Source organism: Burkholderia sp. Bp8963 (assembly GCF_003854275.1).
Classification (GTDB): Bacteria; Pseudomonadota; Gammaproteobacteria; order Burkholderiales; family Burkholderiaceae; genus Burkholderia.
In genome coordinates, this window is the sequence record NZ_QTQP01000009.1 from 1 (window position 1) to 56,702 (window position 56,702).

Sequence of the window (56,702 nt, forward strand, 5' to 3'; positions counted from 1 at the left end):
CCTTGAATTCCATTGCCGCCCAACTCTCCGTTGCTCGTGCCATTCGCGCGTCATGCAAAAAGCAAGAGTAAACGGCAAGCCGCGAAAGTTTACAAGCCGCTCACGCCGACTTGTGTGTAATGGAATGCGCTTACTGGCCGAAGAAGACCGAGTCGCGCGGGTTCGACGTCGTCGCGGCAGCCGGGCTGCCTGCGCGGACGACCGGAGCGGCTTGCGCGCCGTAGCCGCTGTTGTCGTCACCATGCACGCGCGCTTGCGCAGCCTGGATGTCTTCCGGGTAGTACGGGCTCGACACGCCCGGCTTGTAACCGGCCTTCTCGAGCTGGACCAGCTCGTTGCGCACTTGCGCACGGGTCACGGTGCTTTGTGCGAACGCGCCGAACGAAGCGGACAGGGCGGTAGCGGCAACGACTGCATAAACGAGCGATTTCATGATGACCTCCGATATTTTATTGACTTCGCTCTCGACACCATGTCTTAAGCGATTGATGAAATCTTAGTCACCGGGGCCTTCAGGGTAAACGCCGACTTTGATTAAAGATTGTTTCCCAATCGGTAAAAATACGACACCGAATCAGTCTTTCATTACGCTTTCGTTTCAAGTGGTGCAATATGTATGAAGAATTGGTGGCGTCAATCAACGGATGTCCGGCGCGGCTGCCGCGGCGCCGGGGCAACCGGGCCGACGCAGACAGACGTGCGCACCCCTTCGTTACATTGCGTGATGTAACGAAGGGGTGCGCGCGTGACGCTGGCAAGCGACGGAAACAGGCGGGCGCTTCTGGATCAGCGAAAACGGGCCGGCACGCCCGATCGGTATTACTTGCCGCCCGCCAGGGCGAGCACTTCGGCGGCGGAGATCATCGCGGCTGCATTGGCGGGCGCCGGGCGCTCGGCGGGGCGGAACACTTCGTCGCCGCGCTGGATCACCTGGCGCGACAGCGCGCAGGTGCCGGTGCGTTGCGCGAAGCGACGACGCCAGCGTTGCTCGCCGTAATGACAGCGGCCGGGTTCGACCCAGCGGACGACGAGCAGCGTATCGGAGCGTTCGAGAATTTCGACGTGGACGTCGGCGGGATCGAGCGCAGGCAGGGATTTGGAGGCCTTCATTTGCCGTTTCCTAAAGCTCGTGCGGTTTCGGCCCGGCAGTGGATCTCACTGGTCGAAGTCGAATCCGTAGCGGTTTCCATGAGTGGTGCGCTAAATGTAAGCGTCTGTGACCGGAAAAAACATCCTGTCTGGCTCAAATTACCTTTTGCCGATTCAGAAACAATCCACGCTTATTTTCGTGGGAAACCGCAGACAAAAACGCCCCGGACGGGCGTGTCCGGGGAGGCAAAGCGGGCCGCGCCGTCGTGCCTGCTCGCTCAGGCAAGGGGACGCTGAGGACGGCGCGCTCGCCGCCGGGATCGAAGGCGGGCGGGTTTGCCGCGTCACCGTCGGCAGGCCCTGCAGGTCATGATGGCCGGAACGCGCCGTTAGGACGCTGACACGAAGATGACGTTTTTGTCAGGTTGTCCAGTTCCGCCATCGACGGCCCGAAGGTGGCAGCGGCGCTGTACGATTGAACGCCAATTCGCGTGCCGTGCCGTGACTGACGCACGCGAGCGGCACGCGATGAGAGAAGCGGCGACCGGATGGCGGCGGTAATGGCGTGGGCGCGCGACGCCCGAACACGAGGACACCATGGGCGCAATGCGCATCGATTCCCACCAGCACTTCTGGCGCTATCGCTCGGTCGATTACCCGTGGATCGGCGCAGGCATGAGCGCACTCGCGCGCGACGATGCGCGCATCGTCGGCGTGGTCGGCTGGGAGGATCTTGGCTCGCCACAGCTCGCGGATCGTGTCGCCGAATGGAACAGCCTGAAACTGCGCGGCTTTCGCCATCAGGTGCAGGATGAGCACGATGTCGCGTCGTTCGTCGCGCAGCCGGATTTCAATCGCGGCGTTGCGTGGCTGCAGGCGCATGGCTACGCGTACGACGTGCTCGTGTTTCAGCGCCAGTTGCCGCACGTGCGCGATTTCTGCGCGCGTCACGATGCGCACTGGCTCGTGCTCGACCATCTCGGCAAGCCCGCGCTCGCCGACTTCGACCGCGACGACACCGCATTCGCACGCTGGCGCGCTGCGCTGCAGGCGCTCGGCGCGTTAACGCACGTCGCGTGCAAGCTGTCCGGGCTCGTTACCGAAACGGACTGGCGGCGCGGCTTGCGGGCGCAGGATATCCGGCATATCGAGCGGTGCCTGGATGCGGCGCTGGAAATCTTCGGCCCGCAGCGGCTGATGTTCGGCTCCGACTGGCCGGTCTGCCTGCTCGCCGCGTCCTACGACGAAGTTGCGTCGCTGGTCGAACGATGGGCGGTGAGCCGCGTGTCGGTGGCTGAGCGGCGGGCCGTGTGGGGCGGCAGCGCGGCGCGTTGTTATGGGGTGTCGGCGTGAACGCGCTCGGTGTCCTCGACCGGTCTCAGGTCCGGATGCGCGTCGACTGCTTTCGAAAGTAAAGGAGTCCTTTGAAGTTGGGCTGGTTCCAGTCGCAAATGGCGGCATACGTGGAGAAGCAACGAGGGCAGCACGGTGGACCTGCAAAGGCAGCGATCACCGGCAGCTCGTGCAAGCCGGGTCGTGCCTGCGATCACCACCGGATGTCGCACGATGACCTCGAGCGGCACGTGCCGGGACAGACGCGAATCGCGATGAAAGCTGGCCGTATTGCGGAACGGAAGTCGCATTATTTCAATAAAATAACAAAGCGCTTTCATTGCATCGAAATCAGTCGGCAAATCGAATGATTGCGCCGCGCGGGGCGATGCACTGCGATGGTGCCTGCTTCCGGCGTCGTTCATGCGCGGCGCCTAATTGATGCGACCCTTTAAATCACGCGATAACGCCGCCGAGCACGCGGCATGCGCGAAAGCATTGTCCGATAAGGGCAGGCGGCGAAAGACGGAGCGCGATCGCAACCGGATTGCGCCCCATACGAACGTTCCCTTTTAAATCAGGTTGCGCCGCCATCGCCACCGTGTCGCTCAACAATCCTACGTGTTTTCCCTTGGTTGGTCGGCATTTTTGACAGACGATTGAAAAACGCTCATATAATTTCGACTGCCTTGCCAACGGCTGTCGGACCATCCATCCGACGAGCGGTTCGGCAAGCGGGGCAGGCGAAAAGCTTGCGCAATGCAAGACGCATCACGTTGTCTTTCCGAACCAAACGCTCCCTTCGGGAGTGGTAAGAGCCGGGCCCCGCACAAGTCTTATTCCGCACAAGGTCCGTCTCCGCGTCTCGGGCGTGTCCCATGTCCTCGCCCCGGGTGCTGTTCGATTGCGCAAGTCATGCCGCCTTTGCCCGTATGACTAACAACATCGAGGAGCTCCAGATGACGCTGTCCCGTCTTACGTCCATTTCCGTCGCCGCCGTGCTGTTCGCCGCCGGCGCCGCCACCGCACAAGCGGAAACCGTGAAGATCGCCATCGCCGGGCCGATGAGCGGTTCGGTCGCACAGTATGGCGACATGGTGAAGGCCGGCGCGCTGACCGCGATCGAGCAGATCAACGCGGCAGGCGGTGCGGGCGGCAACAAGTTCGAAGTGGTGTTGATGGACGACGCCTGCGAACCGAAGCAGGCCGTCGCGGTCGCGAACAAGATCGTCAGCCAGAAGATCAAGTACGTGATCGGCCACGTGTGCTCGGGTTCGACGATTCCCGCGTCCGACATCTACGAGAACGAAGGCATCGTGATGGTCACGCCGTCGGCCACCGCGCCGCAGCTGACCGAAGGCAAGAAGCGCCACTTCATCTTCCGCACGATCGGCCGTGATGACCAGCAAGGCCCGGCCGCCGCGAAGTACATCATCGGCAACGTGAAGCCGAAGAAGGTCGCGGTGCTGCACGACAAGCAGTCGTACGGCCAGGGCATCGCATCGTCGGTGAAGAAGGACCTCGAAGCCGCGAAGATCCCGGTCGTGCTGTTCGAAGGCGTCAACGCCGGCGATTCGGACTACTCGGCGATCATCACGAAGCTGAAGTCGCAAGGCGTCGACTTCGTCTACTTCGGCGGCTACCACCCGGAAATGGGCCTGCTGATGCGCCAGGCGCGCGAGCAGGGCGTGAAGGCCACGTTCATGGGGCCTGAAGGCGTCGGCAACAAGGACGTGACGGCGATCGCCGGCCCGTCGTCGGAAGGCATGCTCGTCACGCTGCCGGCCGACTTCACGGCCGACCCGGCCAACGCGTCGCTCGTGAAGGCATTCGCCGACAAGAAGCGCGACGCGAACGGTCCGTTCCAGATGCCGTCGTACGCAGCGGTGAAGATCATCGCCGACGCGATCGCAGGCGCGAAGACGACCGACGCGACCAAGGTCGCCGCGTACATGCACCAGCACACGTTCGACACGCCGATCGGCAAGGTCGCTTACGACCCGCAGGGCGACCTGAAGGCGTTCAAGTTCGTCGTCTATACGTGGCACAAGGACGCCACCAAGACCGTCGCTTCCAACTGACCGGCGTACCCGCCCCGATGGATCCACCCCGCTCGTGATCCGGGCGGGGCGGATGCGTATTGGCCGTTCAGGCCGTTCACGCGGCCGTGGGCGCATCGAGACGACACCGCGCGTTGCGCGCAACCTCGCCGTGATCCGGCGACGGCGGCGCGTGACGCGGCGAAAACGGGAGCTTCCCGCACATGACTGATTTCTTTCCGCAATTCGCCCAGCAGCTGGTCAATGGCCTGACGCTGGGCGCGATCTATGCGTTGATCGCCATCGGCTACTCGATGGTCTACGGCATCATCGGCATGATCAACTTCGCCCACGGCGAGATCTACATGATCGGCGCCTACGTGGGCCTCGTGACCCTGACCGCGATCGGCGTGTCCGCCGGCTATCCGCTGCCGCTGGTGCTCGGCGCGGCACTGATCGTGTCGGTGGTCGTCACCGGGCTGTACGGCTTTGCCGTCGAGCGCGTCGCGTACCGGCCGCTGCGCGGCGGGCCGCGCCTCGTGCCGCTGATCTCCGCGATCGGCATGTCGATCTTCCTGCAGAACTACGTGCAGATCGGCCAGGGCGCGCGCGACGTGTCCGTGCCGGTGCTGATCTCCGGCGCGTTCGACATCCATCTCGGCGGCGACTTCGACGTGACGATTCCGTATGCGCGCCTGTTGATTGTCTGCGTGACGATCGTGCTGATGATCGCGCTCACGCTGTTCATCTCGCATTCGCGGATGGGCCGTGCGTGCCGCGCGTGCGCCGAGGACATGAAGATGGCGAACCTGCTCGGCATCGACACGAACCGCGTGATCTCGTTCACGTTCGTGCTCGGCGCGATGCTCGCGGCCGTCGGCGGCGTGCTGATCGGCCTCACGATCGGCAAGCTGAACCCGTACATCGGCTTCGTCGCGGGCATCAAGGCGTTCACCGCCGCGGTGCTCGGCGGGATCGGCAGCATTCCGGGCGCGATGCTCGGCGGCGTGCTGCTCGGGCTGGCCGAAACCTTCGCAGCGGGCTACATGCCGGCCGAGTACAAGGACGTCGTCGCGTTCGGCCTGCTCGTGCTGATCCTGCTCTTCCGCCCGACCGGCCTGCTCGGCAAGTCGGACATCGAAAAGGTTTGAGGGAGGCGCAGATGAGTCAAGTCATTTCCGTCCGCCGGCCGGCTGCCGGCGCCTCGTTCGGCGATACGCTGAAGAACGCAATGGCCGCCGCGATCCTGACGGCGATCCTCACGGTGCCCGTGCTCGGCCTGCAGTTGAAGCTCGACGGCTACCAGGTCGTGCTCGAAGCGCACTGGCGCCCCGTGTGGATCGCGGTCGCGGCCGTGTTCCTGTTCCAGCTGTTCAAGCCGTGGCTCACGCACGCGAAAACGGCCGTCAAGCTGCCGGCGATGCCCGCGATGGGCGCGCAGCAGCAGCGCACGGTCGTCTGGCTGCTGCTCGCGTTCGGCCTCGTGTGGCCGTTCTTCGGGTCGCGCGGCGCGGTCGACATCGCGACGCTCGCGCTGATCTACGTGATCCTCGGCCTCGGGCTGAACATCGTCGTCGGCTTCGCGGGCCTGCTGGACCTCGGCTATGTCGGGTTCTATGCGGTCGGCGGCTACACGTACGCGATGCTGAACCAGTACTTCGGGCTCACGTTCTGGGAATGCCTGCCGCTCGCGGCGATCGCGTCGGCGACGTTCGGCTTCCTGCTCGGCTTCCCGGTGCTGCGGCTGCGCGGCGACTATCTCGCGATCGTCACGCTCGGCTTCGGCGAGATCATCCGCCTGCTCGCGAACAACCTGACGAGCCTCACCGGCGGTCCGGACGGCATCTCGAGCATTCCGAAGCCGACCGTGTTCGGCTTCGAGATGGCGCGCTCGGCGAGCGTCGAAGGCGCGAAGACGTTCCATGAGCTGATCGGGCTGGAATACAGCGGCGATCACGTGGTGATCTTCCTGTACCTGCTCGCGCTCGTGCTCGTCTGTTTCACGTTGTTCGTGACGAGCCGCCTGATCCGCATGCCGATGGGCCGTGCGTGGGAAGCGCTGCGCGACGACGAGATCGCGTGCCGCTCGCTGGGCCTGAACCCGACCCGCATCAAGCTGTCGGCGTTCACGCTCGGCGCGGCGTTCGCGGGCATCGGCGGTGCGTTCTTCGCGGCGCGCCAGGGCCTCGTGAACCCCGAATCGTTCACCTTCATCGAGTCGGCGCTGATCCTCGCGATCGTCGTGCTCGGCGGGATGGGCTCGCAGCTCGGCGTGATTCTCGCGGCGATCCTGCTGACCGTGCTGCCGGAAGTCGCGCGCGGCTTTGCCGAGTACCGGATGCTGATCTTCGGCCTGGTGATGGTGTTGATGATGATGTGGCGTCCGCAGGGCCTGTTGCCCGCGAGCCGTCCCCACGTGGAGCTGCCGCAATGAGCGCGAATGCAGAACTGTTGAAGGTCGCCGGGCTGCAGATGCGCTTCGGCGGGCTGCTCGCCGTCGACGGGATCGATTTCGACGTGCGCCGCGACGAGGTCTTCGCGATCATCGGGCCGAACGGCGCGGGCAAGACCACGGTGTTCAACTGCGTCGGCGGCTTCTACAAGCCGACCTCGGGCGACGTCGTGCTCGACGGCCATCAGATCGCGGGGCTGCCGAGCCACCGGATCGCGCTGAAGGGCCTGGTGCGGACGTTCCAGAACATCCGCCTGTTCAAGTCGCTGACGGTCGTCGAGAACCTGCTCGTCGCGCAGCACCGCAAGGTGAAGTCGGGGCTGCTGCACGGCCTGTTCGCGACGCCGGCCTACCGCCGCGCGGAGAAGGCCGCGCTCGAAACCGCGGCCGTATGGCTCGAGCGGATGAACCTGACATCGGTTGCCAACCGGCCGGCGGGCACGCTGTCGTACGGGCACCAGCGTCGGCTCGAGATCGCGCGCTGCATGATCACCGAGCCGCGGCTGCTGATGCTCGACGAGCCGGCGGCGGGCCTCAACCCGCAGGAGAAGATCGAGCTGCAGCACCTGATCGACAAGCTGCGCCGCGAGTTCGGCGTGTCGGTGCTGCTGATCGAGCACGACATGAGCCTCGTGATGGGCGTGTCGGACCGCATCCTCGTGATGGAGCACGGCCGGCCGATCGTGATCGGCACGCCGGAGGCGGTCCGCAACGACCCGCGCGTGATCAAGGCGTATCTGGGGGAAGAGTGATGCTGAAGCTGGAACAGGTCCATACGCACTACGGCGCGGTCGAGGCGCTCGCGGGTGTGTCGATCGAGGTGAAGAAGGGCGAGATCGTCACGCTGATTGGCAGCAACGGCGCCGGCAAGACGACGCTGATGATGACCGTGTGCGGCACGCCGCGCGCGTCGTCGGGCCGCGTGCTGTTCGAGGGCAAGGACATCACCGGGATGTCGACACACCAGATCATGCGGCAGGGGATGGCGATCTCGCCGGAAGGGCGGCGCGTGTTCCCGAGCCTCACGGTGCTCGAGAACCTGAAGATGGGCGGGTTCTTCGCGAGCCGCGACGAGATCGACGCGGGCGTCGAGCACGTGTATCGGCTCTTTCCGCGCCTGAAGGAGCGTTCGGCGCAGCGCGCGGGCACGATGTCGGGCGGCGAGCAGCAGATGCTCGCGATCGGCCGCGCGCTGATGAGCAAGCCGCGCCTGCTGCTGCTCGACGAGCCGACGCTCGGCCTCGCGCCGCTCGTGATCGCGCAGATCTTCGACATCATCCGGATGATCCGCGATGAGGGCGTGACGGTGTTCCTCGTCGAACAGAACGCGAACAAGGCGCTAGGTGTGGCCGATCGCGGCTACGTGCTCGAAACGGGGCGCGTGGTGCTGGCGGACACGGGCGCGAACCTGCTCGCGAACGACCGGATCAAGCAGGCTTATCTGGGCGGGTGATGGCAGGCGCCGCCGATCCGGGCCGGATCGGCGGCGTTGCTCGCCGATGACACGTTCGCCGGATTTTCTCGACGCATTCTCGACGGCGTGCCCGCATCGCGGGCGATACGCCGACCTGCATGGAATTCGTAGTCGATTTGGCTACGATCGTAGCTTGATTGGCTACATTTTGACCGTTCAACTCCCCTGGCTCGCTCCGGATGGGCTTCCTGGCCTGAAGTCGGGGGGCTTGACGCGCTTCCCGGTCAGGCCCCGCATTTCCGATGCCCGCGCGAAGCGACTGACGGCCTCGCCAGTTTCGACACGAGTCGGATCGGCAGTGCATTACGCCGCCGGTTCATTAAAGGGCGCGCCATTCCAAGGGGTCCTGGCCAGCATGAAACACGACAGTGGGACTATGCCTTGTAGCCAATTCGGCTACAATCGTAGCCAATCATGCTACGATCCATTGCCTCGACCCTGTTCAGTGACTACCGGCGACGCGTGCTGGGCCTGCTTTTGTTGCGGCCTGAGCAGGCGTTGCACGTCCGCGAAATCGCCCGTTTGACGGGCACGACGCCCGGCACCCTGCACAAGGAGCTGAGCAAGCTGGCCGAAGCCGGCATCCTGAGCCGCGGTCGTCAGGGTAATCAGGTGGTCTACCGCGCCAATCGAAGCTGTCCGATCTACGAAGAGCTGGCAGCGATCATGCGCAAGACCTCGGGGCTTGCCGACGTGCTTGCCGAAGCGCTGCTGCCGTGCGCGGAGCAAATCAGCGTGGCGTTCGTCTTCGGCTCGGTGGCGCGCGGGCAAGAGACGGCGGACAGCGACATCGACGTGATGGTGATCGGCACGGTCGGTTTTGCGACGGTGGTTCGGCTGCTCTACGACTCGCAGGCCACGCTGCGGCGGGAAATCAACCCCAAGGTGCTGTCGCCCGACGAGTGGCGCGACGGCATCGACGGGCAAGACGCATTTTTGCGCGACGTGCTGGGAAAACCCAGGATCTTCTTGATCGGGAGCGACCATGACCTTGCAGAACTTGCTCGGCGTTAGCCTCGAGTCGATACAGCCGGACCGCGAACAAGCGGTGCGATTGCTGACTGCTGCGCAGCGAAATCTGACGGATGCGCAACTCGACGGATTGAGCAACGAGAACCGCTTCGAAGCGGCCTACAAGGCAATCATGCAACTGGCGATGCTGGCGTTGCATGCGAACGGCTTTCGCACGTTGACGAGCAGGCCGGGACATCACCAGACTGCGATCCAGACGCTTCCACAAACAATCGGCCTGCCGGTCGATCGTATGATCGTGCCGGATGCGCTGCGCAAGCAACGCAACCTGTCCGACTATTCCGGGGACATCGTGCCGATCTCAACGGTGCGCGAGTGTTTTGCCAGCGCCACTGCGTTGATGATCGACGTGAACGCCTGGCTGACAGCGAACAAGCCGCAGTGGCTCGACACGCGGTAGCCGTTATGCGTTCGCGTTGCAACTGCGTCTGCCGTGTCGATGTGAGCAGGAGGCGACGCAGTGCTTTGGTTTTCGCACGATCCGATGTGATCACGTGACGGGCGCGCGGCGGCTGTCGTGCATCGTCACGCATTGGCGTGCTGCAACAGCGGCACCGCCGCAACACACCCACGCGTCACGTGCCGATCCGGAATGTGCTTTTCAACACGTCGCGCAGATGGAGCGCGGCCCGATTGCCGTCGTCCGCCAGGACATGGATCAGATGCGGGCGAGCGGGCCGGGCAGCCGCCATGTCCGGAAGGTGGCGGTGGAGGGGATTTGCGTCGAATGAGCGGCGGTGTGGATCCGCGTGGCGAGCGTTGTCCGTCGCGCGTTACCGCGCTGACCGTGGGCGCCTGCGCGGCGCGATCCCGACGAATCGTGTGCTTGACGGACTACCCGCAATGACACCGCCGTCATCCGCACAGACGGCGCGCAACGCGCGATCCAGGAACTCCAGCGTCGTGGCCGCCCGGCGCCCGCACCTTACGCGTGCTTCGCCAGGTACTTGCCGATCAGCATCATCTGCGCGGTCCACCCGTGGTCGTTCATCTCGTACGCCTTCGCGCGGCGCTCGGCGAACAGTTGATCGAACCCGGCTTCGGTGAGCGTCAGCAGCGTGCCGTCCGCTCTGTCTTCGAGCGTGAACGTGATCAGCGTCATCGGCTCGCTCGAATAGTCGACGCCCGGATTGATCGCGAACGGATGCCAGCGGAACGAGAACAGGTGCTTCGGCTCGACGCGGTCGACGGCGATTTCGAACACCGCGCCGGCATACGGCTCCTGCGCCTTCGCGACGTCCGCGTCGACGGTCGTCGGCGTGATCCGGCCGAACAGCCGCTGGCCGGCGACGAACGGCCCGTCGAACGCCACGCCGAACCAGCTGCCGAATTCCCCGGAATTGCTGACGGCCTCCCACACGCGATCCAGCGGGGCAGGCAACAGGGTCTGCTTTTCGATGCGATCGGTCTGCTCGGTCATGACGTTCTCCATGAGTGCGTTCATCCACTGCCAAATGATCCACCGCCGAATGATCCACCGCCAAATGATCCACCGCCATACCGCGCGCGCAACGGTCGCGCATCGCGGGTCATGCGCGCCGCGGCCGACGCGGCACGGTCAGCGCACGACCGCGTCCGGCACGTCGATCACGACGTCCGACGTCGCGACCGCCACGCACGGCAGCGTATAGCCTTCGGCCTTTTCCTCGCGGCTCAGCCCCGGCCACTCGACCGTGTAGCGCACGCTGCCGCTGACGATCCGGCACAGGCACGTGCGGCACGTGCCGTTGCGGCACGAACGCGGCAGCGACACGTTGGCGAACGCGGCTGCCTCGAGCAACGTCAGCGAGTCGGGGGCGTCGAAGCACACGCCGAGCGGTTCGACGCACGCGGTTGGGGGACGTTCGGAATCGGTCATGTCGGAAGAAAGCGGCGAATCGGTCACGGCAAGCCGCCAAGCATACCCGAACCCGTCCGCTGCCTATCCGCTGCACACCCGGCGTGCGCGCCGTCAGTGCCGGCGCAGATGCCGGTACACGGTGTTGCGCGCGAGCCCCAGCTCCCGCGCGGCCGCCGATACGTTGCCGCCGTGCCGCGCGAGCGCCGCGCCGATCACCGCCGCCTGGTGATCCAGCAGCGTCGTCGCGTCGGCCGCCGCCTCAGCGGGCGCGTGCGGCTCCGCGAGCGGCGCGTCGCAGTCGAGCCAGAAATCGTCGGGCAGATGCGCGAGCGCGATCTCCGGTTCGTCTTCGGCCAGCATGCCCGCGGTGCGCAGCACGTTGGTCATCTGCCGCAGGTTGCCGGGCCAGCGGTGACGCGCGAACGCGGCGAGCACGTCGGGCGCGATCCGGCGCGGCATCGGCTCGCTGCGCGCGAGCCGCTCGAGAATCCGGTCGACGAGCACCGGCAGGTCGGTGCGCGTCGCGAGCGGCGGCAGCGTGACTGCGAGCCCGTTGATCCGGTAGAACAGGTCCTCGCGGAACGTGCCTGCCGCGATCATCGCGCGCAGGTCGCGGTGCGTCGCGCACACCACGCGCACGTCGACGGGCACCGCGCGCGCGCCGCCGAGCGGCATCACCGCGCGTTCCTGCAGCACGCGCATCAGCCGCACCTGCTGCGCGAGTGGCATGTCGCCGATTTCGTCGAGAAACAGCGTGCCGCCGTCGGCCTGCACGATCTTGCCGGGGCTGCCGCGCTTGCGCGCGCCGGTGAACGCGCCGTCTTCATAGCCGAACAGCTCGGCCTCGATCAGCGAATCGGGCAGCGCCGCGCAGTTGACCGCGACGAACGGGCCGTCCGCGCGCGGCGACGCATGATGCAGCGCGCGCGCGAGCCATTCCTTGCCGGTGCCGGTCTGCCCGAGGATCAGCAGCGGCAGGTCGCGTCCGCGGATTTTCGCGACCCGCTCGAGCACGGCGGCCATGCACGTGTCGCCGGTGTCGAGCGTCGCGAACGTGATCGCGTCGGGATCGGCCGCGCGGGTGCGCGCAGCGGGCGCGGCGGCCGGCGTGACCGTAACGGCTGTCTTCTGCGCATCCGCGAATTCGCAGCGCGCGAGCACGCGCACGCCGCTCGACAGCGTGAGCCGGAACATCGCACCCGGTGCGCGGGCGGCCTGCTGCGCGAGCATTCCGAAGCGCATGCCGAACAATGCATCGCAGCCCTGGTGCTGCAGGACGTCGAAGGTCGCGCCGAGCTGAAATTGCGCGCTGCGGTTCGCGGCGATCAGCCCGCCGTCGGGCCCGAACGCGACGAGGCCCGCGAACAGCGAATCGACGCATTCCTCGTGCGCGTGAAAGCGCACGCGCAGCGCTTCCGCGCACTGGTTCGCGAACAGGTGGTTCTCGATCAGTTGCGCGGACATGCGCACGAGCGCAAGCGTATGCGGACTGAAGCCGCGCGGATCGCCGCTCACGTCGAGCGTGCCGATCGTCCGCCCGAACGGGTCGACGATCGGCGCGCACGAGCAGGTGAGGATGTGGTTCGCGCGCAGGAAGTGTTCCGACGCGTGCACGGCGAGCGCCTGCCCCGATGCGAGCGCGGTGCCGATCGCATTGGTGCCGCGTGCGCCTTCCGCCCACGACACGCCCGGGCACAACGCGACGCGGTTGGCCTTCTCGATGAAGTCGGCGTCGCCGATGCTGTGCAGGATCACGCCGTCCGGGCCGGTCAGCAGCACCAGGCTTTGGGTGTCGGCGATCTGCGCATGGAGGTTTTCCATCACGGGGCGCGCGTGCGCGAACAGCGCGTGATGGGTGTCGATCAGCTCGCGCAGCGCGATGCGCGACAGCGGCGAGAAATCGGGCAGCTCGTCCGCGCGCAGCCCGACCGCCGTCGAACGGGCATGCGCCTGCGCGAGCAGGTCGATGCGGCCCGCGGTGGCGGGCAGCACGGAAGATTGCGGCATTTCTTGTCTCCAGTTGATCGGAGCCGGCGCTTCGGCGCTGGCTTCCGATCCGATGCTTTGCGTTCGACCGCGGTTGACGCCAACGCGCAAGCGCCGATCCCATGCAAAACCGAATCCGTCGGCGAGGTGCGTTCCCCGCTCGCAACGCGCACCCGGCGCGGAGCCGGCCGCGCGGGTACGCCCCATCATACAAGCGCCGCACGCGTTGCGCGACCGCGTACAAATTCTGCTTGCTTTTGGAGACGCGCCTGCAATGATGGAAATGGAGCACGCACGCGCCGTGTTCCGCAGCGCAACATGCATGCGACGCGACATGCATCCGTTCGGGGGACGCATCATGGTTCGGACGGAACTCAGGGTCGTACTGGCGGCAATCGCCACGTTCGTCATGCTGGCCGGCATCGGGGTCGCGATCCACGGCCTCCTCTTCGATCTGGACAACGCGGTGCGATACGGCGCCGCAGCAATCGCGCTGGGTGTCACGACGACCGCGATCGCACTGAACGTGTGGCCGAAAGACCCGCACTGACGCCGGCCCGGATCCGGTGCCGGATCACCCATTGTGCTGACGAACACCGCGTCGGAATGACGCGTGTCGCAAAATTTGCCTCCTGCGCGAAACCGTCTAAAGTGAATGCAACCGGTACGCATTGTCCGCGCCACACTCCCGCGCGGCGTGCCACTGCTGGTCTGCCCGCGAACACTTCGTCCGGCCGGTAGCGGACGACGTACGCGGTCACTCATTTTCTACCGGTCGGTCGAGGCGGCTCCCATGCAGATCAATTTCCCGAACGAGGCGCCCGAGTATTCGGGGCGCGAACTGACGCTCGCGTTTCCGGCGTTGGTCAATGGCGAGCGAGTCCAATGCCACATCACCGCCGAGGCGCTCGAAGACCACTTCGGTGCGGCATCGCCGCGTTTTGAGGACATGGTCGGTGCGTTCGACATGCACCGGGATCGCATCGAGGCGGCCGCGCGGCGCCTGCTGTCGGAAACGCGCGCGCAATGCGTGACGCTGCGCAGCGGCTACGTACGCTTCTACGAGGCAAACTGGCGGACTTGAAGACCGGGTGTCGGTCGAGCGGGCGCCGGCGGCATGCATGGCGCCCGTGTCGTATCGGCACGGACGGCGTGCCTGCGCGCGCGATCGCGGCAACAAAAACGCCACCCGAAGGTGGCGTCTTTCGTCATGCCGCGCAGCGCGTCAAATGATGCTCATTCGCTGCCGAGATAGAAGAAGCGGAACAGGAACACGGCGGCGATGAGCCACACGATCGGCTTGACCTGGCGCGCCTGGCCCGTCAGCAGCTTGAGGCCGCCGTATGCGATGAAGCCGAACGCGACGCCGTTCGCGATCGAGTACGTGAACGGCATCAGCAGTGCGGTCAGCGCGGCCGGCACGGCTTCGGTCGCGTCGTCCCACGGCACCTCGACCATCTCGCGCAGCATCAGGCACGACACGTACAGCAGCGCAGGTGCGGTCGCGTAGCCGGGCACGACGCCCGCGAGCGGCGCGATGAACAGGCACGCGAGGAACAGCACCGCGACGGTGAGCGCCGTCATCCCGGTGCGGCCGCCAGCCTGCACGCCCGACGCGCTTTCGATGTACGCAGTCGTCGACGACGTGCCGAGCACCGAACCCGCGACGATCGCGGTGCTGTCGGCGAGCAGCGCCTTGTTCAGGCGGTCCATCTTGCCGTGGACGAGCAGGCCCGCGCGGTTCGCGACGCCCATCAGCGTGCCGGTTGCATCGAACAGCTCGACGAGGAAGAACACGAGGATCACGTTGATGATGCCGGTCGACAGCGCAGCGCCGATGTCGAGCTTGAACAGCGTGGCATCGATCGACGGCGGTGCGGAGAACACGCCGTGAAACTGGTTGTCGCCGAAGAAGAACGACAGGATCGTGACGCCGAGGATGCCGATCAGGATCGCGCCGCGCACGCGCAGGTGGTCGAGCGTGACGATCGTGAAGAAGCCGATGATCGCGAGGATCGTGTCGTGCTTGTGCAGGTCGCCGAGCGTGACGAGCGTGGCCGGGCTGCCGACGATCACGCCCGACGTCTTCAGCGAAATGATGCCGAGAAACAGGCCGATGCCCGCGGTGATCGAGATCCGCAGCGATTTCGGAATGCCGTTGACGATCGCTTCGCGCACGCGGAACAGCGTGACGAGCAGGAACAGGCAGCCGGAGATGAACACGGCGCCGAGCGCGGCCTGCCACGAGAAGCCGAGGCCTTTCACGACGGTGTACGCGAAATACGCGTTGAGGCCCATGCCGGGCGCGCACGCGATCGGGTAGTTCGCATACAGGCCCATGATCAGCGACGCGAGTGCCGCGACGAGGCAGGTCGCGACGAACACGGATTCCTTCGGCATGCCGGCGTCACCGAGGATCGCGGGGTTCACGAAGATGATGTAGGCCATCGTCAGGAACGTGGTGACGCCCGCGAGTATTTCGGTGCGGAAGTCGGTGCCGGCTTCTTCGAAGCCGAAATACCGCTTGATGGATTCCATGAAGACGTTTCTCCGGTCGGGTTGTCGTGTTGCTTGTTGAGTCGAGTTGTTGTATGCGCGGCCAACCGTGCACGGTCGGCGTAATGTAACCAGCCACTAATGCCGGTCTATCGGCGGATTGTAATAGCCGGGATAGGTCGGACGATATAGTCGTGGGGCGCGATCGGCGGACGGCACCGCAAGCCTGACAGCGTGGCCGCGCGGCGGCGCGCATTTTACCGGTTCGCACGGAGAAGGCGGCGGAAAGGGGGAAAGCGGGGGAAAGCAGCGGAAAGCGGGCGGCGGAAAGCGCGCTGCTACGACGCGTGCAAGCGTGGCGCCAGCATCGACATGTGGATGAAACGGAGCGGCCGCATGCTGAACGGAAGCAGTGCGACGTGCGGCGCAAATTGCGGCCGGTGCCAGGTGGCATGCGACAGCGGCACACGCGGAACGATGCAATCCGTTCGTCCGTCCAGCGCACCGCGGGAATCGGGCTATCCTGCGCCGAAGCCGTTCCGCACGCAACTGTCATATCGTGCTGCAGTGCGGACTGTGGTTTCTGTGTAAAAGATTGCAAGACCACATCGCGTTAACCGGCAACTCTTTTTAGGATAGAGACTCCGCGCACACACGCCGGGCCGATCGCCGCCGACGCCGGGGAGTCGACGGCCCGTGCAGCGCCAGCGCGTGAAGTGTGGCGGCGGCCGTTGCGCGTACGGGCAGGCGCGTGGCCGGTTGCGATTGCCCGATGCGGGTTTGTCCGTTTTCACGGAGGTCAGCATGTTGAACTGGATCAGCCGTTGGGCGATGCGGCACGCTCCCACGCCGGAGAAAACCGCTGCGTCGATGCTCGTAACTGCGCGCATGGAACTGTTCACTGCCGAGCAGCGCGTGATCGATGCGAAATTACAAGCGGATTACTGGCGCACGCGCGTGTCCTTTCTCGAGGAGGTGCAGAAGCAGGGCATCGATCCTTGGGTGAGCGCTCATCCGTCGCAACGTCCTGAAATCGAATCCAGTCCTCGCGGCACGGGCCCGCGTCTCGCCGCCAGCACCTGATGTTCGCGCTCGGCGCGCGAGCGCTCGCGGCACGCATCGGCGTGCCGCGTCATTCGTGACGCACCTGCGATGCGTCGCAGGTGCGCTCACGCAATTTCGTTCGGCAGTTGCATTCGGCAATTGCATTCGGCAGTTGCGTGCGGTCACACCGTCATCACGCGCGATGCGCGCGTGACGGCGTTCGCCTCATTCCGGACTTCGCCAGACGCCGCGCATCATGCGTTGCATCCGTGCGAGCACGCGCCGCAATCGCGCGTCGCGCTGCACGTATGCAGTCGTGATCGACGCCTCGGCCGGCCGGTCGGCATCCGTGCTCAGCCAGATGCGTTCGCCGCGCGCAATGCGCAGCACGTCGCCGGGTTGTATCCAGTAATCGTCGACGCTCGCCTGGCGCGTCAGCCACAGCGGCGCGTCGTGCGAACGGATTTCGGCATCGTTCGGCGCGCGCCACGTCAGCGTCTTGCGCGGCGCGACGGCAAAATGAATCACGACTCTCGGCAATGCGATCGCGTCCGGGCGGCGCAGATCGGGACGAACAAACAACTGGCGGGCTTGGTCCATCGTCATCTCCATCCGTTGAGCCGGGCGGATGACGTGCACCAGAACAAAAAGGCCTCATCCGTTTCCGGCGAGGCCTTGTGTGACATGCGGTACTGCTGTCGATGCTAACGCACAAGCGCCTCCGGTGACTCGCCCGAATGGGCGTTCACTCGGCGATTAATCGCGATGGCGACGAGCTTGAACGTAGGCATGCGAACGAGTGTGTCGTGCACGCGCCGCATTGTCAACGGAAATCAACGGAAATTTCGAGATACGCGCGGATTACGCGTCGCGCTGCGCGAGCGCGTTCACGAGCAGTTCGGACAACAGGCCCGTCATCCCGTTCGGGTGCTCGGCCGCGCGCACCTTCAGTTGCTCGACCAGCTCGGCATTGAGCTTGCACGCGAACGGCACGAGCCCTTGCTCCTGGTCGAGCTTGCGCTGCGCGCGGCGGTCGAGCGGGGCGGCCGCTTCGGAACCCTTGCCGAAGCGCGCGGAGCTCGACTGCTTCATCGCGTGCGTCAGCTTGAGCGCCTTGTTCTTTTCGAGATCGGTTTTCTTCATGGCCATCGCGGCACCTCCGGGAAAATGAAGCCGCGATTGTACGCATTTCGCCGGGCGGTGCGTGCGTGCCGGCTTTTGTTACGCGCCCTTCGTCGCTCCCTTCCTCGCGCCCCAGTTGCCGCCATGCGCTGCCGCCTGCGCGGCGGGCGAGCGTGCGAGGTAGTCGAGCGCCTGCTCGGTCGAGCCTTCGTGATGCGGGGTGTAGCTCGGCTTGAAGTAGCGCAGCGCCGCGCCGATCACCTTCCAGAACGACGGCAGGTGTCCGCGCCGCGAGCCTTGCCACCACGCCAGCGCGAACCCCGGGTAGCGGCCCGCGTCCGGATCGCGCCGGTACATGAACTTCGCGCCCTTCGTGATGTAGTAGAGCAGCAGCACGATCACGAACGCCATGTGCAGGCAGCGCTCGGGATACGTGCCGCCCAGATGCCGGTAGATGTCGAACGCGACGGTGCGGTGCTCGACTTCCTCGGCGCCGTGCCAGCGCAGCAGGTCGACCATCGTCGGATCTGCGTGGCCTTCGTCGAGCCCGTGCGCGTTCAGCACCCAGTTGCCGAGGTAGCCGAAGAAATGCTCGAGCGACGCGATCACCGCGAGCTGCTGGCGCAGCCAGAAGCGCGTATGGCCGATCTTCAGGCCGAACGGCGCTTCGCCGAGCACGCGCGTAAACAGCCAGTTGAGCTTCTGCGTGAACGGCTTCGTGTCGATCCCGTGGCGGTCGTAGTAGTGCTTGAGCACGCCGCCGTGCGAGCGCGAATGCACGGCCTCCTGCCGCAGGAAGCCTTCGGCCTCGTCGCGCAGCCGCGCATCGGTGATCTGCGGCAGCGCCTTGTTGTACACGCGGCAGAACCACAGCTCGCCTTCCGGAAACAGCAGGTTCAGCGTATTGATGATGTGCGTGCTGCCCGGATCGTTCGGCACCCACGTGATCGGCGTGTCGCTGAAGTCGAACTTCACGTGGCGGGCTTTGATCGGGTGGTAGTCGGCGGTAGCGGTCATGTGTGTCTCCGTGTGCGGCGATGTGGTTGCGTATTGGCAGCGTTGTTGCGCCGTTGTTGCGCAGTCAATGCGATGCCATGCTGACGCGGGCGATCATCCGGCCGAGCCACGGCATGAAGCGGCCGACGAAGCGCAGCGCGTGCGCTTCGGTGCCGACCGCGACGACCGGCCGGTTGCGCAGCACGCCGTCGACCATCGCCTGCGCGACGGTTTCGGGTTTCAGGCCGCGCATCTGGTAGAGCTTCGTCGCGCGTTTGCGCAGGCGCGCTTCGTCCTGCGCATTGGCGCCCGCGTATTGCGTCGACGCCATGATTCCGGTTTCCGCGAAGCCGGGGCACACGGCCGTCACGCCGATGCCCTTTTCGGCGAGCTCCGCACGCATGCATTCGCTGAGCATCAGCACGGCGGCCTTGGTCGTCGCGTACGCGGGCAGGTCGCGCGACGGCCCGAATGCAGCCGCGGACGCGGTGTTGACGATGTGGCCGCCGCTGCCGCGCGCGGCCATCTGCTGCGCGAACAGCCGCGAGCCGTGGATCACGCCCCACAGGTTCACGTGCAGGATCCGCTCCCAGTGCGCGGCGCTCGTGTCGAGCATGCCGCCCGCCATGCCGATGCCCGCGTTGTTGACCACAACGTCCGCGCCGCCGAGCGCGCTGCCGACCCAGTCGGCCAGCGCTTCCATCTCGTCGGCCGAGCCGACGTCGACGCGTCGCGCATGGGCCTGCGCGCCGATCAGCCGGACCAGCAGCGCGGTGCGCTCGGCGCTCGCCTGGTCGATGTCGACCGCGACGATGGTCGCGCCTTCGCGTGCGAATGCGAGCGCCGCGCAGCGGCCGATCCCGCTGCCGGCACCGGTGACGACCGCGACCTTGCCGCTGAAGCGCCCGCTCGTCGCGCGGCGGCGCGCGTTCGCGAGCGCGGGCGGTTCCGTACCGCTTTCGACCGCGTCGATCAGCTGCTGCGCGAGGCCCGCGAAGCGCGCGGGATCGGCGAGCGGCAGCCAGTGCCCGGCGGCGACCTCGCGCCGGTAGTACTGCGGCACCCAGCGCGACAGGTCTTCGGACAGCGCCGGGCTCACGTACTTGTCGCCGAGCGGCACGATCGTCTGCACGGGCGCGTGCGCGTAACGCTCGCGCGGTGTGAACACGCAGCGGATGAAGTTCGCGCGATAGAGGCGCACGCCACGCGCGCCGTCATCGGCCTGCGTCGCGCGCGGCGCGACCGGCGTCTTCTCGACGCGGCGCAGCAGCCCCGGCCACGCGCGGCCGAGCCACAGCCGCCAGTTGAGCTCGGGGATGAACGGCAGGTGAAACAGGTACACGTACCACGAGCGCACGAGCTGGCCGCCGAGCTTGCCGAGCGACGCGGGCGTCGGATGCAGCACGCGTTCGCGCAGCCAGAAGCCGACGTGGTCGAGGCACGGGCCCGAGCACGACGTGTACGACGCGATCCGGCCGGCGAGCCGCGGCTCGGTGACGAATTCCCAGCCCTGGATCGAGCCCCAGTCGTGCGCGATCAGATGGACGGGGCGGCCGGGGCAGAGCGCGTCGATCACCGCGATGAAGTCGTCGGTCAACTTCGCGAGCCGGTAGTCGGCCGTGCGTGCGGGCGCGCCCGACAGCCCCGCGCCGCGCACGTCGTACGCGATCACGTAGTGCTGGCGCGCGAGCCGCGGCGCGACGTCCTGCCAGACGCTGCTGTTGTCCGGATAGCCGTGCACGAGCACGACGGGCGTGCGGGCCGGGTCGCCCCAGGCTCTGACCGCGAGCGTCAGGTCGCCGGACGCGACGGCGGTTTCGGTGAACACCGAATCGAACAGGGCCAGCGGCGCTTCGTCGGAAAGTGGCTGCATCGTGTGTCCGTTCAGAAGGAGGGAGATCCGCGCGGTGCGTCAGGCTGCTGCCTGCGCGTTCGCGACCGCCGGCGTGCAGTCAGCCTGGCGGCGTTGCCAGCGGCGCACGTGCGGCAGATCGTCGTCGAGCCAGTACGCGTCGTCGTCGGTGATCACGAGCAGCTCCTCGAACTTCGCGCCGACGCCCGCGAAGCCCAGGTGCGGCTCCACGGCCCACAGGCCCGGCACCGGCGCGTGCTCGGAGCGTCGGTCGATCGACCACAGCGGCGACCAGCCCTGCTGCTTCGCCGCGCGGCCCTGGTCGAGCAGCAGGTTGCGGGTCGCGTTCAGCCCGAAGCGCGCGACGAAGCGCGGCTTCGACAGCTTGTGGATCTTCGCGACGCGGTGCGCGAGCACCTTGAACGGATACGCCTTGTGGCGCGGCTCGACGCCCTGGCGGCGGCACAGCGCATCGACGGCCTGCGCGACTTCGGCCATCGGCCGGCGTTCCCGGACGAGCCGCACGATCAGCTCGCGGTGGTTCATCAGGTCGTCCTGCAGTTGCTCGAGGATCGGGTTCTCGCCGAGGCAGTGCGCGTAGCCGACGTCGGCGACGACGCCGTCGAGCACCGGCGCGACGTCGAGGATCACCGGCATGTCGGTCTCGAGCTGACGGTGGCTCGGGAAGAACGCGAGGTTGAAGCCGCCCATGTGCTTGAGGCCCGAGAAGCCTTCGAACGCGGTGCGGTCGCCGAACCACGCGAACGGCTTGTGCAGCCAGTCGTGCACGCCGTGGTCCTGCAGCCATTCGGTGAGCAGGCGCGCCGCTTCCTTCTCGGTGATGCCGGGGTAGAGCATGCCGCCGACGGTTTCCACGCAGCGGTAGGCGAGCTGCTGGACCGCGCGGAACTGTGCCAGCTCTTCCAGATGGACTTCGGGCAGCGGATGGTCGGACATGGTGCGGTGTCTCCTGTTGGCCAGCGTTGGCGCGTTAGCGCCTACGCGGGTTCCGTACAAAGTTCTGGAACGCTGACCCGGAACGCTTCCGCCCGGCGTCGCCGCCGCGGATTATTCAGTCAGCATTTAATGTGCCATTGAGTGATGTCATCATCATAGTCGGTTCCGCCGCACGCACCAGTGCTTCGGGATGAGGGCTTTTCCCAGTTTCGAGGGAATCCTCGGGAATGCGGATGTCGTTCCGGATCAGCTTGTTGTCGCACCCTGGCGGGTATTCGTCATATTTTTGAAATAATTTCGCCAGATCATGCACCGCCATTTCGGAGCCGCCGCCGGCTTCGCCCGGCGGCTGTATGTCGCCGGTCGCAGCGGGGCGCATCAAGCATCAAGCGCCGGGCGGGGGCGCGTCACCGAAACCGGATTCCCATTCCAACGGAGAGAGACCATGCAACGCCGCAAGTTTCTGAACACCCTCGCTGCAGCCACCGCCGCAACGCCGCTGATGCTCAAGACGGGCATCGCCGACGCGAAGAACGCGACCACCCCGGACACGCTCGACCCGGGCCGCTGGTCGCCCGTCAACGCCGCGCGCCTGCAGGCCGTGCTCGACCAGTACGGCGTGAAGAGCAAGCGCTACGACGCGAACCGTCGCCCGTACGCGGTATTCGACTGGGACAACACGTGCATCATGAACGACTGCGAAGAGGCGTTGCTGATGTACCAGATCAACAACCTGCAGTACAAGCTGACGCCGGACGAATTCGTCGGCGTGATGTGGAAGGACGTGCCGAAGGGCACGTTCATGAAGGACTACACGACGGTGGACGGCAAGCCGGTGTCGATGGAGGACCTCGCCGCCGACGTCGAATCCGACTACCGCTGGCTCTACGCGAACTACAAGGGATTCGGCGGCGACAAGAGCCTCGACGAGATCCGCGAGACGGATCAGTTCAAGGATTTCCGCGCGAAGCTGTACTTCATGTACGACGCGATCTGCGACACGCATCCGCTCGAGATCGGCTACAAGTGGATCATCTACTTCTACAAGAACATGACGACCGCCGAGCTGCAGGCGATGGCCGAGGCGTCGAACAACCACGGCATCGGCGACGCGCTGCGCAAGGTGAAGTATGAAAGCCCGAAGACGCTGCCCGGCAAGGCTGGCGTCGTGGCCGACACGCATTTCCACGGCATCCGCATTCACGAGGAAATCCGCGCGCTGATGCACACGCTGCGCGAGAACGGCATCGACGTGTACGTGAGCACCGCGTCGCTCGATGACGTCGTGCGCGTGTTCGCCGGCAATCCGAACTACGGCTACGGCGTGCCGCCCGCGAACGTGATCGGCCTGCGCCTCGACATGCAGGACGGCAAGTACACGAGCACCTATCCGGCCGGCTGGCACTTCAACTGGGGCCCCGGCAAGACCGTCGGCATCCGCAACGTGCTGCAGGCGCAGAAGGGCTACGGCCCGGTGCTGGTGGCGGGCGACAGCGACGGCGACGCGTGGATGCTGCGCGACTTCAAGGACACGTCGGTCGGCGTGATCGTCAACCGGATGAAGAAGGGCGAGATCGGCGCGGACAGCAAGCTCGCGGCCGAGCAGATCGGCAACGCGAACGCGCGCTTCATCCTGCAGGGCCGCGACGAGCACACGGGGCTGATGATCCCGGACGAGAAGTCGATCAAGTACGGCAAGACGGAGCGCAAGCTGCTGGCGTGATGCATCGTAGCCACGCTCAACGGTCGCGCGGCGGGCCGAAGCGGTCGAGCACCGCTGTCAGCAGGTCGACCGGCAGCGGAAACACGATCGTCGAGTTCTTGTCGGCAGCGATCGTCGTCAGCGTCTGCAGATAGCGCAGCTGCATCGCCTGCGGCTGCTGCGCGAGCCGTTGCGCCGCTTGCAGCAGCTTCTCCGACGCCTGCAGCTCGCCTTCCGCGTGGATCACCTTCGCGCGCCGCTCGCGTTCGGCTTCCGCCTGCCGCGCGATCGCGCGCACCATCGTCTCGTTCAGGTCGACGTGCTTGATCTCGACCGTCGACACCTTGATGCCCCACGCGTCGGTCTGCGCGTCGAGCGTTTTCTGGATATCGGCGTTCAGTTGCTCGCGTTCGGCGAGCAGCGCGTCCAGCTCGTGCTTGCCGAGCACCGCGCGCAGCGTGGTCTGCGCGAGCTGGCTCGTCGCCTCGAAGAAGCGCGCGACCTGGATCACGGCCTTCTCCGGATCGACGACGCGGAAATACACGACCGCATTCACCTTCACCGACACGTTGTCGCGCGTGATCACGTCCTGCGCGGGCACGTCGAACACGACGGTGCGCAGGTCGATCCGCACGACCTGCTGGACGATCGGGATGATCAGCACGAGGCCCGGGCCCTTGACCTTCCAGAAACGCCCGAGCATGAACACGACGCCGCGCTCGTATTCGCGAAAGATACGGATCGACGACGCGACGAGCAGCACCGCGAAGACGATCAGGAGGCTGCTGAAGCCGAACGTGTAGCCGATCATGGTTGTTCTCCTTTGTTGTGCCGAGCTGGCGCTTCAGCGTTTGCCCGGATCCCATGCTTCGCGGCCGGCCGGCGTTGGCGCATCAGCGCCTGCTCCGGTCCCTTGCGGGGCAGCCGGCGTGTCATAAAGCGGGGCGACGGTGAGCATCAGCCCGTGACGGCCCGTGACGCGCACCCTGCAGCCCGCGGCGAGCGGCGCATTGCACGCGACGCGCCAGCGCTCGCCGTGCACGCGCGCCCAGCCGGCGGCGGACGGCGCCGGGCCGGCGGCTGTCTGCGGCTGGTCGGGCCGCAAGCCGTCGTCGAGCACTTCGCCGATGCTGCCGACGATCGCTTCGGCGCCGCTCACGACCGGCCGGTGCCGCGCGCGCAGCGCCACGGTCGACACGCCCGCGACGAGCAGCCCGCCGCCGAGCGCGAGGCTCGTGATCACCTGCCACGGAATGCCGTAGCCCGGCACGTCGGTATCGATCAGCATCAGCGCACCGATCGAGAACGACGCGATGCCGCCGAAGCCGAGCACGCCGAAGGTCGGCAGGAACGCCTCGGCGATCAGGCACGCGAGCCCGACCAGCACCAGCGCGAGGCCGGCATAGTTGACCGGCAGAAGCTGCATCGCGAACAGGCCGATCAGCAGGCAGATCGTGCCGACCACGCCCGGCAGCACGAAGCCCGGGTTCGCGAATTCGAAGAACAGGCCGTAGATGCCGATCGTCAGCAGGATCAGCGCGACGTTCGGATCGGTGATGATCGCGAGGAAGCGGCTGCGCCAGTCCGGCTCGACGACGAGGAGCGGCGCCTGCGCGGTCGCGAGCTTGTGCGCGCCGGCCGTGGTCGATACGGTGCGGCCGTCGACCTGCCGTGCGAGGTCGGCCGCATCCTGCGCGACCAGGTCGACGACGTGTTGCGTGCGCGCTTCCTCGGCGGACAGGCTCACCGCTTCGCGCACCGCGCGCTCGCCCCATGCGGCGTTGCGCCCGCGCAGTTGCGCGAGGCCGCGGATGTACGCGGACGCGTCCTGCATCGCCTTGCGGATTTCGGTCGACGCGGTGTCGCTCGGCAACACGCTCGACGCGGCCGATGCGCCGGATGGCGAAGGCGGGCTGCCGCCCGGCGCGCTGCCGCCGATACCGATCTGCACCGGCGACGCCGCGCCGAGGTTGGTGCCCGGCGCCATCGCCGCGATGTGGCTCGCGTAGACGATATAGGTGCCCGCGCTCGCCGCGCGCGCGCCGCTCGGGCCGACGAACGCGGCGACCGGCACCGGCGAGCCGAGGATCGCCTTGATGATCTGCCGCATCGACGAGTCGAGGCCGCCCGGCGTGTCGAGCTGCAGGATCGCGAGCGGCGCATGCTCGCTCTCCGCGCGTTTCAGCGAACGGACGATGAAATCGGCACTGGCCGGCCCGATCGCGCCGCTGATCGGAATCACGACGACGGGCGGCTTGGGCTTGGCAGAGGGGGCAGCGGCAGGCGGCGCGGCGGCGGCCGCGGCCGCGCACACGACGAGCAGCGCCGCAAACAGGGCGGCGCGAGCGATCCGCGCGGACAACGGGTGGTGCGCGTGATGGTCCGGCGCGTCGGGAGCCGGGAACGGCGATGGACGATGAAAGCGCATCGGGACGTCCGGGCGCCGCGTGGATGCGCGCTGTCCGGCCCGCAGGAAGGGCGCTAGCCCGATGTTTAAAGATTAGGCGGTTTCTGCGGAAACGGCGATCCGGTACGGGTTTGCAGCACCTCGTCGCGAAACTCGGCCGGGCTGCGGCCGCTCCACTTGCGGAACGCGCGGTAGAACGCGCTCGGCTCCGCGAAGCCGGCCGCCGCGGCGACGTCGGCGATCGTGCGCGACGGATCGGCGAGCGCCTCGAACGCGAGATCGCGGCGCAGCGTGTCCTTGATCGACTGGTACGCGTGGCCTTCCTGATGCAGCTTGCGGCGCAGCGTCGCCTCGGCCACGTGCAGCCGCGCGGCCATGCCCGACGCACCGGGCCACGCGGCGGGCGGCATGCCGCGCAGCACCGTGCGCACGCGCTGCGCGAGCGCGTTCGGGTTGCGGTACTTGACGATGAAGCTGGCCGGCGCGTTGCGCAGGAACGTCTTCAGCGTCTTCGCGTTCTGCACGACCGGCAGCGTCGCGAATTCGGGATCGAAATCGACATACGAATCGAGCTGGTTGAAGCGCATGTCGTCGCAGAACATCGACGGGTATTCGTGCTCGGCAGGCGGCGTGTCGCAGCGGAAGCTCGCGTGCAGGAGCGGGATGCGCCGGCCGATCAGCCAGCAGGTAAGCCCGTAGACGATGATGAAATAGGTCGCGTACGTGAACATCGCGGGCGTCGCGCCGTTGTTGCGGTGCACGAAGCGCAGCCGCACGCGCTGCGGATTCGCGTCGAGCTCCGCGTGCAGGTCGTCGAGCACACAGTGCATGAAATTCACCGCACGTGCCATCGCGTGCAGCCCGTCGCGCGCGGTGAGCGCCGCCTGGCTCATCGCGATGAAGCTGCCGCTGCGCATCGGGTGGCGGTCCTGGCCGAAGAATTCGTCGTCGAGCGTCCGCGCGATCGCGTTCCACAGCGCGCCGTACTGCTGCGCGGACACCCGCGCGCGCGGCTGCTCGAGCAGCGCGGGCGCGATGCCGGCCTGGGCGAGCAGCGGCTCGGCGGCGACGCCGTGCCGCGTCGCGAGCGCGACACTGTATGCGACGAGGCTGATCGCGATGGTTCCCTTTTCTTTGGCTCCCTTCTCTTCCTGCTTCATCGGCGGTGTGCTATGGCAAAAACGCTCAGTGTAATTGAGCGGGGCGAGCATCGAACAGTTGCGCACGCTTGCCTACACTTGTTTCATCCAAACACTTTGCGGCCGCGCCACGCGTGCCGCCGGGAGACAGCAGCGCCATGGACGAGCTTTACACCGAAGACCAGCGGATGATCCGCGACGCCGCGCGCGCTTTTGCCACCGAAGTGCTGGCGCCGCACGCCGCGCAGTGGGATCACGACGCGCACCTGCCGGACGAGGTCGTCGCGCAGCTCGGCGAGCTTGGCCTGCTCGGGATGATCGTGCCGCAGGAGCTCGGCGGTTCGTATACCGACTACGTCGCGTACGCGCTCGCGATGGAGGAGGTCGCCGCCGGCGACGCCGCGTGCGCGACGATGATGAGCGTGCACAACTCGGTCGGCTGCGGGCCGATCCTCGGTTTCGGCACACCCGCGCAAAAGGAGCGCTGGCTCGGCGACATGGCGGCCGGCCGCACGATCGGCGCATTCTGCCTGACCGAGCCGCAGGCCGGCTCGGAAGCGCACAACCTGCGCACCCGCGCGGAACTGCGTGACGGCAAATGGGTGCTGAACGGCGCGAAGCAGTTCGTGACCAACGGCCAGCGCGCCGGCATCGCGATCGTTTTTGCCATCACGGATCCGGACGCCGGCAAGCGCGGCATCTCCGCGTTCCTCGTGCCGACCGACACGCCGGGCTTCATCGTCGGCAAGCCGGAGAAGAAGATGGGCATCCGCGCATCGGATACCTGCCCGATCACGTTCGAGAACTGCGCGATTCCCGAGGAGAACCTGCTCGGCAATCGCGGTGAAGGGTTGAAGATCGCGCTGTCGAACCTCGAAGGCGGCCGGATCGGGATCGCCGCGCAGGCGCTCGGCATCGCGCGTGCCGCGTTCGACAAGGCGCGCCGCTATGCGGGCGAGCGCGTGCAGTTCGGCAAGCCGCTCGCCGAGCATCAGGCGATCCAGCAGAAGCTCGCGGACATGGCCACGCAGATCAACGCCGCGCGCCTGCTCGTGCACCATGCGGCGAAGCTGCGCACGGCCGGCCTGCCGTGCCTGTCGGAAGCGTCGCAGGCGAAGCTGTTCGCGTCGGAGATGGCCGAGCGCGTATGCTCGGATGCGATCCAGATTCATGGCGGTTACGGCTATCTCGCCGATTACGAAGTCGAGCGTCACTATCGCGACGCGCGCATCACGCAGATCTACGAGGGGACCAGCGAAGTGCAACGGATGGTGATCGCGCGGCAGCTTTGAGCCGCGACGGTTGCCACGGCAGCAGGCAATGGGCACGAGGGCAGCGCGGCGAACGCGGCACGCAACGACGTGACCGTGCGCCGTACGACATGGAACCGGAGCAAGCGCTAAAGCGCTAACTCTGATCGACCGCGAAGCATGGGGCCGGAGTAAGCGCTGAAGCGCTAACTCCGGCCGACAGGAGACATGACGATGACGGTACAGGCTTTCCTGGACGCACGCGACTTTCTGCTGCGCCATCGCACCGACTACGAAACCGCTTACCGCGATTTCCAGTGGCCGGCCCTCGACACGTTCAATTGGACGCTCGACTACTTCGACGTGATGGCGCGCGGCAACGACAAGCCTGCGCTATGGATCGTCGACGCGGCGACGGCGCAAGGCGACCCGTATTCGTTCGCGCAGATGTCCGAGCGTTCGTCGCGGATCGCGAACTGGCTGCGCAGCATCGGCGTCGTGCGCGGCGACCGGATCCTGCTGATGCTGCCGAACCGCGTCGAGCTGTGGGACGCGATGCTCGCCGCGATGAAGCTCGGCGCGATCGTGTTGCCCGCAACGACGCAGCTCTCCGCCGACGACGTGCGCGACCGCGTGCAGATCGGTGGCGCAACCTACGCGATCGTCGACGAGAACGAAACCGCGAAGTTCGAGCAGCCTGGCCTCGACCTCAAGCAGAAGATCGTCGCCGGTGCCGCATCGACGATCCCCGGCGCGGGCTGGCTCGCGATGAACGACGGCTATACGGCACCCGCCGCATTCACGCCGGACGGCGTCACGCACGCGGACGATCCGATGCTGCTGTATTTCACGTCGGGCACGACGTCGAAGCCCAAGCTCGTCGAACATACGCACCGCACCTATCCGGTCGGCCACCTGTCGACGATGTACTGGGTCGGCCTGCAGCCGGGCGACATCCACTGGAACATCAGCTCGCCGGGCTGGGCGAAGCACGCATGGAGCTGCTTCTTCGCGCCGTGGAATGCGCAGGCGTGCGTGTTCGCGTTCAACTACGCGCGCTTCGAGCCGAAGGTCGTGCTCGATGCGCTCGTCAAATACCAGGTGACGACGCTGTGCGCGCCGCCGACCGTCTGGCGCATGCTCGTGCAGCAGCCGCTCGCGTCGTTCGACGTGAAGCTGCGCGAGATCGTCGGCGCGGGCGAGCCGCTGAACCCCGAGGTCATCGAGCGCGTGAAGAAGGCGTGGGGCATCACGATCCGCGACGGCTACGGCCAGACCGAAACGACGTGCCTGATCGGCAATTCGCCGGGCCAGCCGGTCGTCGCAGGTTCGATGGGCCGCCCGCTGCCCGGCTACCGGATCGCGTTGCTCGACCCGGACGGCGTGCCCGTCAGCGAAGGCGAGGTCGCGCTGCCGATCGGCCCCGACGTGCCGCGCCCGGTCGGCCTGATGAACGGCTATGCGAACAACCCCGACGCGACGGCCCACGCGATGCGCGACGGCCACTACCGCACGTCGGACATCGCGATGCGCGGCGACGACGGCTACTACGTGTACATCGGCCGCGCGGACGACGTGTTCAAGTCGTCCGACTACCGGCTGAGCCCGTTCGAACTCGAAAGCGTGCTGATCGAGCACCCGGCGATCGCCGAGGCGGCCGTCGTGCCGAGCCCGGACCCCGTGCGGCTCGCGGTGCCGAAAACCTTCGTCACGCTGCGCCAGGGCTACGAGGCAAGCCCGGCGCTCGCGCTCGAGATCTTCCGCTTCTCGCGCGAGAAGCTCGCGCCGTACAAGCGCATCCGCCGCCTGCAGTTCGCGGACCTGCCGAAGACGATCTCCGGCAAGATCCGCCGCGTCGAGCTGCGCCGCCGCGAGATCGAGCGCGGCGACGACACGAGCGCGCGGATGCCCGGCGAATACTGGGAAGAGGATTTCGCCGCCGAACTGAAATGACCCGACAGCGGGCCGCGCATCCCGCGCTGCCCGCCGATGCATTGAACCGGCCGCCGGTGTGCCGTGGCGCACGGCGGCGCTCCCAAGGAGATTGAAGCGATGAACGCGAATCCGACGTCCCAAGCGGGACAAGACGTGCCGACGGTCAAGCTGCTGATCGACGGCGAATTCGTCGAGTCCGCCACCCGTGAGTGGCGCGACATCGTCAACCCGGCGACGCAGCAGGTGCTCGCGCGCGTGCCGTTCGCGACGGTCGCCGAGGTCGACGCGGCCGTGCAGGCCGCGCACGCCGCGTTCGCGTCGTGGAAGAACACGCCGATCGCCGCGCGCATGCGCATCATGCTGAAGTTCCAGGATCTCGTGCGCACGCACCAGCAGCGCATCGCGAAGACGCTGACCGCCGAGCAGGGCAAGACGCTGCCCGACGCCGAAGGCGACATCTTCCGCGGGCTCGAGGTGGTCGAGCATGCGTGCTCGGTCGGCACGCTGCAGCTCGGCGAGTTCGCGGAGAACGTCGCGGGCGGCGTCGACACGTACACGCTGCGCCAGCCGCTCGGCGTGTGCGCGGGCATCACGCCGTTCAACTTCCCGGCGATGATCCCGCTGTGGATGTTCCCGATGGCGATCGTATGCGGCAACACGTTCGTGCTGAAGCCGTCGGAACAGGATCCGCTGTCGACGATGGAGCTCGTCGAGCTCGCGGTCGAGGCCGGCATTCCGAAAGGCGTGCTGAACGTCGTGCACGGCGGCAAGGAAGTCGTCGACGCGATCTGCACGCATCCGCTCGTGAAGGCGATCTCGTTCGTCGGCTCGACCGCGGTCGGCACGCACGTGTATCAGCTTGGCAGTGCGAACGGCAAGCGCGTGCAGGCGATGATGGGCGCGAAGAACCACGCGGTGGTGCTGCCCGACGCGAACCGCGAGCAGACGATCAACGCGCTCGTCGGCGCCGGGTTCGGCGCGGCGGGGCAGCGCTGCATGGCGACGTCGGTCGCGGTGCTCGTTGGCGAGGCGCGCGACTGGCTGCCCGATCTCGTCGCGAAGGCGAAGCTGCTGAAAGTCAACGCGGGCGCGGAAGCCGGCACCGACGTCGGCCCGGTCGTGTCGAAGACCGCGAAGGAACGCATCCTGTCGCTGATCGAAGCGGGCGTGAAGGAAGGCGCGAAGCTCGAACTCGACGGCCGCGGCGTGACGGTGCCCGGCTACGAGAGCGGCAACTTCGTCGGCCCGACGATCTTCTCCGGCGTGAAGACCGACATGTCGATCTACACGCACGAGATCTTCGGCCCGGTGCTCGTCGTGCTCGAGGCCAACTCGCTCGACGATGCGATCGCGCTCGTCAACGCGAACCCGTTCGGTAACGGCGTCGGCCTGTTCACGCAGAGCGGCGCGGCCGCGCGCAAGTTTCAGAGCGAGATCGACATCGGCCAGGTCGGCATCAACATCCCGATTCCGGTGCCGGTGCCGTACTTCAGCTTCACGGGCTCGCGCGGCTCGAAGCTCGGCGATCTCGGCCCGTATGGCAAGCAGGTCGTGCAGTTCTATACGCAGACCAAGACGGTCACCGCGCGCTGGTTCGACGACGAAGCGACGGCCGGCCCGGTGAATACGACGATTCGTCTGCATTGACAGTGACAGGGAGGCAGTGATGAAGATCGGTTTTATCGGCCTCGGCCACATGGGCGCGCCGATGGCGCTGAACCTGCTGAAGGCCGGCCACGAAGTGCACGCATTCGACCTCAGCGCCGACGCGCTGCGCGCGCTGCAGGACGCGGGCGCGCAGGTGGCCGGCTCGCCGCGCGACGCGACGGCCGGCGCGGAATTCGTGATCACGATGCTGCCCGCCGCGCCGCACGTGCGCTCGGTGCTGACCGGCGAGAGCGGCGTGCTGGCCGGGCTCGGCGCGGGTGCGACGGTGATCGATTCGAGCACGATCGACCCGGCGAGCGCGCAGGCGTTCGGCGCGCTCGTGCGCGAGCACGGCGGCGCGTTCGTCGATGCGCCGGTGTCGGGCGGCACGGGCGGCGCGGCGGCCGGCACGCTGACCTTCATGGTCGGCGGCAGCGACGCGGATTTCGAGCGCGTGAAGCCCGTCCTTTCGGGGATGGGCAAGAACATCGTCCATTGCGGCGCGACCGGGATGGGGCAGGTCGCGAAGGTCTGCAACAACCTCGTGCTCGGCATCTCGATGGCAGCCGTGTCGGAAGCGATGTCGCTCGGCGTCGCGCTCGGCATCGACCCGAAGGTGCTCGCGGGCATCGTCAACACGTCGACGGGCCGCTGCTGGAGTTCGGATACCTACAACCCGTATCCGGGCGTGATCGAGACCGCGCCGTCGTCGCGCGGCTACACGGGCGGCTTCGGCACCGACCTGATGCTGAAGGATCTCGGCCTCGCGAACGACGCGGCGAAGCAGGCGCGCCAGCCCGTCTATCTCGGCGCGCTCGCGCAGCAGCTGTACCAGACGATGAGCAGCCGCGGCGACGGGCAGCTCGATTTCTCGGCGGTGATCCGCCTCTACCAACCGGCAACGAAGAAGGACGCGTGATGATCGAACTGGACTACGTCGACGATGGCGCGATTGCGTGCGTGACGCTCAAGCGCCCGCCCGCGAATGCATTCTCGCCTGACGGTCTGCTGCAGTTGCAGCAGACCGTCGCCGAACTGGATGCCGACCCGCGCGTCCGTGCGCTCGTCATCACCGGCGACGGCCCGAAGTTCTTCAGCGCGGGCGCGGACCTGAAAACGTTCGCCGACGGCGATCGCGCGGTCGCGCGCGACATGGCATCGCGTTTCGGCGCGGCATTCGAGGCGCTTTCCGACGCGCGCTTCGTGACGATCGCGGCGATCAACGGCTACGCAATGGGTGGCGGGCTCGAATGCGCGCTCGCGTGCGACCTGCGGATCGCGGAGACGCACGCGCAGATGGCGCTGCCCGAGCCGTCGGTCGGGCTGCTGCCGTGCGGGCTCGGTACGCAGACGCTGCCGTGGCTCGTCGGCGAAGGTTGGGCAAAGAAGATCATTCTCGCCGGCACGCGTGTCGACGCGGCGACCGCACTCAGGATCGGCCTCGTCGAGGACGTCGTCGACACCGGCGCGGCGCGCGACGCGGCGCTCGCGCTCGCGCGCAACGTCGCACGGCAGAGCCCGCACGCGGTCGCGTACAGCAAGGAGCTGATCGGCCTTGCGCGGCACGGCGTGCCGCGCAGCGCGGCACTTGCCGTCGAGCGCGAGCGCTTCGTCGACCTGTTCGACACGAACGATCCGCGCGAAGGCGTCGCCGCATTTCTCGGCAAGCGCGCGCCGCAATGGCATGACGAAGGAGAGCAGGAACGATGAGCACGCCGGTCACGACTCACGACGCATCCGCGCAAGCCGCACCGGACGTGCTGTTCCGCGTGCTGAACCGCGTCGCGCTGATCACGCTGAACCGTCCGGCCGCGCTCAATGCGCTGTCGCACGGGATGGTGTGCGAGCTGGCGGCGCTGCTGGAGCGCTGCCGCACCGACGACCAGATCGTCGCGGTCGTGCTGCGCGGCGCGGGCGAGAAGGGCTTCTGCGCGGGCGGCGACGTGCGCGCGCTGTACCGGATGGCGTCGCAGCGCGACACGTGGCTGCCGTTCTTCGTCGACGAATACCGGCTCGACTACGCGATTCATACGTTTCCGAAACCGGTCGTCGCGCTGATGGACGGCGTGACGATGGGCGGCGGCATGGGGCTTGCGCAGGGGGCTACGCTGCGCGTCGCCACCGAGCGCAGCAAGATCGCGATGCCGGAGACGCGCATCGGCCTGTTGCCGGACGTCGGCGCGACGCATTTCCTCGCCCGCATGCCCGTCGAGCTGGAGCTGTACGTCGGCCTGACGGGGGCGATGCTGTCCGGCGCGGATGCGCTCACGGCGAAGCTCGCGGACCTGTGCGTGCCGTCGTCATGGCTCGACACGTTCGAGACGCGCATCGAGAGCGTGAAATGGGGCGACGACGTGCCGGCCGCGCTGCGCAAGGTGTTCGAGCCGCCGTGCAATGTCGTGCCGCATGCGGTGCTCGATACGCAGATGCCGTGGATCGTCCGCCATTTCGACAAGCGTTCTACGGTCGAGCGGATCGTCGCGACGCTCGCGCAGGATCTCGCGCGCGACGAGCTGTCGCGCGAGCACCGGCAGTGGCTGCAGGCGACGCTCGACGCGCTGCGCGGCCATTCGCCGACGATGCTCGCGGTGACGCGCGAGGCGCTGCTGCGCGGCCGTCAGATGACGCTCGCCGAATCGTTCCGGATGGAGCTCGGGATCGTCGCGCGCGCGATCGAGGACGGCGATTTTTGCGAAGGCGTGCGCGCGCACCTCGTCGACAAGGATCGCAAGCCGCGCTGGGCGCCCGCGTCGCTCGTCGAGCTGCGCGCCGAACGCGTGCGGCATTTCCTCACGTCGCCGTGGAAGCTGTTCGCGCATCCGCTCGCCGATCTCGGCGCGGCGTGATTGCCGCGTGATGGCCATGTAATGGCCCGACGCGCCCGTGCGGCGCGTCGGCTTCAACCTGCCTTCTGGTTGTTTGCGGGCTCCGGGCGCTCGATCATCGGCGGAATCGCCTGTGCGAGCGCGTCGATCACGCAGCGGGTCTTGCGCGGCAGGTAGCGCGTCTTCGGCCAGATCGCGTGAATGTCGCCTTCGCAGACGAAGCAGCGATCCAGCACGACCACCATCTCCCCGCGCTTCACGTAATGGTCGAGCAGCCAGCTCGGCACCCACGCAATCCCGAACCCCGACGCGCCGGCCGCGGCGATCGCCTGCACGTCGTCGAAACTCAGTTGATGCGGCATGTCGATCCGCACCGTCGAGCCGTCCGGCGCGCGCAGGTCCCATGGCTGCACCACGCCCGAACGCGAATAGGCGATCGTCCGATGGTGCTTCAGGTCGTCGAGCGTCTTGGGCATCCCGTAGCGCGCGAGATACGACGGCGCCGCGCCGAGGCTGCCGTATTGCGTGCCGAGCCGCCGCGCCGCGAGGCTCGTGCTGTCCGCGAGCGCGCCGATCCGCACCGCGAGGTCGATCCCTTCCTCGACGAGATCGACGAAACGGTCGGTGATCGACACGTCGATCCGCAGGTGCGGGTAAGTGCGCGCAAGGTCGAGCACGATCGGCGTCACGCAGTGATGCCCGAACGCGAGCGGCACGCTCAGCCGCAGCTTGCCGCGCGCCTCGTTGCGGCCGCAGTCGAGATCGGCTTCCGCCGCTTCCATTTCCGCCAGCGCGCGTACGCAGCGGTCGTAGTACGCCTGGCCGTCGTCGGTCAGGCTCTGGCTGCGCGTCGTGCGCTGCAGCAGCCGCGCGCCGAGCCGCTTCTCGAGCCGCGCGATCGCCTTGCCGACCGCCGAACGCGTCATGTCGAGCCGTTCCGCGGCCAGCGCGAAACTGCCCGATTCGACCACCTGCACGAACGTCGATACGCCGTCGAGTTTGTCGGTCATTGCGGGTATCGCCTATTGGTTCCTTGAATTCCCGAGTCATGAGAATCCGGTGACTCAATCGGGAACGAAATTCTCAATATAGTACCGATTCCTGTTCATCGCGTGCGACGCCACGGCCGCGCGCAGCGAACGCCTTCTTGGACCCTGGAGGTGCGCGCCGTCCGGCTGCCGGGCGGCGCCGCGAAATCGATGACGCTATCCGATACCCGACGAAATGCGGTCGCGCTCGCGGCCGTCTGCCTGACTTCGCTGATGTTCGGCCTCGAGATCTCGAGCGTGCCGGTGATCCTGCCGACGCTCGAGCACGTGCTGCATGGCGACTTCAACGGCATGCAATGGATCATGAATGCGTACACGATCGCCTGCACGACCGTGCTGATGGCGGCCGGCACGCTCGCGGACCGCTTCGGCCGCAAGCGCGTGTATGTCGCGGGCACCGTGCTGTTCGGCGCGACGTCGCTGTTGTGCGGGTTCGCGCCGGACGTGCCGGTGCTCGTCGCGGGCCGGCTGCTGCAGGGCGCGAGCGGCGGTGCGATGCTGATCTGCCAGATCGCGGTGCTGTCGCACCAGTTTCGCGAAGGGCGCGAGCGCGGCCGCGCGTTCGGCATTTGGGGGATCGTGTTCGGGATCGGGCTCGGTTTCGGGCCGATCGTCGGCGGCGCGATCGTCGCGGTCGCGAGCTGGCCGTGGGTGTTCCTCGTTCATGTGCCGCTCGCGGCCGTCGCGCTCGCGCTGATCGGCGGCGCGGTGCGGGAGTCGCGCGATCCGCACGCGGGCTCGCTCGACGTCGCGGGCATCGTCACGCTGTCGCTCGCGGTGCTCGGTCTCGCGTTCTACATCACGCAGGGCGCCGAGCTCGGCCTGACGAGCGCCGCCGGGCTCGGCGTGCTCGGCGCGACGGTGCTCGCGCTTGCCGCATTCATTGTTGCCGAGCGCCGCAGTGCGCACCCGATGTTCGATTTCTCGGTGTTCCGGATCCGTGCGTTCACGGGTGCGATCTTCGGCTCGATGGGGATGAACTTCAGTTTCTGGCCGTTCATGATCTACCTGCCGATTTTCTTCCAGGTCGCGCTCGGCTACGACAGCGTGACGGCAGGCCTCGCGTTGCTCGCGTATACGCTGCCGACGCTGATCGCGCCGCCGTTCGGCGAGCGTCTCGCGATGCGCCACGGGCCGGGCGTCGTGATTCCGGGCGGGCTGTTCACGATCGCGGCGGGCTTCGCGCTGATGCGGGTCGGCAGCGCGGCCGAGCATGCCGACTGGCTGACGATGCTGCCCGGCTGTGTGGTCGCGGGCATCGGGCTCGGGCTCACGAACACGCCGGTCACCAACACGACGACGGGCGCGGTGCCGAGCGCGCGCGCCGGGATGGCGTCGGGCATCGACATGAGCGCACGGATGATTTCGCTTGCGCTGAACATCGCGATGATGGGCTTCGTGCTGGTCGCGGGGATCGTCGCAAGCCTGAAGGCGGGTGTGGCGGGCGTGGTTGGCGATGCAGCGCTGCGCGCGCTCGCGCAGCAAATCGCGGCGGGGCGCGTCGACGGGCTGCGCGCGCTGGCGCCGGAGCTCGCGCGCGCGGACCCGACCGGCGCGGCCTTGCATGCGGCGCTCATGCACGGGTTCGGTTGGGTGATGGTGTACGGCGCGGCGGGTGTGGCGGTGCTGGCGACGGCAAGCGCGCTGGCGTTCGCGCCGGCGCGGCGCGGGCAGGCCGTCGCGGAATGATGGGGCAGGCGCGGGCGGCGTGGCCGTTCGCACGCCGCCGGCTTACGCGTCCCGCGCGGCGGCGTCCCTCCGCTTTCTCGTATCCGCATCGACGATCGCGCGGATCGCGCTGAACAGTGGGCTCGCGTTCGTGTATTGCCGGCCGTAGCCGAGATTGAACGCGTAGTCGAAGTCCGGCGGATTGTCGCCCTCGCTGTGCTGCAGGATCGTTTCGAGCTTGTCGAGCGCCTTCACAGCCTGCGCTTCCGGTGTCGCGGCCTGTTCGTATTCATCCCACAGCGACACGATCTCGTCACGCAGCGCGGCGTCGAGGCCGGCCGTCAGCGTCAGCAGGTCGTCGCGTTCGTGTGCGCTCTTGTCCGGATGCGCGGCCTGCTCGATCGCGGGGATGTCGCCGTGCAGCGCTTCGCCGAGGTCGTGGACGACGCACAGCTTCAGCACTTTCAGCGGATCGGCGCCGGGCAGCGCATCGGCGAACACGAGTGCCATCAGGCACAGCCGCCAGCTATGCTCGGCGGTGCTTTCCGGGCGCCCGTTCGACGTATGGCCACTGCGCAGCACGTCCTTCAGGCGTTCCGCTTCGCGCAGGAAATCGAGCCGCGCGTGGATCGTATCGAGGTTCATCCGTTGGTTTTCCGTCTGCGCGGTCAAGGTGGCTTTCGCCCTCGGGGCAACGATTCTGGCGCAATTGCCGGATGTTGTCGAAGGGGATACGCGTTCGGCACCGCCGCCGTGTGTCGCGCCGCGCGCCGCAAAGTGCCGGCGCGAAGCGGCGGGTGCGCGTTGCGCAGCGGTGCAGCCGCGTGTCGTCCCATGACGCGCAATCCGTCACTGAGTGTCACCGGCAGACGTTGGAATCGGCACGCGGCTGCTGCTGCTCACGCCCGAGCTGTGGGTTGCCGCGCAGATCCGCAAGCGCGCGGTGACGATGGCGTGGACGCCGGGGCTCACACTCGATTACGCGCGCGCGCTCAGCATGCTCGCCGATCCTCGGCCGTTTGCGTGGTGGAAGGTCGCGCGCTCGGCGGTGAAGGGGATCATCGCGTCGCGCCGCGCGTGGCGCGAGCAGGACAGCGCCGCGCTGTCGTCGGGCGGTTCGCGCACGGCGTCGGCCGAGTAGCGTCGGCGGGGCATTCGTAGCTTGCGACGTTGCGTGCCGACCATGCGAGACCGACCGGCCGGTCGGCTCGCCGCGCTTCCCGCGTCGTCAGAAAATCGACCGCTCCGAATACGTCGTCAGCCACTCCAGCGCCAGCTGGCCCGCGAGCGAGTTGCCGTTCGCGTCGAGCCCCGGCGCCCACACGCACACGGCCATCTCGCCCGGCAGCACCGCAACGATGCCGCCGCCAACGCCGCTCTTCGCGGGCAGGCCGACGCGGTACACGAAGTCGCCGGCCGCGTCGTAGGTGCCGCAGGTCAGCATCAGCGCGGACAGCCGTTTCGCGGAACTCGAATCGACGATGCGCTCGCCCGTGACGGGCGCGACGCCGCCGTTCGCGAGGAACAGCGCGGCCTGCGCGAGCTCGACGCAGTTCATCGTGATCGCGCACTGTCGGCAATACGCATCGACGACGGTTTCCGGCGGCATCTGCATGTTGCCGAAGCTCGCCATGAAATGCGCCATCGCGCGGTTGCGCTCCGCATGCTGAAGCTCGGACAGCGCGACGCGCGAATCGTAATCGATGTCGGTCGCGCCGATCAGCCGCCGCACGAATTCGACGAGCGCGGTCTCGGCCTTCACGAAGCGGCGGCACAGCACGTCGGTCACGACGAGCGCGCCGGCATTGATGAACGGATTGCGCGGCTTGCCGCGCTCGCTTTCGAGCTGCACGAGCGAGTTGAACGCGGTGCCCGACGGCTCGCGTCCGACCCGCTCCCACAGCGCGTCGCCGAGCATCTGGAATGCGAGCGTGCACGCGAACAGCTTGGAGATGCTCTGGATCGAGAAGCGCTCTTGGGCGTCGCCGACCGTGTAAACGTTTCCGTCGAGCGTCACGACCGCCATGCCGAACTTGTCGGCGGGCACTTTCGCAAGCTCGGGGATGTAGTCGGCGACGCGGCCCTGGCCGATCCAGGGGGCGAGTTCGGTGTGGATGCGTTCGAGGATCGGTTGATAATTCATGAGGTCAGGCGAGGGCGCGCGGCGCCCGGATTTCGGCGAGCCCGTATGGAACCGTCTCGGCGCGAATTCGTCAAGCACCGCGCGTGCAACCCGGCCTTCGCACCCCCATTTTCGAGATGAGAACGTCAGCGATCGTCAGGCGCAGTATCATGCGATACGTTTCGGCCGACGAGACCACCCCGGCGCAGGCCGGCTGCGTCGCCGCTTTCCGTACGATTCAACCGTTTGCCCATGTCCTTCCGGATCCTGCTCGTCGAAGACGACACCCGCTTGTCCGCGCTGATCGCCGGCTACCTGCGCAAGAACGACTACGAAGTCGACACCGTGCTGCATGGCGATGCCGCCGTGCCGGCGATCCTGTCCATGCGCCCGGATCTCGTCATTCTCGACGTGAACCTGCCGGGCAAGGACGGTTTCGAGATCTGCCGCGAGGCGCGCAGGCAGTACGACGGCGTGATCATCATGGTGACGGCGCGCGACGAGCCGTTCGACGAACTGCTCGGCCTCGAGATCGGTGCCGACGACTACGTGCGCAAGCCGGTCGAGCCGCGCATCCTGCTCGCGCGGATCAAGGCGCAGCTGCGCCGCACGCCCGCGCGCGGCACCGACCCGTCGGCCGCGCAGCCCGAGCGCTTCGCGTTCGGCAAGTTCACGATCGACCGCACCGATCGCACCGTCGTGTTGCCCGACGGCAGCGCGCCGGACCTGACCTCGGCCGAGTTCGACCTGCTGTGGGCGCTCGTCAGCCACGCGGGCGAAGTCGTCAGCCGCGACGACCTGATGCTGCAGCTACGCGGCGTCGAATTCGACGGGCTTGACCGCACGATCGACGGCCGCATCTCCAAGCTGCGCCGCAAACTGCGCGACGACGCGAGCAACCCGCAGCGGATCAAGACGATCCGCAGCAAGGGCTACCAGTTCAGCAAGCATGCGTGGGAATGACGTGCCCCGTCTGTCGCCGCTGCGCTACGTCAAGTGGCGCTGGCTGCATTTCCGCCGCTCGTGGACGGATACGCGCGCGGACCGGATCCCGAGCTGGTCGCGCCTCTATTTGCGCACCTACCTGCAGTTGCTCGGCCTCGTGCTGCTGACGGCGCTCGTGCCGGCCCTCGCGCTCGCCGTCGTGCTGTCGCCGCAAGTGGTGTGGCACGCGTTCGATGCGTTGCCGGGCGATATCTGGCTCGTCGTCGCGTTCGTGGTGTCCTTGCCGGCGCTCGCCGCGTACCGCTGGATGCGGCCCGTATGGTCGGATCTCGTGATGGTGCGCGAGCGCGCAATCGACTTCACCGGCGGGCGTTTCAATACGCGCGCGCGCGAATCGCACAGCGTGATCATCGGCCCGCTTGCGCGCACGCTGAACGCGCTCGCGATGCGCATGGAGCGGCTGATCGCCGCGCAGCGCGACCTCACGAACGGCATCTCGCATGAATTGCGCACGCCGCTCGCGCGCGTGCGCTTCGCGCTCGAGATCCTGCGCGAGCCCGGTTCGGCGGCCGAATACGAAGCCGCGCTCGACGGCATCGCGCAGGATGTGACCGAGCTCGACGAGCTGATCGACATGAGCCTCACGTACGCGCGGCTCGAATACAGCTCGCTGCAGTCGAACCTCGAGCCGACCGCGCTCGCCGCGTGGTTCGAGCATCAGGTCAGCGACGCCGCGCTGCTGTATCCGGAGAAATCGATCGACACGCGCATCGCGATCGCGACCGACGTGCGCGTGAAGATGGACCGGCGGCTGATGTCGTATGCGATGCGTAATCTGCTGCGCAACGCGAGCAAGTACGCGCGCTCGCAGATCGCGGCCGGCATCGCGATCGGGCACGGCAACATCTGCATCTACGTCGAGGACGACGGCCCCGGCGTGCCCGAGCACGAACGCGAGCGGATCTTCGACGCGTTCGTGCGGCTCGACCGCCGCACGGGCGGCTACGGGCTCGGCCTCGCGATCACGCGCCAGGTGCTGCATGCGCACAACGGGCGGATCGCGGTCGCCGATCCGGCCGCGCTCGGCGGCGCACGCTTCGAGATCAGCTGGCCGGTGTAGCGATCTGCTTGCGCCGTGCTCAATACGTGCGGCCGAGCTGGAAATACAGGTTGCGCCGCCCGCCCGGCGCGAGCGCGATACCGACGTAGAGTGGGCCGAACGACGTCGTCAGGCTGGTGAAGAACGAATAGCTCTGCTTGAGCGGCCCGGAGGTGACGTCGCTGTCGAGCGACCAGACGTTGCCGAGTTCCGCGCTCGCGCCGACGAACAGTGCCTTGACGGGCGACGCGTTGAACGTCATCAGCTGGTTCATGTACGTGACCTGCCCGTAGACGAGCGCGTTGCCGTTGAGCTGGTCCGCGGCATACGCGGCCAGATGCTGGAAGCCGCCGAGCGTGAAGTCCAGCAGGTTGACGGGGCTCACGCCGCCGAAGCTCTTGCCGGCCTCGATGCTCGCATTGATGCTGTGGCGTCCGAACTGCTGCGCGACCATCGCCTTGCCGAACAATTCGGTGTACTGCCGCTGCTCGCTCGACACGAGCGACCGCTCGGCCCGCACTTCGCCGAAGTAGCCCTTGCGCGGGAACAGCGGGTCGTCGAGCTGGTCGATCACGAGCCGCGCGCGCGCGCTGAGCTGCCGGCCGTTCGTGCCGCTGAACAGGAACTCGGTCGGCTGGCCGTCCGGCCCGATCGCGATCGGCACGTTGTAGTCCGGCGACGCATAGCCGTGCGCATACGCGAGACCGATGCGGAAATCACCGAGGCGCCGGATCGGCACGCCGAAATCGAAGCCGACGCGTTCGGTCTGCAGCCGGAACTGCGTGAGCTTGACGTCGTCGGCGTAGGCGTTCGCGAAGCGCCGCTCGTATTCCGCATACGGCGCGAAATAAAGCCCGGTGCCGGTCGACAGCGGCTGGCGCAGCTCGACGCGCACCGCCTGGCGATCGCTGCCGAGCGTCGTGTCGGCGCGGAATTCGAGGCCCGAGTCGGTGAGCCACGGCCGCCGGTAGCCGAGGTGCAGCCGGAAGCCGCCTTCATCGGTGGAACTGCTCGACATCCCGAGCCCGAACAGCAGGAAGTTCGGACCCCAGTATTTCTCGCGCGCGTCGATCACGAGCCGGTTCTCGTCGTCATGGCTCACGACCTGCTGCGTGACGCTCTCGAAATTGCCGCTCGTCGACAGCGCGAGCAGGTCCTGGCTCACGGCCTTCGGATCGTAGAGGTCGCCGGGCTTCACGCGCAGCGCGTCGAAGACGACCCGCTTCGGCACGCCGCCGTTCGTGCGCACGTCGATGCCGGTGATCCGGATCGGCTGCGGCAGCGGCTGCGTGTGCGCGGACCGGTACGCCGCGTATTGCTCGGGCGTGAGCGCGAAGTGTTGCAACTGCGGCAGCGCGGCTTTCGCGGCGGCCTCGCCTGCGGCGATCGCCTGGCTCGCGTTCTGGAAATCGGTAAACGACAACGCGCCGAGCTCGGGCTTGAGCAGCACGTCCTGCCCGGTGATCTGCTTGTGCTGCGACGCGACGTTCTGGCGGATCAGGATGCCGATCATCTGCTGCATCACGTCGGCCGGCGACGCGAGCGCGTCGAGCGGGCGCAGCGGCGAGCCGATGTCGACCGCGATCACGACGTTCGCGCCCATCGCGCGCGCGGTGTCGACCGGGAGGTTGCTGACGAGGCCGCCGTCCACCAGCGCGCGGCCGTTGATCTCGGCGGGCGCGAACAGGCCGGGCATCGCCATGCTCGCGCGGATCGCGAGCGGCAGCGAACCATGGTCGAGCACGACCATCTGCCCGGTCTGCAGGTCGGTCGCGATTGCGCGGTACGGGATCGGCAGCCGGTCGAACGCCTGGTTGATCGGCACGGCGGCGGTCCAGTCCGCGAGCAGCGCCTGCAGCCGGTTGCCCTGCACGAGGCCCGCCGGCGCCTTCACGCCTTTCGTGCCGAAGCCGAGCGTCAGGCCGCTCGCGTACAGGCGCTCGTCCTCGCGGCGGCTCTGCGGGAGGTCCGCGCGCTCGGTGACGTCGAACGCGACGTCGGCGAGATTGACCTGCGACAGGCGCTTCTGAATTTCGTCGGCGGCCATGCCGCTCGCGAACAGGCCGCCGACCACCGCGCCCATGCTGGTGCCGGCGATGCAGTCGACCGGGATGCGGTTTTCCTCGAGCACCTTCAGCACGCCGAGGTGCGCGTAGCCGCGCGCGCCGCCGCCGGACAGCACGAGCCCGACCGCCGGCCTGCCGGGCGGGCCGCCGTCGGGTGTGCAGGCATGCGAAGCAAGTGCCGGTGCGGCGGACACGTCGGTCGGGGCCGACGGGGCGGTCATATCGGCCGCCGGTGCGGATTGCGCGGCGGCGGCGCAGCACCAGACGGCGACGAGCATCGGACAAAGGCGGCGCAACCGCTGCCAGCGGTGAGAATCGGGCGCTGTCATCGTGGTTATCTGGCGGGATCGGGCGTCGACAGCCTGCCGGGAGCAGTCAAAAAGCAGGCAAAACCGAGAGATTAACGTGTTTTGCGCGGGCGACGCGAGACGCGGACGCGCATCTGCGGGCGGAAATGCGACGCTTTCGGTCACTTCGTCGCGAAAAAATCACGGGGATTATCTAAAGTATCGGCATCAATTGCCGCTATGCCGGAATATGCCGGCACGCGCCGTGCGCTGCCGGACTGTACCGGAAGCGCGCGGGGCGGCACCCGAGGTGTTCCTCCCGTTCGTTCGTAAAGGCCTGATCATGTCGCACCCGCTGTTCGGAAAGATGTTTGCGCAATCCGTTGCAATGGATCCCGGAACGGCGAGCACGCGCATCTACACGCCCGAGCGCGGCGTCGTGCTGAACCAGCCGTCGGTCATCTGCTTTCGCAAGCGCGACGGCGCCGCGGCACGTCCGACGCTCGAGGCGGTCGGCGAGCGCGCGAAGGCGCTGCTCGGCCGCGCGCCCGGGCATATCGAGGCGGTGCGGCCGCTGCAGCACGGCGTGATCGCGGATGCGCACGCGGCCGAGCAGATGATCCGCCAGTTCATCGACATGTCGCGCACGCGGACGCGCTTTGGCCGGCGCGTCGACGTGACGCTGTGCGTGCCGTCCGGGGCGACCGCGGTCGAGCGCCGCGCGATCCGCGATGCCGCGTACGCAGCCGGCGCGTGGAAGGTCGAGCTGATCGAGGAATCGCTGGCTGCCGGGCTTGGCGCGGGCCTGCCGGTGACCGAAGCGGTCGGCTCGCTCGTCGTCGACATCGGCGGCGGCACGACCGAAGTCGCGGTGATCGCGCTCGGCGGGATCGTCTATCGCGAGGCGATCCGCGTTGGCGGCGACCAGTTCGACGCGGCGATCGTCAACTACGTGCGCAACCTGTACGGCGTGCTGCTCGGCGACCAGACCGCCGAGCATGTGAAGAAGACGATCGGCTCGGCGACCTCCGCGGTGCCGCGCGAGTCGATGCGCGCGGTCGGCCGCGGCGTCCAGGACGGGCTGCCGCGCACGATCGAGCTGTCGAATCACGATGTCGCGGAAGCGCTGGCCGGCCTGCTGAAGCAGGTGACCGGCGCGGTGAAATCGGTGCTCGAGAACGCGCCGGCCGAGCTCGTCACCGACATCGCGCATCACGGCGCGGTGCTGACGGGCGGCGGCGCGTTGCTCGCGCATCTCGGGCGCTTGCTGCTCGACGAAACCGGGCTGACGGTGCGGATCGCCGACGAGCCGGCAACCTGCGCGGTGCGCGGGGCCGGCGCGGCGATGGGGCGGCTCGCGATGTGCGCGCCCGATTGACGGCTGCGTGGCCGCGTCGGCGGACTCGGGTTTGCAGTCGTACACTTTTCTGATGGCGATGTGTCGCGCCGGTCATCGGCACGTTGCGCAGGCACGCAGCGTGCCGGCGCTTCGCGAAGGCCGGCTCCGGGAATGAACGTTCAGACCGCGGGAACGTGCGTGGCGGGCCGCGCTGCAGCGGCGCACATCACTTGTTCCCCGGGATAACCGACAACGCTGGCTCGTCAATCCTTCAATCCCGTGAACCGGGCCACGCGTGACGCCGCCGGGTCGACACGGTTTCGTCAGACGTGCTAGCGTACCTGCCGCGCGGCAACGGATCCGGGAGGCCAGGAACAATTGAGAAGGAATACCAAGCGGGGCGTCGTCGCCCGGGCGTGCCGCGTGCTGGCCATCGTGGCGGCTGTCTGGGTGCTGGCCGCCGTCGGGCTGGCCGTGCGCGGCATGCGCATTCCGGACGGGCGGGCGGACGTCACCGTGATCTTCGGCAATGCGCTGGATTCCGACGGAATGCCGGAGCCAGTTCTCGCGTCGCGCCTCGACGTCGGTGTGCAGTGCTACCGGTCGGGACAGTGTCCGGCGATCCTCGTCAGCGGCGCGATCGACGGCCCCGGGCTCGACGAGGCGGCCGCGATGCGCGATTACCTGGTCGCGCGGGGCGTGCCGGCCGACCGGATCGCCGTCGACAATCAGGGCGACAACACGCTCGCGACCGCGCAGCACGCGTTCGCGTACATGCAGGCGCACCACGCGACGAGCGTGCTGCTGGTCAGCCAGTTCTACCACCTTGCGCGGGCGCAGCTCGCGTTCGAGCGCGTCGGTGTCGATCGCGCGCAGATCCATGCCGCGTATCCGCGGCGGTTCGAATTGCGCGACCTGTATTCGAGCTGGCGGGAAGTGCCGGCGTACGCCGTCTATTCGGTCCGCCTCTGGTTGAATCCGGACGCGCGTCCCATGTCGTTCCGGCCGATGCTGTATCTGCTGCGGCTGCTTTCCTGAGCGGCGCGGCGCCTTCTTGCCGCTTTCTGCCCGTGCCGCGCCATTGCGGCACGGATCGCCCCGATTCGCCAATCCTTTCGCTGCTGTAAACATCAGATGGAATTATTTCGCCGGATAGCGATTATTGCTTGGCAATCGTGGCTGGTTTGACCTATACCTTGTCTGACAAAACGCACGGCAGTACTCAAATCAACACAGAAAGCGTCGCTGCAAAAACCGGGGTGACCACCATGTCCTTCGACTAGTCGCGCATCCGCGATTCAAGGCCGATTCCAGGATTTATCCACGAATGACCGGCGTCGTTCCGACGAACGCCGGGCGGGGTTCTTTTTGCCCGCGATTTTGCGCTGTCTTCGATCCGATGTTTCGCCGTTTGCCTGATCAATGGGGGAAGCATGAGCCGCGCACGTTCCAGAAGAGTCCAAGAAACGCTTCCGCGATTCCTGTTGCCGACGGGCGTGTGTGTCGCGCTCGTCGGCGCGGGCATCGTTCCCGCGCATGCGACTTGCACCACGGCCGGCACCACCGTGACCTGCTCGGGCGTCGCCAATCCGCTCGCGCCGAACTATTCGAACAGCGCGGACAACATCCACGCGACCGTCAATCCGGGCGCGAGCCTCGGCGTGCTGCTCGGCGTCGGCGGCACCGCGTTGTCGCTGACGGGCAACAATACCCAACTGACCAACAACGGCTTGATCGACCCGTCGGCGCTCGGCTCCGGGCTCGGCGTGCTGTCGAGCGGCGCGGTGATCGGCAACGCGGCGGCGAGCGCCGGCACCAGCGTCACCAACAACGGCACGATGAACGGCTCGACCGGGGTGGCGATCAGCGGCGTGACGGGCATGGCGCTGTCGGTCCAGAACGGCACGGGCGGCACGTCGACGATCAACAACACCGGCACGATCGGCTCGAACCCGCTGGTCGGCGCGACCCTCACCGGCGCGGATGCGCCCGTGGTGGCCGCGTACGGTGGCGCCACGGTCAACATGACGAACAGCGGGACGATCACCGGCCGCGTGTCGCTCGGTTCGAACGGCACGCCCGGGGCGGGCAATACGTTTACCAACTCGGGCACGATCAACGGCAGCGTGTCGATGGGCGCAAACAGCACGAACACGTTCAACGCGGTAACGGGCTCGTCGGTCAACACCGCGGGCGGCACCGGGGGCGCGTTCAACATCACGGTCGGCCCGGTCACGCTCGGCGTTGCGGCAACGGGCACGGTCGACGGCGGCGCGGGTGGCGACAACACGCTCAAGCTGCAGCAGGGGGCCGGGGCGAACGGCACGATCGCGGTCAACAACTACATCAACTTCAATCACCTGAACGTCCAGAGCGGCAACTGGACGATCAACGGCGCGTCGACCGCGCAGGACGCGACACTGGCGGGCGGGGTCGCGATCATCGGCGGCAACGCGTCGCTCGGCACCGGCACGATCACGGCCACCGGCGGCGCGCTGCAGGCGGGCACGGCCGGGCTCAACGTCAGCAACAACGTGACGCTCAATGCGGGCGGGCTGACGGTGCAGGGCTCGACCGGGCTCACGCTGTCGGGCACGGTGTCGGGCGGCGGCGCGCTGACGAAGAACGACGGCGGCACGCTGACGTTGACGGGCGCGAACAACTTCGCGGGCGGCACGAACCTGAACGCCGGCGGCATCGTGGTCGGCAACAATGGGGCACTCGGCACCGGTGCGCTGAACGTCAATGGCTCGGCCACGCTCGACTCGAGCACGAACGCGACGCTCGACAACGTGGTCGATCTCGCCACGGGCACGACGCTGACGATCGGCGGCAGCAACAATCTCGGGCTGGCCGGCTCGATCAACGGCAACGGCGGCCTCGTGAAGAACGGCTCGGCGATACTGACGCTGAACGGCGCGAACACGTTCACCGGCGACACGACGATCAACGCCGGCACGCTGGCGCTTGGCGCGGGCGGCAGCCTGGCGGCGACCGGCACGGTGAACCTGACGGGCGCGGGCGCTACGTTCGACCTGAGCAACGCATCGGGCACGCAGACGATCGGCGCGCTGGCGGGCGCGGCCGGCACCAACGTGGACCTCGGCGGCAATTCGCTGACGTTGACCGGCAGCGGCAACACGACGTACGCCGGCACGATCGGCGGCGCGGGCGGTATCACGCTCGCGGGCAGCGGCACGCAAGCGCTGACCGGCGCGAATGTGTATACCGGCGGCACGAACCTGAACGGCGCCAACCTCGTCGTTGGCAGTAATACGGCGCTCGGCCTCGGCGCGGTGAACGTGAATGGCTCGTCGTCGCTCGATGCGACCACCAACGTGTCGCTCGCGAACAATGTCAACCTCGCCACCGGCACGACGCTGACGCTCGCCGGCAGTACCAATCTCGGCCTGGGCGGCACGATCTCCGGCGGCGGCGGTCTCGTGAAGAACGGCGCGGCGACGGTGACGCTGAATGGCGCGAACAACTTCACGGGTGGCACGACGCTGAACGCCGGCGGCCTCGTGCTCGGCAACAACAACGCGCTTGGCACGGGCGCGCTGACCGTCGGCGGCGCGGCGACGCTCGATACGAGCACGAACCTGACGGTCAACAACGCTGTCGACCTCGCGACGGGCGCGACGCTGACGCTCGGCGGCAGCAACAACCTCGGGTTGAGCGGCGTGATCACCGGCGCGGGCGCACTCGTGAAGGACGGCGCGGCGACGGCCACGTTGACGGGCGCGAACAACTTCACGGGCGGCACGACGATCAACGCCGGCACGCTGGCGATCGGCGCGGGCGGCAGCCTGGCGGCGACCGGCGCGGTGAACCTGGCCGGCGCGGGCGCGGCGCTCGACCTGAGCAATGCGACGAGTGCGCAGTCGATCGGCGCGCTGTCGGGCGTCGCGGGGACGAACGTCAGTCTGGGCAACAACGCGCTGACGCTGGGCGGGACCGCCAGCGGCACCTTCAGCGGCGCGATCGGCGGTGCCGGCAGCCTGACGCTGGCCGGCACCGGCACGCAGACGCTGAACGGCGCGAGCACCTACACGGGCGGCACGAACCTGAACAACGGCAGCAGCGTGGTGCTCGGCAACAACGCGGCGCTCGGCACCGGCACGGTGAACGTCGGCGGCGCGGCGACGCTCGACACGAACGCGAGCCTGTCGGTTGCCAACGCGGTCAATCTTGCCAACGGCTCGACGCTGACGCTCGGCGGCAGCAACGCCCTCGCGCTGAGCGGCGGCATCACCGGCGGGGGCGCGCTCGTGAAGAACGGCCCGGCGACGACCACGCTGACGGGCGTGAACACGTACTCGGGCGGCACGACGATCAACGCCGGCACGCTGGCGGTCGGCGCGGGCGGCAGTTTCGCGTCGACCGGCGCGATGAACCTGGCCAACGCGGGCGCGGCGCTCGACCTGAGCAGCGCGACCGGTCCCCAGTCGATCGGCGCGCTGTCGGGCGTCGCGGGGACGATCGTCAACCTCGGGGGCAACGCGCTGACGCTGGGCGGCACCGCCAGCGGCACCTTCAGCGGCGTGATCGGTGGCGCCGGCAGCCTGACGCTGGCCGGCACGGGCACGCAGACGCTGACCGGCGCGAACGTGTACACGGGCGGTACGAACCTGAACAGCGGCACGCTGGTGCTCGGCAACAGCGGGTCGCTCGGCGGCGGCGCGCTGAACGTCGGTGGCGCGGCGACGCTCGACACGAGCGCCAGCCTGGCGGTCAACAACGCGGTCAATCTTGCCACCGGCTCGACGCTGACACTCGGCGGCAGCAACGCGCTCGCGCTGAACGGCGGCATCACGGGCGGGGGCGCGCTCGTGAAGAACGGCACGGCGACCGCGACGCTGACGAGCGCGGCCAACTACACGGGCGGCACGACGATCAACGCCGGCACGCTGGCGCTCGGCGCAGGCGGCAGCCTCGCGTCGACCGGCACGGTGAACCTCGCCGGCGCGGGCGCGACCTTCGACCTGAGCGGCGCGTCGGGCGCGCAGACGCTCGGCACGCTGTCCGGCGCGGCGGGCACCAACGTGAACCTGGGCGCGAATGCGCTGACGCTGAACGGCAGCGGCACCGGCACGTTCGGCGGCGCGATCGGCGGCACGGGCGGCGTGACGTTCGCCGGCACGGGCACGCAGACGTTGACGGGCGCGAACACGTACACGGGCGGCACGACGATCGCGAACGGCGGCACGCTGCAGCTCGGCAACGGCGGCACGTCGGGCAGCGTCGCGGGCAACATCGTCGACAACGGCACGCTCGTCGTGAACCAGTCGGGCACCGTGACGCTCGGCGGCGCACTGTCCGGCACGGGCGCGCTCACGCAGGCCGGCAGCGGGCAGCTCACGCTGACGGGCACGAGCACGCTGTCGGGCCCGACGACGGTCGGGGCCGGCACGCTGGCCGTCAACGGCTCGCTGGCCGCATCGACCGTGACCGTGCAGGGCGGCGCGACGGTGACCGGCACCGGCACGATCGGCGGTCTCGTCGTCGCGAGCGGCGGCACGGCGTCGCTGCCGCAGCCGGGGCAGACCCTCAGTGTTGCAGGCAACGTGACGTTCCAGCCGGGCTCGACGCTGCACGGCGGCAACGTGAGCGTGCTGGCGAGCCAGGCGTCGTACCAGGCCAATACGACGTACACGCTCCTGAGTGCGGGCGGCGGCGTGCAGGGGCAGTTCGCGGGCGTGAGCTCGTCCTACGCGTTCGTCACGCCGACGCTCGCCTACTTCACGAATCGCGTGACGCTGACGCTCAGCGCGAACGGCACGCCGTTCTCGTCGGTCGCGACGACGCAGAACGAAGCGGCGGTCGCCGGCGCGATCAGCGCGCTCGGCTCGGCCAGCCCGGTCTTCAACGCGGTGCTGATCGCCGATGCGCCCACCGCGCAGAGCGCGTTCCGGCAACTCGACGGCGAGCTGTACGCAAGCGCGAAGAGCATGCTGTTGACCGACAGCCGCTACGTGCGCGAGGCCGTGACCGATCGCGTGCGCCGCGGCGTCGGGGCCTCGTCCGGGCCGCTTGCCGCGTTGTCGGCGGGCGGTGCGGCGCTGTGCGACGACACGGGCGGCGGCGCGCCGCGCGACAAGACGCTGCCGCCGGAGCAGCGGCTCGGCTCGCAGGCGAGCTGCGTCGGCAACACGCCGTATCGTCCGGTGGTCTGGGGCCAGGCGTTCGGCGGCCGCAGCCGGCTGGCCGGCGACGGCAATGCGTCGACGATCAACCGCAGCCAGACGGGCTTCATCGCCGGTGCGGACATGGCGCTCGACGACCACTGGCGCGCGGGTCTCGCGGGTGGCGTGTCGCATGGCTCGCTCGACAACGACACGGCGTCCGCGTCGTACAACAGCTACTACGTGTCGCTGTACGGCGGCGCGCAGTATGGCGCGTGGGGCGTGCGTGGCGGCGTCGCGCAGACGTGGTACCGGATCAATGCGGATCGCAATCCCGCGTTCGCCGGCTTCAGCGACCATGACTCGGCCGGCTACAACGCGAACTCGACGCAGGTGTTCGGCGAAGTCGGCTATGCGCTGCCGGCGGGCGCCGTCGCGTTCGAGCCGTTCGCGGGCATCGCGTTCGTGCGCCTGCATACCGACGGCTTTACCGAAAGCGGTGGCGCGGCCGCGCTGACGACCGGCTCCGATACGAACAACACCGCGTTCTCGACGCTCGGCGTGCGGGCGGCAACCGATCTCGGCCTGCTCGCGAAGGGCACGCTGACCGCGCGCGGGATGGCTGGCTGGCGGCATGCATTCGGCAGCGCGCGGCCGAACTCGACGTTCGCGTTCGCGACAGGCGGCGGGTCGTTCCAGATCGCGGGTGTACCGATCGCGCGCGACAGCGCGGTGCTCGAGGTCGGCATCGACGCGAGCGTCACGAAGAACCTGACACTCGGGGTGTCGTACAGCGGCCAGTTCGGCAGCGGCGTGCGCGACAACGCGGTGCTCGGCAACATCCTGTGGCGTTTCTGACCGGTGTATGACGGCGGGCGCCGCGCCGCTGCGCGCGCGCCCGGTTCTGTCCTATCCTGTGCGGAATACGCGACGTGCACCGCGCGTCGCGCCCGACCCAGGAGCATCGATGCACAATCCAGCAGACGAGTCTTCTCCGCGCGCGCCGCAAGCGGCGCCGCGTCCCGCGACGGCAGCCGGCGCGCCGTTCATTGCCCCCGAAGCCGATTCCCAGAAACCCGAGCGCGGCAGCCAGTACGTGTTGAAGGCAGGCGACGCGTTCGTCGTCTGCAACGCGCTCGGCGACTTCGGTGGACACGACGATGGATTCTTCGTCGATGACATGCGCGTGATGTCGCAATGGCGGCTGACGTTCGGCGGCCGCGCGCCGTCGCTGCTGTCGGGCGCGACGAGTGCCGACAACGCGTCGTTCACCGCGCACCTGACCAACCGGCCACTGCCGCCGCTCGGCGGCCACGAGACCCCCGAAGGCGTGATCCACATCGAGCGAACGCGCGTGCTCGCGAACAACGTGCTGTACGAGGCGCTGACGCTGACGAACTACGGCGCGATCGAAGCCGAGGTGCCGCTGTCGCTGTCGTTCTCAACGGATTTCAAGGACATGTTCGAGGTGCGCGGCACGCACCGCGCGCAGCGCGGCACGCTCGCGCAGCCGAGTCTCGACGCGAGCGCGGTGCGGCTGCGCTACGAAGGCCTCGACCGCGTCGAGCGCACGGTGTCTGTGCAGTTCTCGCCGGAGCCCGACGCGCTGTCGGTCGATCGCGCCGACTACACGCTGACGATCGCCGCGCAGGCATGCGTGTCGATCTACGTGAGCGTCGAGGCGACGGTCGGGACGTCTCGAGGCGACGCGCCCGCGTGCGGCCGCAACGCGTTGCGCGCCGCGCTCGTCGCCGTGCACCGCGCGATGCGCGCCCGGCGCGAGACGATGGCCCGCGTGCGCACCGGCAACCCGCTGTTCAATGCGTGGCTCGACCGCTCGCTGGCCGATCTCGGCCTGCTGACGACGAATCTCGACATGGGGCCGTATCCGTATGCGGGCATCCCGTGGTTCTCGACCCCGTTCGGCCGCGATGCGGTGATCACGTCGATGCAGATGCTGTGGCTGCAACCGTCGCTCGCGCGTGGCGTGTTGCGCTTTCTGGCCACGCACCAGGCGCAGCAGACGTCCGCGTTCCGCGACGCGGAGCCCGGCAAGATCATGCACGAATTCCGCAAGAGCGAGATGGCTGCGACGGGCGAGGTGCCGTTCGCGCTGTACTACGGTGGCGTGGACACGACGCCGCTGTTCGTCGTGCTCGCCGGCGCGTACCTCGAGCATACGGGCGACGATGCGCTGATCGACGAGCTGTGGCCCGCGCTCGAGCGCGCGATCCAGTGGGTGAGCGACAAGTGCGACCGCAATCCGTACGGACTGCTCGATTATCAGCAGACGTCCGAACGCGGCCTCGCGAACCAGGGCTGGAAGGACAGCCACGATTCGGTGTTCCATGCGGACGGGCGTTTTCCGGATGGGCCGATCGCGCTCGTCGAGGTGCAGGCGTATGCGTGCGCGGCATTCGACGCAATGGCGGAATGCTCGCGGCGGCGCGGCCACGCGGCCGATGCGACGCGCTATGCGCTGCGTGCGAAGCAGTTGCGCGAGCAGGTCGAAACGCTGTTCTGGATGCCGGAATCGAGCTTCTACGGGATCGCGCTCGACGGTCGCGGCGAGCTGTGCCGCGTGCTTGCGTCGAACGCGGGCCATCTGCTCGCGTTCGGGCTGCCGGAGCCCGCGCGCGGCGCGGCGGTCGCGGACGTGCTCGGCTCGTCGCTGTTCCAGACCGGCTGGGGGGTGCGCACGCTCGCGGCCGGCCAGCCGCGCTTCAACCCGATGGCGTATCACAATGGCTCGGTGTGGCCGCACGACAATGCGCTCGCCGCGCGCGGGCTCGCGCGCTACGGCGACAAGTCCGCCGCGCTGAACCTGCTGCGCGCGCTGTTCGAGGCGGCGGTGAGCTTCGAGATGCGGCTGCCGGAACTGTTCTGCGGGTTCCCGCGCCGGCGCGGCGAGCCGCCGACCGCGTATCCGGTCGCGTGCCTGCCGCAGGCGTGGGCGGCGGGCGCGCCGTTCATGATGCTGCAGGCGTGCCTCGGCGTGAGCGTCGACGCGGCGCGTCACGAAGTGCGCGTCGAGCGCCCGGCGCTGCCGGAAGGCGTCGACTGGCTGCGGATCGACGGGCTGCCGGTCGGCGACGACAGCGTGTCGCTGACGTTCCGGCGCGTCGACGGGCAAGTGGTCGCGGCGGCGGAGCCGGGGCGCGTGAAGGTCGTCGCGGTGCTGTAGCGGCGCGACGCGCCGCCTGCGCGAACGTTGCGCGATGTCGTGCCACGTTCGCGCGCCGCGGCTTAGAATCGTGACAGGATCCGCTACCCATCTTTCCGGAGGCATACGATGACGACCGACAAGCGGCCCGACGACAGCGAGCAGAAGCTCGAGCATCTCGAAGCGGCGGTCAATCACCTGCACGAGTCGATCGAATCGCAGAGCATCGCGGTCGGGGCGGCGAAAGGCATTCTGTTCAGCCTGATCGAAACGCTCGGCGCGCTGATCGGCGACCCCGACCTGCCCGAGCATGCGCGCTCCGGCTACGAGGCGCTGCGCGACAAGGCGCGCAATCTGCGCAGCGGGCTCGACAAGCACTGAGTCCGCACGCGGCGGGGCGCCCGCTCCGCCGCGATTTCCGTTTTTACTTCCCGTCTTCGCTGCCCGTCTTCTGCTGCCCATTTGCGCGCGCACGCCGCAAAATGCCGTGCGCTCAATGAGTTACGCGGCGCATGCGCAGGATATCCACAAGCTTGCCAACACATTCTGTGGAGAACGCGTCACGCGGTTTCCGCGCTCGACGATCGCTGCGTGCGTGCCTCGCAACTGCCACGCCCGCGCCCATGCATCGAATCTCCCGTCATATCAACGTGTTACGCGATGCGTCGGCAGGATATCCACAGGCTTGCCAACAAAATCTGTGGAAAAGGGGCACGCTATTGCATCGTCACGGTTGGCAATGCCCGGTCGCGGTGCACCGATCGGACACGATTTTTGGCCGGCTTGCCCGATGCCTGCATCGTCGCGGGAAATCATGCGCGATCAATGGGTTAGGTGCCGGGTACCCAGGATATCCACATCCTTGCCAACAAAAACTGTGGACAAGCGGCCGGCGCGCGGGCTGGCCGCCGTTTCACGCATGCGGAGCCGCGTCGGCCGCTTCGCTGACGATCCAGTCGCGGAACAGCGTCATCGCCGGGGCGACGGGTTTCGACTTCAGCGACGTGAGCCAGTAGCCGCCCGCCTGCACGTCGATGTCGAGCGGCCGCACGAGCTGGCCGAGCTGCAGTTCGCGCGCGAACATGCATGCCGGCGCGAGTGCGACGCCCGCGCCCTGCATGGCTGCCTCGACCATCAGCCGCGACGAGTCGAACACGGGCCCGTTGACCGTCCACGGTTCGAGCTGCGCGGCGGCGAACCAGCCGAGCCACTCGTCGGTGCGGTACGAGCGCAGCAGCGTTTCGTTCGCGAGATCCTCCGGCCGCGCGAGGCGCCTGCCGATCTCCGGCGCGCACAGCGCGGTGAGCGGCGCGTCGAGCAGCCGCTCGTTGCGGGTTGTCGGCCAGTTGCCTTCGCCGAAGCGGATCGCGAAATCGAGCCCCTCGGCGGCGAGATCGACGACGTTGTTGTGGGTGCGCAGCCGCAGCTCGACGAACGGATGGGTATCGCCGAAGCGCTTCAGGCGTGGCATTAGCCAGCCTAGGGCAAACGTGCCGACGACGCCGAGCGTCAGCACCTCGTGGAAGCGCCCGCCGTCGAACTGCTTGAGTACCGTCTCGATCCGGCTGAACGCGTCGCTCAGCACCGGCAGCAGCGCACGACCCTCGTCGGTGAGCCCGAGCCCGCGCGGCAAACGCGTGAACAGCACGCAGCCGAGCCGTTCCTCGAGCATCCGGACCTGCTGGCTGACCGCGGCCTGGGTCACGCTGAGCTCGAGGCCCGCGCGCGTGAAGTTCAGGTGGCGCGCGGACGATTCGAACGCGCGCAGTGCATTGAGCGGAAGGTGGGGGCGGAGCTTCGTCATAAGAAATTCTTTCGTCAGCGCTCAATAATCGTTGCTTGTCAGGCAACCGTAAACTCACGATAGTGCGTGTCGCCGGGCCGGTATCGAACCACCATTCCACCACGAGACAAACGACATGACTTACTCATCGCAACGTCGAATCCTGCTGTTGGCCGCCGCGACGGCACCGCTGGTCCTGACCGTGAGCGCGTGTGTGTCGCCGCAGGCGGGCGCCGCATCCGGGGCATCCGGCGCGTCCGGGGCGTCCGTTACGTCGCTCGCGTCGCTGGAGCGCGCCGCGGGCGGGCGCCTCGGCGTGTGCGCGATCGACACCGCGACCGGCCGGCGCGTGCAGCATCGCGCCGACGAGCGCTTCCCGTTCTGCAGCACGTTCAAGGCGCTGCTGAGCGCGGCGGTACTCGCGCAGAGCGTCGAGCGTC

At 67.8% G+C, this 56,702-nt stretch carries 49 protein-coding genes and 1 pseudogene (1 of these 50 running past the window's edge); 29 read left to right on the plus strand and 21 right to left on the minus strand.

What is annotated here, in order from left to right; genetic code table 11:
* Positions 1 to 130: 130 nt before the first annotated feature.
* Both DID96_RS09620 and DID96_RS09625 read right to left on the minus strand, forming a co-directional pair.
* Complete coding sequence (locus tag DID96_RS09620) at positions 131 to 433, minus strand: DUF4148 domain-containing protein (RefSeq protein ID WP_124599126.1); 303 nt, start codon at positions 431 to 433, stop codon at positions 131 to 133.
* A 386-nt stretch (positions 434 to 819) separates the two neighbouring features.
* Positions 820 to 1,110 carry a DUF3331 domain-containing protein gene (locus DID96_RS09625; RefSeq protein WP_124599127.1) on the minus strand — a complete coding sequence of 97 codons (291 nt, stop codon included), beginning with the start codon at positions 1,108 to 1,110 and terminating at the stop codon, positions 820 to 822.
* Positions 1,111 to 1,686: 576 nt separating this feature from the next.
* Between DID96_RS09625 and DID96_RS09630 the strand changes: the two genes are divergently transcribed.
* On the plus strand, positions 1,687 to 2,442 hold the full coding sequence (locus DID96_RS09630) for an amidohydrolase (RefSeq protein ID WP_124599128.1): 756 nt from the start codon (positions 1,687 to 1,689) through the stop codon (positions 2,440 to 2,442).
* Here DID96_RS09630 and DID96_RS09635 read toward each other — a convergent pair.
* A complete protein-coding gene (locus DID96_RS09635) occupies positions 2,424 to 2,846 on the minus strand; it encodes a hypothetical protein (protein ID WP_124599129.1) in 423 nt (140 codons plus the stop codon). The genes DID96_RS09630 and DID96_RS09635 overlap by 19 nt on opposite strands.
* 534 nt (positions 2,847 to 3,380) lie before the next feature.
* Here DID96_RS09635 and DID96_RS09640 point away from each other — a divergent pair.
* From DID96_RS09640 to DID96_RS38245, 8 genes are all read left to right on the plus strand, one after another.
* A complete protein-coding gene (locus tag DID96_RS09640) occupies positions 3,381 to 4,502 on the plus strand; it encodes a branched-chain amino acid ABC transporter substrate-binding protein (protein ID WP_124599130.1) in 1,122 nt (373 codons plus the stop codon).
* A gap of 182 nt (positions 4,503 to 4,684) precedes the next feature.
* Positions 4,685 to 5,611: a high-affinity branched-chain amino acid ABC transporter permease LivH gene (gene livH / locus DID96_RS09645; RefSeq protein WP_124599131.1), complete on the plus strand. Its 927-nt coding sequence runs from the start codon at positions 4,685 to 4,687 to the stop codon at positions 5,609 to 5,611.
* A gap of 11 nt (positions 5,612 to 5,622) precedes the next feature.
* Entirely contained in the window at positions 5,623 to 6,894 is a 1,272-nt protein-coding gene (locus tag DID96_RS09650; protein WP_124599132.1) for a high-affinity branched-chain amino acid ABC transporter permease LivM, read from the plus strand.
* Positions 6,891 to 7,664, plus strand: a complete 774-nt coding sequence (gene livG, locus DID96_RS09655; protein WP_124599133.1) for a high-affinity branched-chain amino acid ABC transporter ATP-binding protein LivG — start codon at positions 6,891 to 6,893, stop codon at positions 7,662 to 7,664. The genes DID96_RS09650 and livG overlap by 4 nt, the downstream gene beginning before the upstream one ends.
* Entirely contained in the window at positions 7,664 to 8,365 is a 702-nt protein-coding gene (locus tag DID96_RS09660; RefSeq protein WP_124599134.1) for an ABC transporter ATP-binding protein, read from the plus strand. Before livG ends, DID96_RS09660 begins: the two co-directional genes overlap by 1 nt.
* A gap of 435 nt (positions 8,366 to 8,800) precedes the next feature.
* Positions 8,801 to 9,400 carry a nucleotidyltransferase domain-containing protein gene (locus tag DID96_RS09665; protein WP_124599135.1) on the plus strand — a complete coding sequence of 200 codons (600 nt, stop codon included), beginning with the start codon at positions 8,801 to 8,803 and terminating at the stop codon, positions 9,398 to 9,400.
* Positions 9,372 to 9,818 carry a DNA-binding protein gene (locus tag DID96_RS09670; protein ID WP_124599136.1) on the plus strand — a complete coding sequence of 149 codons (447 nt, stop codon included), beginning with the start codon at positions 9,372 to 9,374 and terminating at the stop codon, positions 9,816 to 9,818. The genes DID96_RS09665 and DID96_RS09670 overlap by 29 nt, the downstream gene beginning before the upstream one ends.
* Positions 9,819 to 9,834: 16 nt before the next feature.
* The gene (locus tag DID96_RS38245; protein ID WP_185732210.1) at positions 9,835 to 10,149 is read left to right on the plus strand and encodes a hypothetical protein; all 315 of its coding nucleotides are present in this window, start codon (positions 9,835 to 9,837) and stop codon (positions 10,147 to 10,149) included.
* 194 nt (positions 10,150 to 10,343) lie between these two features.
* Here DID96_RS38245 and DID96_RS09680 read toward each other — a convergent pair whose 3' ends face one another.
* The 3 genes from DID96_RS09680 to DID96_RS09690 all read right to left on the minus strand — a co-directional run bounded on the left by DID96_RS09680 (position 10,344) and on the right by DID96_RS09690 (position 13,265).
* Positions 10,344 to 10,838: an SRPBCC family protein gene (locus DID96_RS09680; protein ID WP_124599137.1), complete on the minus strand. Its 495-nt coding sequence runs from the start codon at positions 10,836 to 10,838 to the stop codon at positions 10,344 to 10,346.
* Between the two features lie 138 nt (positions 10,839 to 10,976).
* On the minus strand, positions 10,977 to 11,276 hold the full coding sequence (locus tag DID96_RS09685; RefSeq protein WP_124599138.1) for a 2Fe-2S iron-sulfur cluster-binding protein: 300 nt from the start codon (positions 11,274 to 11,276) through the stop codon (positions 10,977 to 10,979).
* Between the two features lie 93 nt (positions 11,277 to 11,369).
* The gene (locus tag DID96_RS09690) at positions 11,370 to 13,265 is read right to left on the minus strand and encodes a sigma-54-dependent Fis family transcriptional regulator (protein ID WP_124599139.1); all 1,896 of its coding nucleotides are present in this window, start codon (positions 13,263 to 13,265) and stop codon (positions 11,370 to 11,372) included.
* A gap of 253 nt (positions 13,266 to 13,518) precedes the next feature.
* Between DID96_RS09690 and DID96_RS09695 the strand changes: the two genes are divergently transcribed.
* Positions 13,519 to 13,794 (plus strand): DUF2964 domain-containing protein, encoded by a 276-nt coding sequence (locus DID96_RS09695; RefSeq protein WP_124599290.1) that lies wholly within the window; start codon positions 13,519 to 13,521, stop codon positions 13,792 to 13,794.
* 243 nt (positions 13,795 to 14,037) lie between these two features.
* Positions 14,038 to 14,328: a DUF1488 domain-containing protein gene (locus DID96_RS09700; RefSeq protein WP_124599140.1), complete on the plus strand. Its 291-nt coding sequence runs from the start codon at positions 14,038 to 14,040 to the stop codon at positions 14,326 to 14,328.
* A gap of 152 nt (positions 14,329 to 14,480) precedes the next feature.
* Here DID96_RS09700 and DID96_RS09705 read toward each other — a convergent pair whose 3' ends face one another.
* Positions 14,481 to 15,782 (minus strand): NCS2 family permease, encoded by a 1,302-nt coding sequence (locus DID96_RS09705; protein WP_124599141.1) that lies wholly within the window; start codon positions 15,780 to 15,782, stop codon positions 14,481 to 14,483.
* Between the two features lie 762 nt (positions 15,783 to 16,544).
* Between DID96_RS09705 and DID96_RS09710 the strand changes: the two genes are divergently transcribed.
* A complete protein-coding gene (locus DID96_RS09710; protein ID WP_124599142.1) occupies positions 16,545 to 16,823 on the plus strand; it encodes a hypothetical protein in 279 nt (92 codons plus the stop codon).
* A 186-nt stretch (positions 16,824 to 17,009) separates the two neighbouring features.
* On the opposite strand, the gene DID96_RS09715 is transcribed toward DID96_RS09710, so the two are convergent.
* The 6 genes from DID96_RS09715 to DID96_RS09740 form a co-directional block, all read right to left on the minus strand.
* Entirely contained in the window at positions 17,010 to 17,384 is a 375-nt protein-coding gene (locus tag DID96_RS09715; RefSeq protein WP_124599143.1) for a DUF2917 domain-containing protein, read from the minus strand.
* Between the two features lie 261 nt (positions 17,385 to 17,645).
* The gene (locus DID96_RS09720) at positions 17,646 to 17,933 is read right to left on the minus strand and encodes a hypothetical protein (protein ID WP_124599144.1); all 288 of its coding nucleotides are present in this window, start codon (positions 17,931 to 17,933) and stop codon (positions 17,646 to 17,648) included.
* Between the two features lie 72 nt (positions 17,934 to 18,005).
* Positions 18,006 to 18,923 (minus strand): metal-dependent hydrolase, encoded by a 918-nt coding sequence (locus DID96_RS09725; RefSeq protein WP_124599145.1) that lies wholly within the window; start codon positions 18,921 to 18,923, stop codon positions 18,006 to 18,008.
* A gap of 64 nt (positions 18,924 to 18,987) precedes the next feature.
* On the minus strand, positions 18,988 to 20,775 hold the full coding sequence (locus DID96_RS09730) for an SDR family oxidoreductase (protein ID WP_124599146.1): 1,788 nt from the start codon (positions 20,773 to 20,775) through the stop codon (positions 18,988 to 18,990).
* A gap of 39 nt (positions 20,776 to 20,814) precedes the next feature.
* Positions 20,815 to 21,711: a M24 family metallopeptidase gene (locus DID96_RS09735; protein ID WP_124599147.1), complete on the minus strand. Its 897-nt coding sequence runs from the start codon at positions 21,709 to 21,711 to the stop codon at positions 20,815 to 20,817.
* A gap of 115 nt (positions 21,712 to 21,826) precedes the next feature.
* The gene (locus tag DID96_RS09740) at positions 21,827 to 22,093 is read right to left on the minus strand and encodes a hypothetical protein (protein ID WP_124599148.1); all 267 of its coding nucleotides are present in this window, start codon (positions 22,091 to 22,093) and stop codon (positions 21,827 to 21,829) included.
* 63 nt (positions 22,094 to 22,156) lie between these two features.
* Between DID96_RS09740 and DID96_RS09745 the strand changes: the two genes are divergently transcribed.
* Complete coding sequence (locus DID96_RS09745; protein WP_124599149.1) at positions 22,157 to 23,434, plus strand: HAD family hydrolase; 1,278 nt, start codon at positions 22,157 to 22,159, stop codon at positions 23,432 to 23,434.
* A gap of 16 nt (positions 23,435 to 23,450) precedes the next feature.
* Here DID96_RS09745 and DID96_RS09750 read toward each other — a convergent pair whose 3' ends face one another.
* The 3 genes from DID96_RS09750 to DID96_RS09760 all read right to left on the minus strand — a co-directional run bounded on the left by DID96_RS09750 (position 23,451) and on the right by DID96_RS09760 (position 26,980).
* Complete coding sequence (locus DID96_RS09750; RefSeq protein WP_124599150.1) at positions 23,451 to 24,224, minus strand: slipin family protein; 774 nt, start codon at positions 24,222 to 24,224, stop codon at positions 23,451 to 23,453.
* Between the two features lie 33 nt (positions 24,225 to 24,257).
* Positions 24,258 to 25,841 carry a nodulation protein NfeD gene (locus tag DID96_RS09755; protein WP_124599151.1) on the minus strand — a complete coding sequence of 528 codons (1,584 nt, stop codon included), beginning with the start codon at positions 25,839 to 25,841 and terminating at the stop codon, positions 24,258 to 24,260.
* Between the two features lie 65 nt (positions 25,842 to 25,906).
* Complete coding sequence (locus DID96_RS09760; protein WP_185732211.1) at positions 25,907 to 26,980, minus strand: AraC family transcriptional regulator; 1,074 nt, start codon at positions 26,978 to 26,980, stop codon at positions 25,907 to 25,909.
* A 137-nt stretch (positions 26,981 to 27,117) separates the two neighbouring features.
* On the opposite strand from DID96_RS09760, the gene DID96_RS09765 reads away from it, so the two are divergent.
* The 6 genes from DID96_RS09765 to DID96_RS09790 all read left to right on the plus strand — a co-directional run bounded on the left by DID96_RS09765 (position 27,118) and on the right by DID96_RS09790 (position 34,637).
* Positions 27,118 to 28,251, plus strand: coding sequence for an acyl-CoA dehydrogenase family protein (locus DID96_RS09765; protein WP_124599153.1), 1,134 nt, complete (start codon positions 27,118 to 27,120; stop codon positions 28,249 to 28,251).
* A 192-nt stretch (positions 28,252 to 28,443) separates the two neighbouring features.
* Entirely contained in the window at positions 28,444 to 30,162 is a 1,719-nt protein-coding gene (locus DID96_RS09770; protein WP_124599154.1) for an AMP-binding protein, read from the plus strand.
* 99 nt (positions 30,163 to 30,261) lie between these two features.
* Entirely contained in the window at positions 30,262 to 31,791 is a 1,530-nt protein-coding gene (locus DID96_RS09775) for a CoA-acylating methylmalonate-semialdehyde dehydrogenase (protein WP_124599155.1), read from the plus strand.
* Between the two features lie 19 nt (positions 31,792 to 31,810).
* Complete coding sequence (gene mmsB, locus DID96_RS09780; RefSeq protein ID WP_124599156.1) at positions 31,811 to 32,710, plus strand: 3-hydroxyisobutyrate dehydrogenase; 900 nt, start codon at positions 31,811 to 31,813, stop codon at positions 32,708 to 32,710.
* Positions 32,710 to 33,501 carry an enoyl-CoA hydratase gene (locus DID96_RS09785; protein ID WP_124599157.1) on the plus strand — a complete coding sequence of 264 codons (792 nt, stop codon included), beginning with the start codon at positions 32,710 to 32,712 and terminating at the stop codon, positions 33,499 to 33,501. The genes mmsB and DID96_RS09785 overlap by 1 nt, the downstream gene beginning before the upstream one ends.
* Positions 33,498 to 34,637 carry an enoyl-CoA hydratase/isomerase family protein gene (locus DID96_RS09790; RefSeq protein WP_124599158.1) on the plus strand — a complete coding sequence of 380 codons (1,140 nt, stop codon included), beginning with the start codon at positions 33,498 to 33,500 and terminating at the stop codon, positions 34,635 to 34,637. The genes DID96_RS09785 and DID96_RS09790 overlap by 4 nt, the downstream gene beginning before the upstream one ends.
* 53 nt (positions 34,638 to 34,690) lie before the next feature.
* Here DID96_RS09790 and DID96_RS09795 read toward each other — a convergent pair whose 3' ends face one another.
* On the minus strand, positions 34,691 to 35,626 hold the full coding sequence (locus DID96_RS09795; protein ID WP_124599159.1) for a LysR family transcriptional regulator: 936 nt from the start codon (positions 35,624 to 35,626) through the stop codon (positions 34,691 to 34,693).
* Positions 35,627 to 35,815: 189 nt separating this feature from the next.
* Here DID96_RS09795 and DID96_RS09800 point away from each other — a divergent pair, with 189 nt between their 5' ends.
* Positions 35,816 to 37,354, plus strand: coding sequence for an MFS transporter (locus DID96_RS09800; RefSeq protein ID WP_124599160.1), 1,539 nt, complete (start codon positions 35,816 to 35,818; stop codon positions 37,352 to 37,354).
* A gap of 42 nt (positions 37,355 to 37,396) precedes the next feature.
* On the opposite strand, the gene DID96_RS09805 is transcribed toward DID96_RS09800, so the two are convergent.
* A complete protein-coding gene (locus DID96_RS09805; RefSeq protein ID WP_124599161.1) occupies positions 37,397 to 37,978 on the minus strand; it encodes an HD family hydrolase in 582 nt (193 codons plus the stop codon).
* Positions 37,979 to 38,225: 247 nt separating this feature from the next.
* Here DID96_RS09805 and DID96_RS09810 point away from each other — a divergent pair.
* Positions 38,226 to 38,474 (plus strand): annotated as a pseudogene (locus DID96_RS09810) (DUF308 domain-containing protein); the annotation flags it as partial.
* An 87-nt stretch (positions 38,475 to 38,561) separates the two neighbouring features.
* Here DID96_RS09810 and DID96_RS09815 read toward each other — a convergent pair.
* Positions 38,562 to 39,476 carry a glutaminase gene (locus tag DID96_RS09815; protein WP_124599162.1) on the minus strand — a complete coding sequence of 305 codons (915 nt, stop codon included), beginning with the start codon at positions 39,474 to 39,476 and terminating at the stop codon, positions 38,562 to 38,564.
* A gap of 231 nt (positions 39,477 to 39,707) precedes the next feature.
* Here DID96_RS09815 and DID96_RS09820 point away from each other — a divergent pair, with 231 nt between their 5' ends.
* A complete protein-coding gene (locus DID96_RS09820) occupies positions 39,708 to 40,418 on the plus strand; it encodes a response regulator (RefSeq protein ID WP_124599163.1) in 711 nt (236 codons plus the stop codon).
* The gene (locus DID96_RS09825; protein ID WP_124599164.1) at positions 40,405 to 41,520 is read left to right on the plus strand and encodes an ATP-binding protein; all 1,116 of its coding nucleotides are present in this window, start codon (positions 40,405 to 40,407) and stop codon (positions 41,518 to 41,520) included. The genes DID96_RS09820 and DID96_RS09825 overlap by 14 nt, the downstream gene beginning before the upstream one ends.
* 19 nt (positions 41,521 to 41,539) lie before the next feature.
* Here the strand turns inward: DID96_RS09825 and DID96_RS09830 are convergent, their stop codons facing one another.
* A complete protein-coding gene (locus DID96_RS09830) occupies positions 41,540 to 43,894 on the minus strand; it encodes a patatin-like phospholipase family protein (protein ID WP_185732212.1) in 2,355 nt (784 codons plus the stop codon).
* A 301-nt stretch (positions 43,895 to 44,195) separates the two neighbouring features.
* Between DID96_RS09830 and DID96_RS09835 the strand changes: the two genes are divergently transcribed.
* The 5 genes from DID96_RS09835 (at position 44,196) to DID96_RS09855 (ending at position 54,860) form a co-directional block, all read left to right on the plus strand.
* Positions 44,196 to 45,230, plus strand: coding sequence for a rod shape-determining protein (locus DID96_RS09835; protein WP_124599165.1), 1,035 nt, complete (start codon positions 44,196 to 44,198; stop codon positions 45,228 to 45,230).
* Positions 45,231 to 45,614: 384 nt separating this feature from the next.
* Positions 45,615 to 46,229 (plus strand): YdcF family protein, encoded by a 615-nt coding sequence (locus tag DID96_RS09840; protein ID WP_409333767.1) that lies wholly within the window; start codon positions 45,615 to 45,617, stop codon positions 46,227 to 46,229.
* Positions 46,230 to 46,624: 395 nt separating this feature from the next.
* On the plus strand, positions 46,625 to 52,174 hold the full coding sequence (locus DID96_RS09845; protein ID WP_124599167.1) for an autotransporter domain-containing protein: 5,550 nt from the start codon (positions 46,625 to 46,627) through the stop codon (positions 52,172 to 52,174).
* 109 nt (positions 52,175 to 52,283) lie between these two features.
* A complete protein-coding gene (locus DID96_RS09850) occupies positions 52,284 to 54,500 on the plus strand; it encodes an amylo-alpha-1,6-glucosidase (protein ID WP_124599168.1) in 2,217 nt (738 codons plus the stop codon).
* A gap of 108 nt (positions 54,501 to 54,608) precedes the next feature.
* The gene (locus DID96_RS09855) at positions 54,609 to 54,860 is read left to right on the plus strand and encodes a hypothetical protein (protein WP_124599169.1); all 252 of its coding nucleotides are present in this window, start codon (positions 54,609 to 54,611) and stop codon (positions 54,858 to 54,860) included.
* Positions 54,861 to 55,392: 532 nt separating this feature from the next.
* On the opposite strand, the gene penR is transcribed toward DID96_RS09855, so the two are convergent.
* Positions 55,393 to 56,283, minus strand: coding sequence for a beta-lactamase transcriptional regulator PenR (gene penR, locus DID96_RS09860; RefSeq protein ID WP_124599170.1), 891 nt, complete (start codon positions 56,281 to 56,283; stop codon positions 55,393 to 55,395).
* A gap of 115 nt (positions 56,284 to 56,398) precedes the next feature.
* Between penR and blaPEN-bcc the strand changes: the two genes are divergently transcribed.
* Positions 56,399 to 56,702, plus strand: partial view of a PEN family class A beta-lactamase, Bcc-type gene (gene blaPEN-bcc, locus DID96_RS09865; protein WP_124599171.1) — the 5' portion only. It continues 608 nt past the right edge of the window; the window shows 304 of its 912 coding nt (coding positions 1-304); the start codon lies at positions 56,399 to 56,401; its stop codon lies beyond the right edge, outside the window.

What these genes read in the sequence shown, in the direction of transcription:
- DID96_RS09750 (WP_124599150.1), bottom strand. Translation starts at nt 24,224, where the DNA reads ATGATCGGCTACACGTTCGGCTTCAGCAGCCTCCTGATCGTCTTCGCG.
- mmsB (WP_124599156.1), top strand. Translation starts at nt 31,811, where the DNA reads ATGAAGATCGGTTTTATCGGCCTCGGCCACATGGGCGCGCCGATGGCG.
- DID96_RS09715 (WP_124599143.1), bottom strand. Translation starts at nt 17,384, where the DNA reads ATGGACCAAGCCCGCCAGTTGTTTGTTCGTCCCGATCTGCGCCGCCCG.
- DID96_RS09775 (WP_124599155.1), top strand. Translation starts at nt 30,262, where the DNA reads ATGAACGCGAATCCGACGTCCCAAGCGGGACAAGACGTGCCGACGGTC.
- DID96_RS09830 (WP_185732212.1), bottom strand. Translation starts at nt 43,894, where the DNA reads ATGACAGCGCCCGATTCTCACCGCTGGCAGCGGTTGCGCCGCCTTTGT.
- DID96_RS09795 (WP_124599159.1), bottom strand. Translation starts at nt 35,626, where the DNA reads ATGACCGACAAACTCGACGGCGTATCGACGTTCGTGCAGGTGGTCGAA.
- DID96_RS09735 (WP_124599147.1), bottom strand. Translation starts at nt 21,711, where the DNA reads ATGTCCGACCATCCGCTGCCCGAAGTCCATCTGGAAGAGCTGGCACAG.
- DID96_RS09700 (WP_124599140.1), top strand. Translation starts at nt 14,038, where the DNA reads ATGCAGATCAATTTCCCGAACGAGGCGCCCGAGTATTCGGGGCGCGAA.
- DID96_RS09765 (WP_124599153.1), top strand. Translation starts at nt 27,118, where the DNA reads ATGGACGAGCTTTACACCGAAGACCAGCGGATGATCCGCGACGCCGCG.
- DID96_RS09820 (WP_124599163.1), top strand. Translation starts at nt 39,708, where the DNA reads ATGTCCTTCCGGATCCTGCTCGTCGAAGACGACACCCGCTTGTCCGCG.
- livG (WP_124599133.1), top strand. Translation starts at nt 6,891, where the DNA reads ATGAGCGCGAATGCAGAACTGTTGAAGGTCGCCGGGCTGCAGATGCGC.
- DID96_RS09835 (WP_124599165.1), top strand. Translation starts at nt 44,196, where the DNA reads ATGTCGCACCCGCTGTTCGGAAAGATGTTTGCGCAATCCGTTGCAATG.
- DID96_RS09730 (WP_124599146.1), bottom strand. Translation starts at nt 20,775, where the DNA reads ATGCAGCCACTTTCCGACGAAGCGCCGCTGGCCCTGTTCGATTCGGTG.
- DID96_RS09685 (WP_124599138.1), bottom strand. Translation starts at nt 11,276, where the DNA reads ATGACCGATTCCGAACGTCCCCCAACCGCGTGCGTCGAACCGCTCGGC.
- DID96_RS09745 (WP_124599149.1), top strand. Translation starts at nt 22,157, where the DNA reads ATGCAACGCCGCAAGTTTCTGAACACCCTCGCTGCAGCCACCGCCGCA.
- DID96_RS09680 (WP_124599137.1), bottom strand. Translation starts at nt 10,838, where the DNA reads ATGACCGAGCAGACCGATCGCATCGAAAAGCAGACCCTGTTGCCTGCC.
- DID96_RS09845 (WP_124599167.1), top strand. Translation starts at nt 46,625, where the DNA reads ATGAGCCGCGCACGTTCCAGAAGAGTCCAAGAAACGCTTCCGCGATTC.
- DID96_RS09855 (WP_124599169.1), top strand. Translation starts at nt 54,609, where the DNA reads ATGACGACCGACAAGCGGCCCGACGACAGCGAGCAGAAGCTCGAGCAT.
- DID96_RS09660 (WP_124599134.1), top strand. Translation starts at nt 7,664, where the DNA reads ATGCTGAAGCTGGAACAGGTCCATACGCACTACGGCGCGGTCGAGGCG.
- DID96_RS09720 (WP_124599144.1), bottom strand. Translation starts at nt 17,933, where the DNA reads ATGGCCATGAAGAAAACCGATCTCGAAAAGAACAAGGCGCTCAAGCTG.
- DID96_RS09620 (WP_124599126.1), bottom strand. Translation starts at nt 433, where the DNA reads ATGAAATCGCTCGTTTATGCAGTCGTTGCCGCTACCGCCCTGTCCGCT.
- DID96_RS09650 (WP_124599132.1), top strand. Translation starts at nt 5,623, where the DNA reads ATGAGTCAAGTCATTTCCGTCCGCCGGCCGGCTGCCGGCGCCTCGTTC.
- penR (WP_124599170.1), bottom strand. Translation starts at nt 56,283, where the DNA reads ATGACGAAGCTCCGCCCCCACCTTCCGCTCAATGCACTGCGCGCGTTC.
- DID96_RS09785 (WP_124599157.1), top strand. Translation starts at nt 32,710, where the DNA reads ATGATCGAACTGGACTACGTCGACGATGGCGCGATTGCGTGCGTGACG.
- livH (WP_124599131.1), top strand. Translation starts at nt 4,685, where the DNA reads ATGACTGATTTCTTTCCGCAATTCGCCCAGCAGCTGGTCAATGGCCTG.
- DID96_RS09725 (WP_124599145.1), bottom strand. Translation starts at nt 18,923, where the DNA reads ATGACCGCTACCGCCGACTACCACCCGATCAAAGCCCGCCACGTGAAG.
- DID96_RS09710 (WP_124599142.1), top strand. Translation starts at nt 16,545, where the DNA reads ATGTTGAACTGGATCAGCCGTTGGGCGATGCGGCACGCTCCCACGCCG.
- DID96_RS09770 (WP_124599154.1), top strand. Translation starts at nt 28,444, where the DNA reads ATGACGGTACAGGCTTTCCTGGACGCACGCGACTTTCTGCTGCGCCAT.
- DID96_RS09690 (WP_124599139.1), bottom strand. Translation starts at nt 13,265, where the DNA reads ATGCCGCAATCTTCCGTGCTGCCCGCCACCGCGGGCCGCATCGACCTG.
- DID96_RS09790 (WP_124599158.1), top strand. Translation starts at nt 33,498, where the DNA reads ATGAGCACGCCGGTCACGACTCACGACGCATCCGCGCAAGCCGCACCG.
- DID96_RS09625 (WP_124599127.1), bottom strand. Translation starts at nt 1,110, where the DNA reads ATGAAGGCCTCCAAATCCCTGCCTGCGCTCGATCCCGCCGACGTCCAC.
- DID96_RS09815 (WP_124599162.1), bottom strand. Translation starts at nt 39,476, where the DNA reads ATGAATTATCAACCGATCCTCGAACGCATCCACACCGAACTCGCCCCC.
- DID96_RS09640 (WP_124599130.1), top strand. Translation starts at nt 3,381, where the DNA reads ATGACGCTGTCCCGTCTTACGTCCATTTCCGTCGCCGCCGTGCTGTTC.
- DID96_RS09805 (WP_124599161.1), bottom strand. Translation starts at nt 37,978, where the DNA reads ATGAACCTCGATACGATCCACGCGCGGCTCGATTTCCTGCGCGAAGCG.
- DID96_RS09850 (WP_124599168.1), top strand. Translation starts at nt 52,284, where the DNA reads ATGCACAATCCAGCAGACGAGTCTTCTCCGCGCGCGCCGCAAGCGGCG.
- DID96_RS09800 (WP_124599160.1), top strand. Translation starts at nt 35,816, where the DNA reads ATGACGCTATCCGATACCCGACGAAATGCGGTCGCGCTCGCGGCCGTC.
- DID96_RS09825 (WP_124599164.1), top strand. Translation starts at nt 40,405, where the DNA reads ATGCGTGGGAATGACGTGCCCCGTCTGTCGCCGCTGCGCTACGTCAAG.
- DID96_RS09635 (WP_124599129.1), bottom strand. Translation starts at nt 2,846, where the DNA reads ATGAACGACGCCGGAAGCAGGCACCATCGCAGTGCATCGCCCCGCGCG.
- DID96_RS09705 (WP_124599141.1), bottom strand. Translation starts at nt 15,782, where the DNA reads ATGGAATCCATCAAGCGGTATTTCGGCTTCGAAGAAGCCGGCACCGAC.
- DID96_RS09630 (WP_124599128.1), top strand. Translation starts at nt 1,687, where the DNA reads ATGGGCGCAATGCGCATCGATTCCCACCAGCACTTCTGGCGCTATCGC.
- DID96_RS09695 (WP_124599290.1), top strand. Translation starts at nt 13,519, where the DNA reads ATGATGGAAATGGAGCACGCACGCGCCGTGTTCCGCAGCGCAACATGC.
- DID96_RS09755 (WP_124599151.1), bottom strand. Translation starts at nt 25,841, where the DNA reads ATGCGCTTTCATCGTCCATCGCCGTTCCCGGCTCCCGACGCGCCGGAC.
- DID96_RS09670 (WP_124599136.1), top strand. Translation starts at nt 9,372, where the DNA reads ATGACCTTGCAGAACTTGCTCGGCGTTAGCCTCGAGTCGATACAGCCG.
- DID96_RS09760 (WP_185732211.1), bottom strand. Translation starts at nt 26,980, where the DNA reads ATGAAGCAGGAAGAGAAGGGAGCCAAAGAAAAGGGAACCATCGCGATC.
- DID96_RS09665 (WP_124599135.1), top strand. Translation starts at nt 8,801, where the DNA reads ATGCTACGATCCATTGCCTCGACCCTGTTCAGTGACTACCGGCGACGC.